This is a genomic window from Dokdonia sinensis (assembly GCF_003688895.1).
GTDB lineage: Bacteria > Bacteroidota > Bacteroidia > Flavobacteriales > Flavobacteriaceae > Dokdonia > Dokdonia sinensis.
The window spans coordinates 57,672-115,342 of record NZ_REFV01000009.1 but is presented as its reverse complement, the minus strand read 5'-3'; the positions used below and the strand labels follow the sequence as shown (position 1 = coordinate 115,342).

Genomic DNA, 57,671 nt, shown 5'->3' with positions numbered 1-57,671 from the left:
TCTATAGATCCAGCTTCACATATTTTCTAGCTAGCGCATTAGACAGCAAAGGGTTGAACTCATTTTTGTACTCCTTTATATTTTGACCAAGAAATTTTTTAAAATCTTTCTCAAAATGAGATTGATCGTAGTAGTCAAATTTCTCAAGTATAGATTGTAGCGACTCATTCTCTTGAGTTTCTAATGCTCGTATCGCATTATTGAATCTGACGAGGTTTGCAAATCGCTGGGGAGGTGCTCCTACCTCTTTTAAAAACATTCTACCTAAGGTACGCTCAGAATAGGGAAATCTATCAGCAAGCTCGCTTACGGTGACTTTACCTTTCTTATGGAAGATGTGATTTACAATTTCTACAGAGGGATACAACACACTCCATTCTTTATAATAAGACCTCAAATGATGATCTGTAATAATTGTAATATCTTCTATCGTCATCGCAGTGGCAAGTTTATGATATAAACTATCTAGCGTATCATCATCTACATAGAGTGAAAGATCAATGAGTTTGTTTCGATTTTTAACACCGTGTATTTTAGTGATGGAATGAAGAATATGGTTAGGCAGTTCGATAGAGATCCACGTGGCTTCTTTATAGGCTTTGACCGTAAAAAAATCTCCTGTTCCTTTGATAAACTTTTCAGGAACCGCAACTTGTGCTCCATTGTGGTCAAAAGCATCTATAGTACCGTACCTGAACATAATATAACTGTACCCATAATCATTAATGACTTGGGCAGGCATATCCTGTTGATAATCAATTCTTGTTACATCAAGAAAAAAAGAATGTGAAAAATTTGGGTCGTGTAAAAACTGCATAACTTGTATTTCGTCGACAAAAAAAACCCTTATGTCCTAAATCCAAGTGTAAAATTCGGACAAAGTGAACGTTATTCAGAGGAAAACAGGGAACATACACTCCTTTTTTGAAAGAATTTTCTTATAGCATTTTAACAAAACGCTAATTTATAACGCATTACGTATTTTGACTTTTCAGCTTCTTACTTTCAATAAAGCACATCGCCGTACGACTCATGTTGATTCCCAGGTTTGACTTTAGTTTTAAAATTTGTTTGGCGAAACGCAATACATCAACATTTATATTTAAAAATGTGCTCTATTCTTATTTTCTTTGACCACTACGGCTCTTCTGAAAATACTCTTGAACCGCGATAAGCGGTTAAGGCTACCTATCTGATCACGCAACACGCAGCAAGGCAAGTTTACGCTAGGGATTTTAATAATAATGCCTCAGTTTGTGTGTATTGGGATTCCGCTTTCGCGAAAGCGTAAAAAGGAACTATCTAAAGATTTTTCAGGCGCAAAAATCTGTATCCATTAGTATAATTTCTTTCTATTTCTAAGTATAAAAATCGAGTAAACGCTAATAAATGTATCGTATCACTTGTCCCGGACCACATACTGAATCATAACATAGTTTCAGGCTAGAATAAGAGATCCCCTAGGAACCTTTATCATTCTATCCTCATTAAATTTTATATCGCTTAATTAACGTTTCTTTTTAAAATCCAACATCGGGATTGTGCTATCTTTAAGGAAATCAATCCTTAATTACTATGTCCATATTCTCAAAGGTCAAGCAGACGTTTGCTTTAATGAAAGAAGTCGACCTCGATGCTATTGCAAAAATTTCTAAGAAAATAGATCTCCCCGAAGTAATGGCCGCCGTAGGCGAACTCGATGATCGCCAACTCAAGGGCCTGATGAAAATGCTTAAGAGTCAGGGCAAGAAAGGGCAACATAAGCTTCCTCCCATTGATGGAGACTTTTATGACCTCGCCTTACAGCTCACTCCAGAACAACGCAAGATTCAGATAAAAGTGCGCAACTTTATGGAGGATGAGATACAACCTATTGCAAACGACTTCTGGAACCGTGCAGAGTTCCCGCATCACATCATCCCGAAAATGGCAAAGCTCAATATAGCAGGACTTGCCTATAAAGGTTACGGTTGTCCTGGAGAGACTTTTTTAATGGAAGGTATTATGGCGATGGAACTTGCGCGGGTAGATGTTTCGCTTTCTACTTTCTTTGGCGTGCACAGTGGTCTTGCGATGGGATCCATTTATTTATGTGGCAGTGAGGAACAGAAACAAGAATGGCTCCCTAAAATGCAACGTATGGAAAGGATAGGAGCCTTTGGACTCACCGAACCAGAAGTGGGCTCTGGCGCCGCAGGTGGACTAGGAACCACTTGCAAGCAAGATGGAGACACCTGGATCCTCAACGGAAATAAAAAATGGATAGGCAACGCCACTTTTGCAGATGTGGTGATTATCTGGGCAAGAGATGAGGATTCTAATCAGGTAAAAGGATTCTTGGTACGCAAGGAGACCGAAGGCTTTACAGCGACCAAGATGGAAAACAAAATGGCGCTACGCACCGTTCAAAACGCAGAGATCACTCTCGATAACTGTCGCATCCCAGAAAGTGACCGCCTTCAGAACGCAAACTCCTTTAAAGACACCGCTGCAGTGTTAAAAATGACCCGTGCAGCCGTGGCCTGGCAAGCGGTAGGATGTGCAAGAGGTGCTTATGAGAATGCACTTAAATACACAAAGAAGCGAGAGCAGTTTGGTCGTCCTATTGCTTCCTTCCAACTCATTCAAAATCACTTGGTCGAAATGCTTTCTAATCTTACTGCGATGCAAACATTATGTTTCCGTCTTTCGGAATTACAGGATCAAGAACTGCTTACAGATGAGCACGCCTCTCTGGCCAAAGTCTTTTGCAGTATGCGCACCCGTGACGTAGTAAGTCGGGCGCGCGAGGTGATGGGTGGTAACGGTATCCTCCTAGAATACAATGTCGCACGTTTTGTGGCAGATGCCGAAGCTATTTATTCGTACGAAGGAACAAAAGAGATTAATACGCTTATCGTGGGAAGAGCGATTACGGGGTACAGTGCTTTTGTGAGTTGATGGTGTGAATATTAGATTTTCGCTTTCGCGAAAGTGTAAAAATTAAAATAACTCCTCTCCAAATCAAGGCGCAGGATTAGGAATATCCCCGTGCACCTTATCAATCGCTTCTAACACTTCCTTAGAAAGCGTCACGTTTATACTATTTATATTCTCTTCAAGTTGCGCTAGGGAGGTTGCTCCTATGATGTTTGAGGTCACAAAAGTTCTATCGTTTACAAAGGCGAGTGCCATTTGAGTAAGGCTCAAGCCGTGATCATCTGCTATCTTTTTGTAGCGCCTTGTTGCTTCAAAACCATTATCGCTGTGATAGCGGTTATAGTTAGGAAAGAGCGTTACACGTGCATCCTTAGGATAACCATCCAGGTACTTTCCTGTGAGTTGGCCAAACCCGAGTGGTGAATATGGCAAGTGACCCACATCTTCCCGCTGCAGTACTTCGGTAAGTCCTACTTCATCTTTTCTGTTCAATAGATTATAAGGGTTTTGTACCGTAAGCATTCTAGGAGCGCCTTTACGGGCTTCTTCCATAAAGCGCATCACACCAAAAGGCGACTCATTAGACAACCCAATGTGACGGATTTTACCAGCTTTGATATGCTCGTTCAATCTCTCTAGAATAGTAGCAATATTATCTTCCCATTGCTCATCTGGTTTGTGGGTATATCCTCGTTGTCCAAAGAAATTCGTATTACGCTCTGGCCAATGCAATTGGTATAAGTCTAGATAATCTGTTTGTAGTCGTTTTAAGCTTTTGTGTAGTGCATCATCTATCGCCTCTTTTGAGAAACCTAGATTTTCTCTTATGTGGGTAAATGTAGGACTAGGTCCCGTCACCTTAGAAGCAAGTACCACTTTATCACGATTACCATTTTTGGCAAACCAGTTTCCGATGATGGTTTCTGTGCTTCCCTGCGTTTTTGCATTTCCCGGGACGCTGTACATCTCTGCCGTGTCAATGAAGTTGACACCATTATCCAGAGCAAAATCTAATTGCGCGTGACCTTCGGCCTCCGTGTTTTGTTCGCCCCAAGTCATTGAGCCTAGGCATATTTTTGAGACTTTGATGTCTGTAGTGGGTAGTGTTGTGTATCGCATTTAGTGATTTTTTCATTCCCACGAAGGCGGGAATCTTTTGTTATTATAGTTATGACTTAAAATGAGGAAACACCCCACCCCTCCCGAACAGTGGGTGGGGAGCCGTTATTAATTCAATTATCTAATCTACATCCTCCAGCAAGGCGGTTACCTCATCTAGCTTAGGTGTTAAGATTACTTCAATTCTTCTATTTTTTGCTTTGTTTGCCGGGGTATCATTAGGAGCAACAGGTGCATATTCTCCACGACCGGCAGCGGTAAGGTTTTTTGGGTCTATAGACGGATTTTCTCGTAAGATATTTACAATAGAAGTAGCACGCTTCGCCGAAAGATCCCAGTTGCCTTGTAGGTTGCCACCACCGCCGTAAGGCACGTCATCTGTATGTCCTTCGATGAGAACAGCGATTTCTGGATTTTGGGCGAGGACACTTCCTAATTGTTTTACGGCTTTCTTTCCATTTGCTCCTACGTTCCAACTTCCAGAGTCAAATAAAAGCTTGTTTTCTAAAGAAACATAAACCTTACCATTGCGTTGCTCGACGGTGAGGCCCTTTCCTTCAAAGTCTGTTAGGGCTTTTGAGATAGCGTCTTTAAGGTTGCGCATTTTTGCGTCTTTGGCTGCGATCAATCCTTCGAGTTCGTCTATTCTGGCAGAACGGTCTGCGAGGTCATTTTGTAGGCTCTCTAGTCTGCGACGCTCGGTATCTAGGGCCGCTGTTTTTTCGGCGAGATCTTTTTGTTTTTGTTCCAGTTCGGCGAGGAGTTCGCGGTTTTTCTTGGAGTTTTCGGCGATACTGGCGCTACTGTTCTTTTCTAATGCATCGTAGGAAGCTTGTAAGTTTTCTAAGTTCGCTTTCGCGGAAGCGTACTCCCTATTACGCTCATCATACCGTTGCATTGCAGCCTCTAGAGCCTCCTCTGTAGCGCTATAGTCACTTCTCAATTTTTTAAGTTCCTTTTGCGCTACCGAAAGGTCTGTTTCCAAGGTTCTATTTTCCTTGCGGAGCCTGTTGTACTTCCCTTCTAGGTCTTTGTACACTTTTGAAGATACGCAGGAAGTCATCAGGACTCCTGCAACTAATAGGATGAGGGCTTTTTTGATCATTTTCAAAATAATTTATTCGTTCTTGAGATCTCAGCCATTGCTGAGATTTAATTTTACCATAAGTGGGCAATGGTCGCTATGCATTGCATCTGAAAGTATAACGGCTCTTTCTATATTTTCTTTTAGAGGTTCGCTTACCATATTATAATCTATGCGCCAGCCCTTATTGTTTGCTCGTGAATTTGCCCGATAACTCCACCAGGTATAATTATGTGGGTCTTTATTGAGATGGCGGAAGGAATCTACAAAGCCACTGTCTATAAAGTCTCCTATCCACTCGCGCTCCACGGGTAAGAAGCCACTTGTATTTTTATTCCTAATAGGATCGTGTATGTCAATGGCCTCGTGACAGATATTGTAATCACCACAGATGACAAGGTTAGGCACCTCTTTTTTTAGTTCATCTACATACGCTTTAAACATCGCCATATATTCTAGTTTATGTTCCAGCCTTGCAATATTGGTCCCCGAAGGCAAGTACAAACTCATTACCGAAACATCTTCAAAATCCAGTCGGATGTTACGACCCTCAAAATCCATGGAGTCTATTCCAGTCCCGTAAACCACATTTTTTGGCTCCAATTTTGTAAAAATGGCAACCCCGCTATATCCTTTCTTTTGTGCGCTAAACCAGTAATGCTTATAACCAGCAGCCTCAATAGCTTCTGTATCTACTTGTTCTGGGGTAGCTTTAGTTTCCTGTATGCAGATGACGTCTGGATCTGCCTGTTGTAGCCAGTCTATAAAACCTTTGCGCATCGCCGCGCGTATGCCGTTTACATTGTAAGAAATGATTTTCATAAGCGTCCAATTTACTTTAATGTGCTAAAATAGAAATTCGACTTCCCAAAGGCGTTAAAGCAAGCTTAAAGTTTTAGAACGGAAAAACATACCTTTAGCTCCTTAAAATAATATTCTCAACTGCGAGTTTTACAGGTAATGCGCTACGGTTTTATCCTACTTTTCATTCTTTTTACTACGGTACTTTCGGCTCAGGAAGTGCGTACTAAGAAAGTGGTCGTACGAGATTCTGTGGTTTTGGATTCGGTTTCTATCAATCCAGCACGTTTTCGCGTAAGCGCAACAGACAGTACCCTTATCGATAGTAGTCGGTACACCATAGATTATGCACGTAGTATTTTTAAGCTTAAAGCGAAAACATCTGAAACCCCAGACACGCTCCTTTTTCAATACACCGTCTATCCCGATTTTCTGACTCGTGAGTATGCCTTTTACAGCCGTGACCGCATCGTCCAGAACAAAGGTATCCGAAACAGATTGTACAGCATAAATGGTGCTCAAAACAGTCCCACATTTACCCCGTTTGAAGGCCTAAATACCAGCGGAAGTATCGTGCGTGGCGTCACCGTGGGAAACAATCAAAACAGCACTTTAAACTCTGAACTCGATCTCCAGATAAGCGGAAAGCTGAATGATAAAGTCACACTCAGAGCGTCGTTGCAGGACTCCAACATCCCGCAACAAGAGGGTGGCTATTCTCAAAATCTGGATGAATTTGACCAAATCTTTATCGAGCTATTTTCGGACAACTGGAACATACGTGCGGGAGATATCAATCTGGTGAATAATGATTCATACTTCGGGAGTTTTACAAAGAAAATCCAAGGCCTTTCCCTTTCTGGAGATCTCAATCATTCTGAGAACGGCAAGACGAATCTCTTTGCTACTGGAGCGTTAGTGCGCGGTGTGTTTACCCAAAGTAATTTTGTGGGTCAGGAAGGAAATCAGGGACCTTATAAGCTTACAGGACCTAACGGCGAACTTTTTGTACTGGTCATCTCAGGAAGCGAGCGTGTGTACGTAAACGGCATCCTGCTAGAACGTGGAGAAACCGAAGATTATATCATCGATTATAATGCGGGCGAAATACGGTTTAACTCCACCTACCCCATCACGAGCGAAATGCGTATACAGGTAGAATTTCAATTTTCTGAGCGTAGGTATACTCGTTTTGTGGCCTACGGGGGAGGAAGTTTTACGGAAACCGATAAATTTCAAATAGGGGCTCACGTTTATTCTGAATCCGACCTTAAGAATCAGCCATTGCAACAAAATTTAAGCGAAGAACAAGTAGATGTGCTTCAACTCGCGGGAGATAATATGGACGAAGCAATCGCTCCAAGTGCCATAGAAGACACTTTTTCTGAAAACAAAGTATTATATCGCAAGACCATAGTAAATGGCGTAGAGGTCTTTGAGTTTAGCACGGACCCAGATGAGGAACTGTTTACTGTACGTTTTAGTCTCGTAGGTGATAATCAGGGAGACTACATCATTAGTACGACCACGACCTTGCAACGCACGTTTGAGTATGTGGCTCCTGTAAATGGCGTTCCTCAAGGAAACTATGCCCCACAAGTACAACTCTTTGCTCCTACCCTACTGCAACTTGCCGTTGTGAATGGGAAATACACACCAAATGAAAAAACGAATATAAAATTTGAAGCCTCAGGAAGTAAAAACGACGTTAACCTTTTTTCAGACCTTGACGATAATGATAATGATGGTTTTGCTGGACACCTAGAAGCAGAGCAGCGCATTTTTACGCAAGACAGCACAAGCAGGCTAACGGGTTTTACAAACTACGATTACATACAGGAGGAATTTGTAAATATAGAAGGGCTTTACAATGTTGAGTTCAACCGGGACTGGAATCTAGACACTTCACTCTCTAACGCAAATGGAACGTTGCTGGGCGACCAGAGTTTCTTGACTTCTGGACTGCGCTTTAATCATCGTAAGGGAAATGCGGTTTACCAGTATCAAAATTTAGATTTTCAAGATTTTTATAACGGTAAGCGCCATACCATAAATGCAAACCTCAATACTGAAAAAATCCGGGCACAACTGCTGGGAAGCACCCTAAAAAGTACCGCTACTAATGCGCGTTCCGATTTTTCTCGCATCTACAGTTCGGTGATATATGGGTTGAAAAAGGCTTGGGTAGGCGGGAAATTTCAGGCGGAGGACAATGAACGGCTCATAAAGAGCAATGATTCTTTGACGCCAGATAGTCAGCGATTTGAGGAGTATGAAGGTTTTGTGGGTGTGGGTGACAGTACTAAGGTGTTTGTGGAGGTGGGGGTCCGCTTTCGCGAAAGCGATAGTATACGCAACAACCGCATCGTACCCGTGACATCGTCCAATACGTATTTCCTCAAGTCACAACTCATCAAAAATGAAAAAACGAGCCTTTCGCTGTTTGCTAATTATAGAACATTAAAATTTGAAGACAATCGACCGAATGAGAATTCGCTCAATTCTAGATTGCTTTACGATCAACGGTTTGCAAACGATATCATACGCTGGAACACGGTTTTTGAAACCAATAGCGGTACCCAACCCCAACAGGAATTTACATTTGTCGCGGTAGATGAAGGTCAGGGCACGCATACGTGGAATGATTATAATGATGATGGTGTGCAACAACTGGAGGAGTTTGAAATTGCCCAGTTTCAGGATGAGGCAGATTTCATAAGAGTGCTACTGCCCAATCAGATTTTTGTAAAAACGCACCAAAACAGGTTGAGCCAGCAGTTGACTTTAAACCCGCAACAATGGTCTGGACAAAAGGGGTTGAAAAAATTTCTTTCGCTGTTTTATAATCAGACGAGTTATATTTTGGATAAACGTACGTTGCGAGATGGAGAATCCTTTAGTATTAATCCTTTTAATGACGATGAAGATGAGATAGGCGCGTCCATAAATTTTAGAAATACGCTTTTCTTCAATCGCGGAAAACAACGATATACAACTTCATATACCTATGTTTCGACCCAAGCAAAAAACCTACTTTCTACAGGGTTACAAGAGAATGATCTGACCAGTCATCAACTCAATTTCTTGCATAAGATTAAGGAGAGTTGGCTGTTTAATGTTCAGAACGAGCTGGGAACGAATGAAAGCTTTGCTGAAAATTTTGTTTCTCGTAACTATAAGCTCGACACTTATGGAGTAAATCCTAAGATTTCTTATCTCTTTGGGAAGCAGTCCAGAATCACGGCTTTTTACGAGTTTAAGAACAAAGAGAATAGGATTGGGGAACTAGAGGAGTTGCAACAAAATAATCTTGGCATCGCTTTTGCCTTTGCAGATGCAGAGAAGTTATCGTTAACTGGAGAAGCGAAGTATATAGACAACACTTTTGAGGGAAGTCCATTTTCTCCCGTAGCTTATCAAATTTTAGAAGGCCTACAACCAGGAACAAATTTTACGTGGAACCTTATTGCGCAGAAAAGACTAACGAAGTTTCTTGATTTAAATGTATCGTATTTTGGCAGGAAGAGTGAGAACTCAAGTACAATACATACGGGGAATGTTCAGTTAAAGGCGTTCTTTTAAAATTTATTACGACCTTTAACGATAAAGCCATTGTAAAACCCAGACAACCTAAAAACCATACTTATGAAAAAATCAATTATAACCCTTAGCATTCTGGCTGCAGTATTTTTGACTTTGGGAGCTTGTAAATGTTCGGAAACAGCGACTCATCAAACAACTAACGAAAAGGAAACAATGACTACTACAGAAAGTAATAAAGAAGTTCAATATGGAGTAGGAATAGATGACAACACAACTCTGGGAAGCATTGTATATTCAGATAAGGAAGGAGATTGCGAGTATGTTATAAAGACCGATGACGGACGTATGTTAGATCCTCAAAACATAGATAAAAGCTTCCAAAAGGACGGGATGAAAGTTGAGTTTACTTTTGCAGCACTTCGAATGATGAACCGCTGTGAGAAAGCAAACCCAATACGTATTATTAAAATTAAGGCAATGTAAACTACACTTTTGCTAAAAAAAATGGCTGCCGTTCAAAAACGGCAGCCATTTTTATATTAGATAGTATTCCAATTATTTAACTAAGATCTTCGAGGTTTTTTCAAAGTCTTTTTCTCCTACTTTTACAAGATATACTCCAGACGCTGCGTATGACATATCCAACTGATAAGTAAATTTATTACCATTATTAGGCATAAAATTAGACATTAAGAGCCTTCCATTTAAATCATAGACTGTAATCTGTAATAGTTCAGAATAATTTGATCTCACCAAAACGTCAAAATGATTATTATCAGTCGAAGATATATTAAGCTCCGCATTATTTATAAATAAATCATCGAGCGACAATACTGCATCATTTTTAACATTCTCACCATATATATCATTAAATGGAACGTTATCATTTGCAAGATTGGTCCTAGTTTCTATTCTAGAAAGAGCACCATTAGGTGAAAATTCACCCTGCTCTTCAAAATCATAAATCACTACTTCACCGGGCGCCAATGTTCCAGACCATTCCTCTTCGACAAGGTCACCTCCATTGATTTGATAGCTTACTGGAATATTAGATTGAGCTTCTGTACCATAATTTTGAATAGTTACAGAAATAGTCTGAGGACCATCCAAAACGCCTGAATTGGGAGTTGTGTCAATTATGGCAACATCATTTGCTGTGGGCTGAGCGTGATCGAAAACACCAACTACATTCCGCTTATTGGGATTATAATATTCAGCAATATGCCAAAAAGTCAAATCATCCTTTGGATCGATTGATAAATGTACGTAATCAGCAACTCGATTGGATGATGCGTCTCGAGTTGATTGTCCTATCAGCTCTTCTTCTATGGTCATCTCTCCAGACGGATCTCCATTAAGCCTTCCTGTATAACGGATAGATAAACTCTCCGTATCACTTACTGAGGAATATGCCATCCCTATGTTCCCATAAATATCCATCGCCATACTTGCAGAAAAAGCGTGTCGACCATCTGGAGCTGTGTACGTACCTTCCTGAAAAATTTCCCAAGGCTCACCTTGAGCGGTTTGTCTTAATTCATACCAACGAACTCCAGCAAGTTCATTTGCATTTCCCGCACCTGGGTCAGTATCTACAACAAAGTTAAAAATAGCTGAATTGTACCCGTCGAATTTTCTGACGTGAGCTTGATTCATAATGGTAAATGCTAAAGCATCAATTGAAACACCATTAGGCTGTCGAAGATTTGAAAAACTTCCTCCATCAAAAACGCTTATGAAATCTTCAGTTTCAATAATTTGCGCTGGATCTGAAACAGTTGAATTAGAAGTGTCTTCCCAATCTACATTAAAGGTCCAAACTTTTAAGTGATCATCATTTATTCCGTTAAACGCGTCATCTTGTAAATAAACTACAGAAAAGTTTCCTGGCTCAGATTCAGATCCCCCGGTAGATGTAAAACCTTGCGGGCTAAAAAAGTTTGCCGTAGATTTTCCAGGAAGTGGAAATCCAACAAACTGAGCCTCTTCTCCATTGGCCATTTTCTCTCTCTCTAAAGCGAAGACTTTGTCTGAATTATTAGGACTTCCAGGAGTGTTACTTATGTTAGCTGTAACGTAGTAGGCATCGGCCCAAACTGAAAATTTAGTATAATCTGGAAAAGTTGGACTATTTGTGCCAGATCCACCAGTTTCAAAACCTGTAGTATAAACCCACCATCCATCGTTAACTGGGTCTGGTCCTTTACATACTGCTATATTTATGCCGTTTGGAGAACTGTCGAATTCAGTTATAACAAACCGTCCCCTAGGTTCTCCAGGCTCATTGTCCAGATATGGATCAAAAAACACAATAGGATCACCTAATGTATTACCAGCAAAAAGAGAACCCAAAGACATTTCATTTGTAAGTGGATTTCCTTCCTTATCAAATATTCTAAAAGCAGAATTCCACGCACCAATAAAGTGGTCTGGACCTACGGCTCCTGTAGGGTCTGTTACCCCAGCCGATGTTTGCTCATCTGCATCAAACACTAAACTAGGAGCTCTTCCAGCTCTTGTAGCTGAATTTTTTTGAAGTGCTAAATCGGCACTTTTGCTTCCTTTGCCTATTGGTAAGTTTGGGCCTACTCTCTTCTTAGGACGTGCTCCAGATGGTCTACTGTCATCAGCAAAGATTAATTTACCAGTTCTAGCTTGCTCTGCAATACTTGGAACACTTACTGGATTAGATAACATTCCTGCGCTTCCAGGACCTGCTGTTCCTCTTTCTTGAGCCATCGCTGTTCCTCCTAAAGCAAGAAGTGTTACGGCTAGGATTTTTGTAACTTTTAACATTTTGTAGTTTTTTTGTTAGGATTCAATTTAATCAAGTCTATAAAAATATTAAACTTTATGTTAAAGATATAAAAAAAACGCCCTAGGAGGGCGTTTTAATCGATTCCAAAATGTTAATATATTGATTATCAGAATTTCAAAGGCTTCGGCGCCTCGTATTCAGAATTACTTAAATTAGTTTTTTATGAATAATCGAGATAACGTTTTTCCTGATTCACTTGAATTACTAGCGACTTTAAGAATGTAAGTCCCAGGCGTTAAAAATGCTGTGCTTATTTGGGAATTTCCTGTGTTCTTTACCTCTTTTAAGCGTCGACCATCCACACCGTAAATTGTAGCTGTTTCCCAAGTTGAACCATCCTTTATTGAGATATTAAGTACGTTAGTTGTTGGGTTAGGATATATACTAACACCTTGTACTCTAGCTTCATCAACACTTAATGGATCAAAATCACTTCTTAACAATTGCAAACTATTGTTTGCATTTAATCTTCCTCCCGTGACGGTAATTCCTTCAAGAGTTTCATTTGGGTCTACACCATTAAGGATATATTCTTTTATTAATAATGCCGTCTCTGCAGGCTCGGCCAGAGCCATTTCCATAAAGGCCTCATAAGGCGCAGAATATAAAAGCGCAACTGTCCCCGCAACGTGAGGAGTAGCCCCAGAAGTACCCCCAAAGGCTGAATAAGAACTCCCAGAGGTTATAGTAAAAGTTCCCTGACCCGGTGCTCCGAGATCGATAGTTTCTGCACCAAAGCCAGCACTTACAACCTTGCGATCTTGCCTATTAGTATTCGTCACACTTATTAGATAATCACTAGGACAGGCTGTAGGAACATCTCCTACTACGTCGACATTTTGGTTTCCATTAATCGTCGCCCCGCAACTCAAAATGCCAGCTTGACCTAAAGTATCAAACATATCACACCAAAGTGGAAAATCTGCTGGGTCTCCGAAATCAATACCAAAAGAAGAGTTTGTCACAACGACAAAAGCTCCTTCTTCACCATTAGTCTCATTAAATTTTAATCTGTTCTGAAGTGCATAATCATAAGACTCTACAACGATGGCTTCATTACCTGAACTAAGGGTTGCCATAATCTTTGCATCCCAATTTACTCCAGTAACTCCTATACCGTTGTTCCCATTAGCCCCTATAATCCCAGCAACTGCAGTTCCGTGTGAATCTACAGGTAAATTATCTGTGTTATTGTTAGCATTCCATCCATTTACGTCATCTATAAATCCATTCTCATCATCGTCAATTCCATTATCCTCAATTTCAGCTTCGTTTACCCAAAAACGATCTACCATATCTGGATGATTTAATTGATAACCACCATCTGCTACTGCACTTACGATAGTGTGTCCATCTACAGTTGTACCGCCAGTAGTAATATCCCAAGCAAGATCTGCATCTATATCACCATCACTATCTTGAAGATATTGCCATTGTTGTGCAAAAAGTGGATCATCAGGTACAGTAGATCTTGATTTTACTATATGATTTTTCTGTGCGTACTTAACTAATGGATTTTTCATCAATTGATTGATGACGTAGGTTTCGTCTATTCCATTGGAAATGTCAAACTTTAATTGCCAAATATTCAATGTCTTTGACAGTTGTTTTGAGTAATTAAATTGAATCCTAGAAGTATCATTCATAAGATCTTCAACGCCATAATCGGCAAGAGGAGAATCTATAGCCACCAAGACTTCTCCTTCTATAAAATTTAAGTCGGGCTCTTGTGCATAAACAGCAATTGCCGTCACAAAAGAAAAGATAAAGAGTAATTTTTTCATTCAAGTAGTTTTTAAAAGATTGTAGTTTTTAGTAATTGCATCACAAAATACGCAAATACTAGCAAATCAAATAAAAAACGCTCCATTAAAGGAGCGTTTTAACAATGCGAGCACGGTATTTATTTAGATATCCACGTCTTAAAACTAACCGCACTACCTATTATCTCCTTTAAATCTTTTATTGCTACGCGCTTCTGTTCCATAGTATCACGATGTCTTATAGTTACAGAATCATCATCTAGGGTATCGTGATCTACGGTGACACAAAATGGAGTTCCAGCAGCATCCTGCCTTCTGTAACGGCGACCTACAGCATCTTTTTCATCATATATAATATTAAAATCATACTTTAAATCATCCATAATCTTCAGGGCAACCTCTGGAAGTCCGTCTTTCTTAACAAGTGGTAATATTGCTGCTTTAACGGGTGCGAGTACGGAAGGCAGTTTAAGAACCGTTCTGGAAGTTCCATTTTCCAACTCTTCTTCTTGTAGGGCTGATGAGAAAACAGCTAAGAACATACGATCAAGACCAATAGATGTCTCTACTACGTAAGGTGTATAATTTTCTCCAAGTTCTGGGTCAAAGAATTGTAATTTCTTTCCAGAATACTGCTCGTGAGCTTTTAAATCAAAATCTGTTCTTGAGTGTATTCCTTCCAGTTCCTTAAAGCCAAATGGAAAATTAAACTCAATATCTGCTGCAGCATTTGCGTAGTGCGCAAGCTTCTCGTGATCGTGAAAACGGTAATTCTCCTCACCTAACCCTAGCGATTTGTGCCAGTTAAGACGTTCTTCTTTCCAATGCTCATACCACTTCATCTCTTCACCAGGGCGCACAAAAAACTGCATCTCCATCTGTTCAAATTCTCGCATACGGAATATAAACTGGCGTGCAACAATCTCGTTTCTAAAAGCTTTTCCTGTTTGAGCTATTCCGAAAGGGATTTTCATTCTTCCCGTTTTTTGTACGTTTAGAAAGTTTACAAAAATACCTTGCGCTGTTTCTGGACGTAAAAATAAATCTGTTGCCGTCTCTGCACTCGCACCTAGTTTTGTTCCAAACATTAAATTAAACTGACGTACATCTGTCCAATTTTTAGAGCCAGATTCTGGACATCCTATTTCTAATTCTTCTATGAGGGCTTTTACAGCAGCAAGATCATCTGCATCCAGATATTTTGCAAGTCTCGCTGTGGCACTTTTTTGTTTCTCACGATACCCCATAACTCGCGGGTTTGTCGCTTCATATTGTTCACGATCAAAGCTCTCGCCAAAACGCTTTGCAGCTTTGGCAATCTCCTTCTCTGCCTTTATATTTAATTTTTCTGCATAATCCTCTATGAGGACATCTGCTCGGTAGCGCTTTTTAGAATCTTTATTATCTATAAGTGGATCAGAAAACGCATCTACGTGACCAGAAGCTTTCCAAGTAGTCGGGTGCATAAAAATGGCCGCATCTATTCCAACTATGTTCTCGTGCATTTGTACCATCGCCTTCCACCAGTAATCGCGGATGTTCTTTTTAAGTTCGGCGCCGTTCTGACCGTAGTCGTAAACAGCACTCAACCCATCATAGATCTCACTACTCCCAAAAATATAACCGTACTCTTTGGCGTGGGAAATTACTTTTTTAAACTGGTCTTCTGTATTGCTCATAATCACTTTTTGTGTGGATGGTTACGCTTTCGCGAAAGCGTAATAACCCATATAAACTTGTCTAGCGACAAAAATAGCAATCCGTTCTAATTAGTACGTATGGACAGGCGGTTATTTTAAGTTCAAAGCACCTGAGAGCACTTCTCGTGTATTGTGGAAAACGGTTATTGTATATGTGCCTTCGTCAAAATCGCCACGACCCAAAATGAGCTCACTTATTTTATACGTTTCGTTTTTATAAGGAATAATAATGCGATTATTATATTTTATAATGGTGCCGTCAGGACTTGCAATTTCTCTCGGAGTACCTATCACTTGACCATTAGGCCCTTTGACCTGAGTGTAAAACACCAGATCTCTTTGAGCTATGAGCTTGTTCTCGTTTACCTGATAATTTACCTGAATCATCTCTGTTCTCTTAGCTCGCGCTGTAGTGGTAAACCTTCCATTATTACGCTGTATAACCCCTCGAGCAGAAAAGCTTCCCGCGGTGACTAATTCTCCCTTACCTACCTTTATGTTTAACGTTTTATTTTCTACAATGATAGAATCTTGCTGTCTCGTTGCGCGATCTAGCGCTTCCTGAGTACGCTGTTGTAATTCTGAAAGCCGTTGCGTCTCCCTAAGTAGGCTATCATTTTGAGTAAAGAAAACCTCGCGCTCGCGGCGTAGCTTGCGCAGTTCCAACTGATATCTTTGCACTAAATCTCGGGTTACTTCCTGACCTTCCAATTGCTTCTGGAGTGAGAGAATCTCTGTCTTTGCGGTTTCCAGTTGTGCAGTAATTGCTGTATTCTCTTTTAGAATTAAATTATAACGCTCAATCTCTTCGTCCAGCTCCTCTATGATAAGAGCTTTTTCTTTTAAAAGCTGAGCTTCATTCTCTTGTACCTCATTATAAAATTTAAAAGTGTAAATTCCCAAACTAACCAGAAGTATGGCTAGTGCAATTACGAGAAATCGGAGTGTGGTGTCGGTACTTTTAGTACTCATGGAGTGTGAACTGCTTTAAAGTTGAGCAATTTAAAAAATAATCTGATGTTTACATCGGTAAGAACTTTGTTATTCCCAGACTATTGTACCGCGTGCGAGATACCTTTGCGCTCTGGAGAAAAATTCCTGTGTACTTCCTGCCGCCACCAAGTACCCGAAACAAATTTGCACCTGTATAACGATGCGACTATCAAAAAAGTATTTTATGGCCGTCTTAACTTACAATTAGCCACGTCCTTATTCTATTTTGAGAAGAAAGGACCTATCCAGAAATTAATGCACGGATTAAAGTACAAGGGAAAAGAGCATATAGGACAGGTATTAGGAGAATGGCTCGGAACTTCTCTGGCAACGCTACCAGAATATAAAAAGATAGACGTTGTAATACCCGTACCTCTACATCCTAAAAAAATGAAGAAACGTGGCTACAATCAGGTTTCGGCTTTTGCAAAAGCGTTATCAACACACCTCAACGCACAATATAACGACACCGTATTAGTCAAGTCAAAAAACACTCAAACACAGGTTTTTAAAGGTCGATTTACAAGAAGTGACGAAGTCTTAAATGCATTCTCCATAACCGAAACGCAACGCTTAGCAGGAAAACACATCTTACTCGTAGATGACATCATTACAACTGGCGCTACGATAGAGGCTTGCGGCATTGAGCTTCTCAAGATCCCTAAAATTACGTTAAGTATTGCAACGATGGCAATTGCACGATAGTAACAAACGTTACTCAAAAAAACTGTTTCTTTGCACCTTATATAATAGCTTTTGAAAACTAATTTACTCCGTAATCTTTTACTAAGAATCTCTGCGATATGCTGTCTCGCACTTACGATGATTACCTGTGCAAAGCAGGGTAGAATTTCTGGTGGTCCTATGGATAGTATTCCTCCTGTTTTTGTAAAGGCTGTACCTCCTAATTATACCACTAATTTTGATGGAGAGGAAATTCGAATTTATTTTGACGAATACATTAAGCTTAAAGATTATCAGAGGCAACTTATAGTGTCTCCTCCCCTAGAAAACACATTAATTTCTCCACAAGGATCTGCTTCTAAGTATATTTCTATCGAAATTAAAGATACGTTGCAACCCAATACAACCTATGTATTTAATTTTGGCCAGAGCGTGGTAGATAATAATGAGGAAAATCCATATTCCTACTTTAAATATATTATGTCTACTGGAGATTACATAGATAGTCTTACCGTACGTGGCGAGATAAAAGATGCGCTCTTACGCGCTCCAGATAATTTTGTTACTGTAATGCTTTATGAGGCAGACAGCACCTATAACGACTCTATCGTTTATAAAGACAGACCTCGTTACGTGACTAATACACTAGATAGTCTTACCACTTTTGAAATTAGCAATCTCAAGGAAGGAAGTTACAAACTCGTTGCGATGAAAGATGAAGATGCAAACTTCACTTATCAGTCTAAAAAGGATAAAATAGGTTTCCTGGAAGGTTTTATAGATGTTCCGAAAGATACTTCTTATGTGCTCACACTTTTTAAAGAAGAAGCCACGCTTAAAACAAGTAGGCCCAGACACGCGGCAAAGCAACGCCTCTCTTTTGGTTTTCAAGGTAATGCAGACAGTCTCAGAGTCAATGTGCTTTCTTCTGTGCCCGCAGATTTTGAATCCTTAATTACTGAAAGAAAGAATGATACTCTTAATTATTGGTACAAACCTAATGTCGAGACAGACTCGCTGTGGCTCGAAATAAGAGGCGAGAATTATGTAGACACTACCATCGCAAAACTGCGCGATCTTAAACCCGACTCTCTTTTCTTTACTCCAGAATCTAGAGGAACATTAACACTAAAGAACCCTTTTAAGGTAACTAGTAGTGTTCCTGTGACCTCCATAAATGATAGTCTTATCTCGGTTACGGGCGACTCAATTCCAGTACCATTTACTACAGATATAAACCTTCGTAAAAGCTCTTTTGACATACGTTTTGACACCAAAGAGGTCACAACTTACGAAATAACAGTCTTACCCGATGCCATAACGCCTTACCTGGGTGCTCGAAATGATACACTGCGCTATAAAGTTAGAACTAAAGAATTTTCCGATTATGGCGATATAGAACTAACACTTGTAAATGCAAAGCGCTATCCATATATCATCCAACTGATAGATGGAAAAGGAGAAGTCTCAAAACAAGTAATAGCAAATGAAGGTAATGTATTCAAGTTTGAAACCTTGAGTCCAGGCAATTACTTCATAAGACTTATAGAGGATGCAAACAAAAACGGCATTTACGACCCTGGAAGCTATCTAGAACAAAGACAAGCAGAGCGCGTCATCTATTATCCCAAAGAGATTGAAGTAAATGCTGGCTGGTTGCCACGAGAGACATTTCAGTTAAAGGATTAAAAGAGTTGAAATTGATCTTTGTCTTCTAGAAACGGAAGTTTCTTTCTCGTCTCGGCAATGTGAGATTTAGAAAGCGTGGCTGTGATTAGTTTTTCTTCCGCTTTCGCGAAAGCGCACTCCTCACCCAAAACATTATAAACTCCAGAGTGGCCTATATATTCTAGGTCATTGCCATCTGTTCCCACACGATTTACTCCTATGCTATAGCTCATGTTTTCAATAGCTCGCGACTTTAAAAGCGTATCCCAAGCAGCGATTCTGGTTTTGGGCCAGTTTGCTACATAGATGATCAGGTCATAGTCTGTTGTGTTTCTCGAGAATACAGGAAACCTTAGGTCGTAGCATATTTGTGGGAAGATTTTCCACCCAAGATAACTGATGTAAACTCGTTTTTTTCCAGCTGCGTATTTTTTACCTTCACCGGCCATATTAAAAGTGTGACGTTTGTCATAACTTGTTACTTTTCCACTGGGTTGGACAAATAGAAAACGGTTGTAAAATTTGTCATTTTCTTGAATGATAATGCTCCCGCATATTGCAATATCTGACCGCTCCGCATTTTTCTTTAACCATCGTACGGTTGCTCCATCCATTGTTTCGGCGAGAGGTGAGGGATTCATCGAGAAGCCCGTGGTAAACATCTCGGGGAGAACAACAATGTCAGTTTCTGACGGAACAGCTGACAATAATTTATCAAAATAGGCTCTATTTTTTACAGCATCTTCCCAAATGAGATCTGCCTGTATGAGGGCAACATTTAATTTATTTTTCTTCATACTCTAAAGATAAGAGGAAAAGTTGGTAGTCTAGAATTAGTAGTAAGGATACAGTTATACATTCTACTCACATTTCCTTTATAGTCACTATTCTGGTATTAGATTGCTCTTTAATATTCCAGCCAAAGTGTAAAAATCCTCAAACTTGTAATAGCACTATCTTTATATCTTTGACAACAATTAAGGCAGTCACCATTTCTTATGCAAAACACCATCGCCAGGCGTATTTATGATTTCTTAAAGCAGTTTCCTCCGTTTAGTTTTATGGCTAAGGATGACCTTATAACAATTTGTACCAAAGCTAAGGTAGTGTATCTGGACAAAGACCAGATTGTCTTTGAGCGCGATCAGAGTTATCAAGACCATTTTTATATTGTTCAGCAAGGTGCCGTTAAGATTACTAGGCCTTCGGGCGATATCATTAAAGTGGTTGATATCTGTGATGAGGGTGACCTCTTTGGTCTAAAGGTGACTTCAGGTAACACGTACCGCACAACGGCCACGGCAAATGAGGAAACAATTTTGTACACGCTGCCTATGGGGGATTTTTCCGCTTTCGCGAAAGCGAACAAAGCCATCTCAAACTACCTCATTGCTATTTATGCATCAAATATAAAAGACCCATATACCCTGCAGCATAGCGGTGACTTGCTGAACACCTATGAGCCCGATCGCAATACAGATTTACTGGGCATAGAAAAAGCAAAATACAGCACAAAAATTATTTCTTGCTCTCCTGAAAATTTAGTAAAAGAAGGAGCAAAACTAATGCAGGAACATAAAATAGGATGTCTTGTCGTGTGCAATGATAAGAAACCACTAGGTGTACTTACCAATCGAGAATTGCGCAATGCGGTGGCAAATGACATCTTGCGAGAAGGAACGGCCGTGCAAGAAATCATGGCGCAACCTGTAATTTGTGCTCCACCAGATGTAACCGTGGGGCAAGCGCAATTAATCCTACTCAAAAATGGAATAAGTCACCTCATTATTACAGAAGATGGCACTTCTGAGAGTAAAGTGATAGGAGTGCTTAGTAAACACGATATTGTAGTCGCCTTTGGTAACAGTCCTGCAGAATTGATTAAAGAAATAAAACGCGCTCCAAAAACTAAAATCCTACGTGCGGCCTGGCAAAAGGCGATGGTATTATTACAACGCTACCTAGACCAGAACTTACCTCTATCTCATATTCTCAATATATTTTCTGAGCTTAAAGACGCGTTACTGCACCGCACGATGGAGCTTTCGTTACGTAAGATGGAAAGTGATCCACCTGTAGATTTTGTTTGGCTTGCCCTAGGTAGCCAGGGTCGCAATGAACAGTTGCTTTATACAGATCAAGATAATGCACTCTTATATGAAAATATGCCAGATGATGAGAGTGAGGCTACTAAATCGTACTTTATCCGCCTTGCAAATAGGATGAATAAACGGTTACACAAAATAGGATACGCTTATTGTCCTGCAGATATGATGGGTAGCAATCCGCTATATTGTCTGTCGTTAGAAGAGTGGCAAGTACAATTTAGCAGTTGGATAATGAATCCTACGCCACAGAGTATGTTGCTTTCTGGGATTTTCTTTGATTATCGTCCTGTGTATGGTTCTAATCTTTTATTAGATGAGCTTACGACTCATATATATAGTCAGCTTACAACTTCCTCTGTTTTCTTTAGATTTATGGCAAAGGATGCACTTAAAAATCCGCCGCCGGTGAGTTTCTTCCGTAATTTTTTAGTGGAATCTGATGGGGAGCATAAAGATGAATTTGACATTAAAAACAGAGCGATGGCACCGCTTATATCTGGAGCTCGCGTATTAGCGTTATATCATCACATAAGAGATGTAAATAATACCGCACAGCGTTTTGAAAGATTGTCACAACTAGAGCCCGAGAATAAAGAGCTTTATGAAAGTTGTGCTTATGCGTTTAAGGCGTTATTAAAATTTCGCGTAAAGCAAGGGTTAAAAAATGACAATAGTGGTCGCTTTATCAATCTATCTGATTTATCAAAATCCGAAAAGCTCAAACTCAAGCGCTGCTTTAAACCGTTAAGGGATTTACAAGAGGTGCTCCGTATTCGTTTTCAGACCCAAAATTTGAGTTAGATGGGTTTATTTTCAAAAACTACAACTAAAAAATATCCTGCCTTCTGGAAAAAATATATCGAAGCCTTTGCCGAAGAAAAAAGTCGTGCAGGTTTTCTTGGGAATACGCTGGACGCAAAAACGCTAGCTCAAACACGTTTTGTTGTTTTTGACACAGAAACCACAGGCCTAGACTACAAAAAGGATCGTATTCTATCCTTAGGAGGTGTTGCTGTTATAGATAATGCTGTTTCAGTTACAGATAGCTTGGAATTATATCTTAAACAGGACGTTTACAATCCAGAAAGCGCTGCCATACACGGAATACTTAAACAAGGTAATTATGAAAAGGTAAATGAGCAAGATGCAATAGGGCAATGTCTAGACTTTATTGGAACTGATATACTTGTAGGGCATCACGTAGGGTTTGATGTTGCGGTCATAAACCAGTCTCTTAAAAGAAACGGATTAGGTAAGCTCAAAAACAGAGTGTTGGATACTGAAATACTGTATAAACGCCTTGTTCACCCCGTAAATCATCCTTTACAAGAAAAAAGATATTCTCTCGACGAGCTTGCAGAGGCGTTAAAAATTCCTTTACACGACAGGCATACCTCAGCAGGAGATGCCCTTATTACGGCACTGGCATTTATAAAAGTGGTTCATAAACTAAATTCTGACAGGAGATTAAAAGTTAAGCATTTGTTTAGGTAATTGTTTGAATTTCATAATTTTACTAGAACCTAAAAGTCTTTTTCAATGAAGATATTTCGATTTTGCCTTGTGTTTATTTTCTTCCCCCTTTTTCTGATGGCTCAAAGTCAGGATCAAATCTCACGCTCCATAGACTCTCTGATTTTCCAAGCAAACGATTTTGATAAAGCCATCAACACCATCAAAATTAATAAGAATCTCCACAGGCAAAGATTTTGGGCCGCAAAAGGTATGAAGGCTGTACAAAATAATGAAATAGAAAAAGGGGTGGAATTCTTAGATTCTGTTTGGAACGACAGGCATCTACTACAGAGTAACACTACAGATCTTGAGTTTCTAACTTATGCAACAGGTAATTATTACGTTGCAGGTAGTGAAATTAAAGGTCTGGATTTTTCTGTTACTGTGGCACAGGAACTCTTACAAATTCTTGAATCTCAAAATGCCAAAGGCACCAACATCGTCTCTGTGCTAACTGATCTTACCTATCTCAAAAATCACTTTAGAGAATACTATAAATCTGCATTTTATGCTTCCAGAGGTATTGAAACAGCGTTTAAAAATAAACCTATAGATTCTACCACAGTTTCTGACTTATATAACTTTCTGGGTTCTTCCTATGGTGACCTTGGCATTACTGATAAAGCGCTAGATTATTATAAGCAAGGGGTGTCATTCGGACTCAATAATGCTAATAGTGACCCTGGAGCTATGATTCATAAGTTAGGGAATCTTGTAAATGAATATATACAGTACGGTGACTTCATAAGTGCTAAGGAAACCCTTGATATCTTAAATGACAATAAATCACAATGGCTAACCTCAGATAATCTTGTTGCTGGCCATCTACCTGATGACAAAATTAATGCTCGACTTCAAGCTGTTCTATATACGCTTCTACCCCAATTAAGATATTATGCTCATAAGGGAGATGTAGCAGCGTCTAAAGAATTATTTGAAGAAATGAAAGAAATCCGGTACCAGATGAAAACATCGGACTGCTACTTTTTAGAGCCATTTTACCTTGCCGTTCTTAAAATGGAAATGGTTTGGGAGCTCGAAGAAAATCTCAAACACCTGCCTATCTATGCTTCTGAAATGAATGGTAATGATTGCATACATAATTATAGTGTTACAAAATTTATGATGGGTCGCAATCATTTTGAGAATCAAGATTACAAAAATATGGCCCTAGATTTTGAAGATATCCAAATTCTGGGGGCTAACTATTTTCAACCATTTCAAGCAAGAGTGGAAAATTTAAAAGCAGAAAGCGCCCTGATAACTGGCGACAATAAGTCTTATGAAGAACATTTAAGTAAGGCTTTAAATAAGCTTATTAAAAGTGAAGAAGTAGGCAAAGACAGATTAACAATAGCCGACTTTAATCCAGAGAATTCTGTAGAAACGTTGAGCGTTCTAATTGACCTCGTAGCTAGTTACAAAAGACTATTTGAAGCGAGTGGCAAGGATTTTCATTTGAATAGAAAAACAGATTTAGCCATAATTACTGCACAAAAGTTTAATGCCTTTTATAATCAAGAAATTTACAACCCAAAGCTAGAAGAAATTAGTACTCAGATTAATCAATACTTACTAGAGGATATTGACAATATTAAACCCAAGGAAAATATTTTTTCTCTAATAGAAAATAACCTGTCACAACATCTTCTCAAAACCTTTAATGCCAAAAGAAAAAAGAATGAACAAATTGGAGGTGACTTTGCCGTTCTCCTCGATATTATAAATATTAAAAATGATGTGCTCGCTTCTCAAGTTAAAATATCAGGATACGCTACCAGTTCTATACGAAGCTCTGTTGATAGTATTTCAAATATTATTCAGAGAGAAACAATAACTAAAAACCCAATGCATTTAGACAAATGGGATATTAGCAAGTTTCAAGAGAAGATAAATGAGAGTGAGGTTTACATAAGATTTGTATTAGGTACGGATGACGCATTTGCAGTTGCAATTACTAATAATCAAATTGTTTTTAAATCAATCGGAAGTAGAAAGCAACTAAGCGATAAAATTTCTGAGCACCGCAATGCAATTTTGAGCAGAAACGTAAATGCAGATAGTGCCGCAAAAGATTTATATCATTTACTTATTGAACCATTCTCAAACATTCTAAACGACAAAAATAAATCAAGGTTAATTTTTATTACAAAAAACGAATTAACGTTTGTCCCCTTTGATGCCCTAATAGATAAAACTGGAGCATTCCTTCTAGAAAAATACAATACCTCGGTTGCTTTTTCCTTACCCCTACTACAATCGCAACTAGAGGGAAACTCAAGCCTTGAGAGAGGTACTGCAATTTTCTCACCGGAGTATCAGGAAAGTTTTAAAGATGACCAGGATATCTTAGAGCTCAAGAGAAATGGGCTTTTCGAACTTCCTTTTGCTCGGGAAGAGAGTTTGCAAATTGCCGAAATCACTAAAGGCGATCTATACCTTGCAGATAAGGCTTCAAAACAAAAGTTTATTGAAAATTCTTCTAATTATGATATAATCCATATGGCAGCTCACGCAATAGCCAGCGACAAGGAAGATAACAACTCTTCTATACTTTTTACTCACGATAAGCGTCTCAATTTTAACGAAATCTATGCCTTAAGTATCCCTGCAAACCTTGTTGTTTTAAGTGCTTGTAATACTGGAATCGGTGTAAAAAAAGAAGGGGAAGACCTTCAAAGTTTATCTAGAGCCTTTACATACGCTGGCACCCAAAGCACTATCACAACACTCTGGCAAGTAAGCGACAAAACCACTAAAACTATTATGAGCGCCTTCTATAAACATCTTATAAATGGGATGCCTAAAGCAAAGGCACTACAACAAGCAAAACTGGATTATTTATCCAGCACAAAAGATTCAGCCCTAAGGCATCCGTATTATTGGGCTGGATTTACGCTTAGTGGTGATGCCAGACCTTTAGAGGTACCCGTAGCGTGGGGCTGGTATCTTCTAGCTGGGGTAGCGATGGCAATACTTATCTTTATAATTATGCTTTCGCAAAAGCGTAAAAAACTCACTCTAACTCATCAACTATAGCATCAACCCTCTCGTGATTGTATGTTTTTGTTTGTTTGATTTCTTTTAAAAGTTCAATGGCTTTTTGGCTATCGTTATTTTTAAGGTAAGAAAGAGCGAGGTACCACTTGGATTTTCCCAAAAAATTATCAGTTGTTTCTTGGTGAGACTTGAAAACCTCAATCGCATCAGCACTCCTATCAAGGGCTAGAAGTGCATTTGCGCGATAAAATAGCAGGTAACGGTCACCAGAGGCATCATACAATTCTTGAAACTTGCGTTGGGCTTCTTCATAATTGCCTTGTTCATAAAGAGCAAAAGACTTTCCTAAAAGATCATCTGGGGTTTCTCCGCGCTCTACAGGAGCTATGATATTAGAATAAGGCTGGAAATTTTGAGCAAATAGCTCTTCGTTTGAAAGTGATGGCTTAAAAAAGTTTACTGCCAGCAAGGTTGTACCTATGATGATGCAAGCCGCGACGGCATATTTTAGGAAGCTGCTCTTTTCTATTGTAGAGTCAGAATTGTACCTCTGGTCTTCCAAGATTTGGAATTGAGTTTTCAAGTCTTCTTTTCCTTTATCTATAAGCACAGCGCGCAGATCCTTCTCGAGCTCAAATCGTGCAGCAAACTCTGGATCTTGAGTCAAGCGACTATTGAAAAGTGCTTGCTCCTCTGGAGTAAGACCCGCGGTAAAATACTTTTCTATGAGGGTTTCGTTAGTCATTTTTAGGGGACATCAGTTGTTTTAATTGTTTGAGGCAACGTGATTTTGTGGCCTTTACGGTATTTTCATTTTCATAACCCTCAGCTTCTTTAATTTCGGCGATTCGAAGGCCTTTTAGGTAAAACAGTTCTAAAATATGCCGGCACCGCTCTCCCAGTTTTTTAAACTGAACCTTTAATTGTTCCTGCCTAGGTGTTAATCCGTTTTCTTCGAGTTCGGCGGTTTCTATGTTTTGATCTTCTAATTCTAATTCGCCAGCAGGCATCATCTTTTTCCTGGCGCGTAGCGTCTCATAAATTTTAAACTTCCCGATACTAAAAAGATATGTTTTGATGGTGCTCGAGAATTCAGTCACCTTGCGTGACATCACATTCTCGTATAATTTAAGCACACTATCTTGATATATATCTACCAGATCTTCCTGCGGTAGATTGTACGCTTTCGCGAAAGCAAAAAAAGCTTCTCGATATCCATCATAAATCCCCTTATATGCCTGAGCATCGCCTGATTTTAAATCTCTTATAGCGGGTTCCTTTGTCATTAATGATGATTGGTCATAAAAGGTTAACATTCTCTCCTTAAAAATACAAAATTAAAAATGCGTGTTAACCTTTCCTTAAATCCTGCATAAAGGAGTGAATCTTAAAACCAAAAGATATGAAACGCTTACCATTATTAGTATTGATATGCTTCCTTGCTTTTTCAGGACAAGCAGAAGCACAGTTCTTAAAAAAGCTCACGAAGAAGCTTGAGAAAAAACTGGATAAAACCACAAAAAAGCTCGAAGAAAAAGCAGATAAGCAAATAGACAAAATGCTCGATCTGGGAGAAGATGAGCAAACCCAACCTCAGGACGAGATGGATACGTATCCCGTAGAAGATCCGATGTCTAATGGCACATTTTCTGACTCGATGGATGGTGTGCAATGGGAGGAAACAGCTCCTATGGATCAGGAAATGAGTGATACGCCTAGCACCTCTTTTGAAGCATATACTAAATATGATTTTGTGCCTGGAGAGACCCTTGTGGCCTACGAAGACTTTACCGCAGATGTCGTAGGCGATCTCCCTCAGAAGTGGAACACAAATTTAAGTGCAGAGGTTGTTACCGTAAATGCAGTTCCTGGTAACTGGATGCGCATAGGACAAGGAATAGGTAGCTATGTTTTTAATGAGTTGCCAGGAGAACTTCCAGAAGATTTTACGCTAGAGTTTGACATTATGAGAGATTATAATCCGGACACCTTTGCCTTTAAGCGACACTTGTATGTCCTTTTTTCCTCGCTGGAAAATCCCAATATGTACCTCAACAAGCACAAGAGTGGTAAGGAATATACCGCTATCAAAATCGCAAATGGCAGCGGAAGCGGCGGCGGTGTTAGCATAGAGAAGAAAACGCTAAAAAAAGGGATGGGACTCACCGGGTACAAGCCACATATTGAATTCTCTAAAAAAGGAAGCATCGGAACTCCGATACACATTGCCATCTTAAAAAAAGGAACGCGTATGAAAGTGTATGTAAACGAAGACAAGGTGCTGGACATTCCTCGCGCGGTGGAGCCAGAAACAGTATTCTCTACACTACGTTTAGAAAGTGAGATAAGTACTGCAAATGACCACTTTTTTATAAGCAACTTCAAGTTTGCTACCGGCGTAGAAACGAGTGAGCGCCTTTTTGACAATGGCTCTTACCAAGCACACGGGATCACTTTTGAGACAGGATCGGCTCAAATTAAGCCTTCTTCTTATGCCACTCTCAAACTTATTGCCCAGGCAATGCAATCTAACGCTACTGCATATTATGAAGTCATAGGACATACAGATAGCGACGGAGACGATAGCATAAATATTCCATTATCTCAAGAACGTGCTCAGGCCGTACAAACAGCGCTTCAAAGTGAATTTGGTATAGATGCCTCTCGCATCACAACGATAGGAAAAGGAGCTACAATGCCCCTGTCCACAGAAAATACCACTGTAGCAAAGGCAAAAAATCGCCGTGTTGAAATCAAAAAAATATAATCACAATAACTTAAAATTTAGAAACTATGAGAACACTCATACTGCTACTAGTTACAATATGCACCATAACGACAGTAAGAGCTAATACTGGAAAAAAATTAAGTTCTGCGATATACGATACTGGACACGGAGATGTACATATTATGCACAGTCAGAATGGAGGAAAGGCCATAGGTATTTATAACCAGAGGGGTCACATCTTGCTTTCTTCGTTTACAATAAGTGGTCGTGGCACGCAATACACAGGAATGTTTACAAATCAAAATACCAAGGGGATTGTATCCTTTATGCCACAATCCAACCGCTCTTGGAAAGGAAACTGGAGATGGACCTCTGATCCTAATAAAAATTACTGGAGAGGCACGTGGAACGGAAACTTCAAGAACCCATTGCCTGTAAACTCTAGAACCCTTACCAGAACCTTCTTTACAAATCACGGGAAACTCGAGCTTATGGATGCCCAATATGGCAAAACCGCTGGATTCTTGTATGCAAACTCAGGTAAAGTGTACTATGTCTACGGTGACAATTATATGGATGCAAGCGGGATTGTACATTTTAATGGGAAAATAGGTCTAGACGAAAATATTAATAGCCCTTCCCACAAGAAAATAAGCGTACGATTACATGGTGGTATGCACGGGACGATTTTTCTAGACGGAAAAGACCGAGAGCTCAAAGGCATCTTCCCAGAACTTAAGAAGGTGCGATTTACATTAGAAAAAATCAAAAACTACGAGAGTGGTCGCGGTAATGAGGTAAAAGCGAGCGCAAATCTTGAAGCTATCGTAAGAGATCAGTTCAGTAATCAATATGTAAAGACATTGTACAATGTAAATAACAAGAAATGGGAGAAGAACAAGGAATATCCTATCAATCAAACATTCAATTTTGATGTTTTTTACAATTCAAAAACGGGTAAATTTTACAGCGAGCTCGATTTAAGACTCAATCTTATTTCTTCCAGAACCTATCAGGTAAGCAATGCACAAGAAAATCTAGTTTCGGCGACCATAAATCTGGATGATATTATACGCTTTTTAAATGCAGACATCCACAAGAACAGCTTCCAGAACGGGCCAGATGGCAGGATGCGCATCCCTGGGAGTGATCACACCTTCTGGGTAGAACAACCCTACCCAAACATCGCCTACAACAGAACCGTACGAGGTTATGGTTTTGCTCAATTTTCAAACAATTACAAATGGGGATACTTCTACAAGATTGAAGTCCTAAATTAAAATATAACGACAATGAGAAAATATATCATACTAACGATACTGGTTTTTGTTTCCGCTTTCGCGAAAGCGTACTCAGAACCAATAACACAAAATAATAAGACCGAAACTCCTGCGGTAGATTGGACAGGAACCTACCGAACAAATCATGGAGATATTATCTTACACCAAAAAGGAAATTATGTCGTAGGCACTTACGGAAAAGTAGGCGCCATAAGATCTACACAAAATTCTGGTAATGTAATACGTGGCATTTTTTACAATAATGGAAACGAAGGAGAATTTCAATTTACAAAAACCAGCCAAGGGTTTAATGGGGCCTGGAGGTGGAAAGGCTCATCATCGCAAGGAAAATGGAACGGTACAAAAATAGCCGATATGAAACAGCATTACCTAGAAGGCGACTGGAAGACCAATTTTCAAAACATCTATTTTGTGCACAGTCCTACGGGAATAGTGGCCGGTCACTATGGCAATAATGGTGGAATGATATGGGGAAAGTATGATGTAACGTATAGCAAACTCACGGGTAACTACACTACAAAAGAGGGTGCAAAGGTAGAGGATTTCTCAATGAACTTTATCTCAAATAATGAATTTAAAGGAAGGTACAATAACACAAACACGGGCAGTTGGAACGGGACTCGAGTTTTGAATACTTCGAGTACTGGTAATGCCGTGGCCTCTGGGACAAAAAAAGCCTTCCTCCTCAAGAACACCCTCAACAGCATAAAATTTAATCGCTCTAATGATATAGGAGATGGTGATATGCAAGAAGTAGGAATATCCTCCACAATGACTATAAATAATAGGGCAGTACCCTCTAAAGATGCTTCAGAAAAAAGAACAAGCGTAATTTACGATGGTGCAAAACGCAAGTGGAGCGTAGGAGAAGTAGAGCGCCCTCAAACGTCTATTGTCTTTCACATCGCTCAATCCCTTCAGAATATAGACCACAACGCTTCTTTTACAAATACATTTAATGTCCAAGATTATGGAAAAGTGCGATTTGGGGTTTGGGGAATTCCGAATAATGAATATGCAGAGCGCAAGATTAACTTAAAAGAAATACTCAAATTTTTAAGTGGCACAACGCAGGCTAATGATTATCCCATAGTACCGAATACAAGTAACCGAAGAAGAATTCCCAACACAGATGACACCTTCTGGTTAGAAACGGTGGGAGGCAACAGGTATGCAAGAGGCTATGGTGACATTTTACTGGATAGCGGGGATCTGCGCTACGGTTACCACTACACTCTAGAACTCGTAAAAGAATAAAATATGAAAAATCTAATCATACTAAGCTGTTTGTTACTGAGCTGTCTAACAAATGCACAAATCCTTTGGGATGATTTCTCAACCGGAGAAGTTGCATTATTTACCACAAAAAAGGCTTCTAAAGAGAAGATAGAACGGGAGGGAAAAACCATCATAGGCAACAAGCGCACAATACTGTATAACGTGGGAGAGAATCCGTATGACCAGCTGTTTCAGTTCCAGATAAAAGATGGATTGCTCATAAGCAGTACCGGTTTTGGCACTGCAAGTTCGATGACGGTATCCTATGGTGGGATGCGTAAAGATGCGCTCAATATGGACTTATCTAAATATAAAACCGTCAACATTTCTTTTAAAGGGAAATCCAACTTTGCACGGGTCTATCTCAATATGTGGACTAATGGTCCTAACAGAGCCTTTTGGCGCGGTAACGGAAAAGATTTAACTCCTTTTCACGGATCTATAAACGATGCTGGGCATCATAAGGGTAAAGTAATCACTATGGAACTGAGCCATTTTACTAAAAAACAACCTAGTGACGGCAGTCCCGGAAAGTTTGAAATGTCTGACGTAGACGGAATCAAGTTCGAATTTTACGGTTATCCTTCGACAGGACTTAATTATGCCATTGACAAAATCTGGGTCGAATAATCTCTGAAATCTAAATATTAATTTTTAAAAAATAAATGATGAAAAAAACAATAGTACTTACAGCAATGATTTTAGTATCCGCTTTCGCGAAAGCGCAACTTAAACCAAATACCAATATGGTTAAACCAAGAATAGAAACTGTAAAACCAGTAAACGTGTTGCAGAAAAAAGCATCTGTAAACGGGAAAATGCTTATTAAAAACAAATCGTCGCTAGAAATCAAGCTCAAGAATGGCAATGCGGTTGACCTCTTTAAAGATTTTAAAATGGGGAAATATCCTATCAATTTTAATTTTGAAGGGTTTGGGATTCCTCGTGATGAGCAGGAGCGCGGTATCGTACTTTTTGAATTTGTAACAGAACTCTACCGCAACGGAAAATTGATACGCTCGGTAAAACGTCAACCTATGCCGTTCTTTCCTGGAGAAATGCTGGAGCCTGTGGAAACCTTTGACATCATTTCTTTGCTCACTTATGCACAAGGCGACCCGCTTACAAATGGTGCATATCCTGGTAAATTAGATAAAGGGAAATACTCCATTAAGCTTAAAGCTATACCATTAGGAGTTTCGGGTGAGATTCAGGAGGTAAACCTTATCGTATGGATTTAAACATAAAAACAATGAAAACAATATTTAACCTAGGAATGGTAGGTCTACTGATCCTCTTCCTATTGAGTTGTGGCAATGACAAGAAAGCTCCCACACTAATGAAAAACACCTTTACAGCATCTGTAAATGGAACATCATATGAAGCAAAGTTTGCATCGGGATTTATATCTCCCATTACTAAGACGTTATTACTCACAGGTGCACAGGGAGATGGTGAGGATATTCAGCTGTTTTTACCTCAAGATATAGCTACGGGAGCATATACATATGAACTTCCTGTACAAGGCAAGTATCAAAAAACGGATGAAGACGCAGGAATTGCAACAGAGGGAACACTTGTCATCACCGAACACAATAAGGACAAAAAATACATTGCAGGACGTTTTGACTTCAAGACCAAACCTGTACTCACTTCAGGAAGTAGCGCCACCCTGAGTGACGGTGAATTTTCCGTACATTATTAAGAGTATAGCTTTGTATTATTAAAGTGGCTATTTAAGAAGAGTAAGAATTCTTTTTAGATAGCCACTTTATTCTTTAAGAATTTCCATTAAGTCCTTTGCTCCCTGCATCTTTGCGTGGTCGTAGGCGGTATTCCCTTTGTCGTCTTTGTGAGAAGTATTTGCACCTTGATTAACAAGAAGTTGAGCAATTTCTGCCTGAGCAAAAGTTGCCGCATAAATGAGCGCGGTGGCGTTATTGAGGTTTACTGCATTGACATCTGCACCGTGCTTTATGAGCAATTTTGCAATGACTGGATATCCTTTAAAACAAACACCCATAAGTGCTGTGTTTCCAGAACCATCCTTGGCATCTATATCTGGATTATGCTTGAGCAATTCTTCTGTAATATCTTGATTACCGTAGTAGGATGCTAGAAGTAATGGTGTGGATCCGCGTTGATCCTTTATATTTACAAGCTCTGGATGCGCCGTAGTAATAGACTTGATTGTCTCTAAATCTCCATTGCGGATGGCGTCAAAAAGTTTATCGTTCATAATTGTTGCGTACAATACATCTTAGCCTATAAAGATAAACACAAAAAAGATATCGCGCGAGGACAGTTTTAGATTACTTTATCCCGTTTAATAAGATGATACAAGATTACAATCATTAGTTTTACTTGTAGTGATATACTACGATCCTGTTAAACAAATACAATTTGGAAAACAATACAATGCGCAAACTCCTTAAAGTCATTATTAAAGTCATTGCCATTCTTATTGCGCTACCTTTAGTGTACATCCTCATCTCGCTAATTTTTACCGTTATCCCCATTTCCGAAAAAGAATCAATCGGACCTAAAACTCACACGATCTATCTCACCACAAATGGTGTACACGCAGATCTTGTGCTCCCCAAGAAATTAATCGCTCCCGAAATTTTGAACGGTCAGGTGATGCATCCCGCAGATGCCTATTTTGCTTTTGGCTGGGGCGAAGAGAACTTTTACATCAACACCCCTACTTGGGCAGATTTAAAATTTTCTGTAGCCTTTCGAGCGGCATTTTTAGAAAGTAAAACCTTGATGCACGTGACGCGTTATCGCACAGCACGAAGTAATTGGATTTCTGTAAAAATTACTGATGATCAATTAAAAAAATTAAACGCTTACATCCTGAACACTTTTGACAGAAGCACAGGAACTACACAACTTGTGCAAGGTGCCACCTATACTGCAGACCGGGACAACTTTTACCGAGCACACGGAAATTATATGTTTTATAGGACCTGTAACAGTTGGCTCAATGCTGGTCTCAAAAAAAGTGGAATGAAGGGGAGTTTATGGACGCCGTTTGATTTTGGGGTTTTAAGGTGGTATGAGTGATTTACATTACTAGTGAAAATATGGAAATTTCTGGTGGAAATCTCTAATTTATTGGGTATGAAAGGTTTTTGCGCAGTTTTCTTTTTTTGTTAAAATTTTAACAATTATATTTAGTGGCTAACTAACCCTCGACTCATTATGAAGAAGTATTTGTTTTTCTTCTTAGTACTTGCTTTAACATTTTTTCCATTCTTAAAAGGTTTCAGCCAAAATAATCAACTTGCTAAGGATATAGAATTTTCCAAAAGGAAAATTGATTCTATTTTTAACACAGGCAATATCTATGATTCTAAATCCTTTATTGACAAATTAATTAATGAAGCAAAAAAACGAAATGATATAAATTCCGAATGTGAAGGCTATATATTTCTAAGCTCTTACTGTCGCATGACAGGCGATATGTCAAATGCAAAAAAATACGCGGGACAAGCTACTAGTATTGAGGGTATATCTGCATTGAATAGAACAAAAAGCCAACTTTATCTCTCAATTGCTTATACCGAGTCTGGAGAATATCAAAATGCTATCGACATAGGTTTAAAGACATTAAAAGATGACAAAAGTGACTCTGATTTGATTTGTGTACTTTATAATAATATTGCCGCCGCCTATTTTAATTTGGAAGATGAAGAGAGCGCTCTTCATTATTACTTAAAATCCATTGAAGAGTCAAAGAAACATAAAACACAACAGGCTTTATTGATGGAACTTAATTCAACTCAAGGTCTAAGTTGGCTTTACATAGACAGAAAAGACTATAAAAAAGCAGAAACGTATCTCTTATCTGCTTTAAATATAGCAATCAAAAAAAATCTCTCTACTCAAAAAGCTCAAATAGATAGAATCCTAGGAAGGGTTTACACGGACCTTAATAATTTTGAAAAAGCACTTTATCATCAAACTGAATCACTCAATCACGCTATAAATACCGGTTATAATTTAATGGCCTTCGACCTTAGCAACCAAATATCTTGGACATACTTAAAACAAGGCAACACGTCTTTAAGCAGAGACTTTTCTAAGCAGGCGCTTTATTACGCACAACTTACACAAGATACTTTGGCAGTAAATTCAGCAACTATGGGGTTAGCAGAAGCAGAAACATCGCTTGGCAATCTAAATATTGCAAGCTCTCTTTTGGAAAACATTAGTAATGATACGATTAATCGCGAAAGATGGCCTAGTTATTTGATTACCCAACTTTACGACGCACATATCAATCTCGCAGAAGCTCAAGGAAATTACAAAACATCCTTCTACATTTTGATTAAGCAAAAGAAATATCAGGATTCTATTAAATCAGCAAGATATAATAACGATGTCGTGCAAATAGAAACCCGCTATCAAACCGAAAAAAAAGAAAAAGAAAACCTACAGCTCAAAGCCGAAAAAGCAGCGCAAGCTGAACTCCTCGCTCAAGAAAGCAAGCGTAAGTGGCAACTAGGAGGAGGGTTAGGCACTGCAGTAGTAGGCCTGGGGATATTTGCTTTTTTCTACAGGAAAACAAAAAAGCAAAACACCGTCATAGAAAACCTACAAAAAGAACTGCACCACAGGGTTAAAAATAATCTCGCCATTATAGACTCCTTTATTCAGGTAGCCAAAGACGATATTGAAGATCCCGCTGTAGATGAGAAACTGACTGACCTACAAAACAGGATAGATAGCATAAACCAAGTGCATTACCAGCTGTATGAGAGCAAAGATGTCACCCATCTCGATATGCGAGAATATATAAATACATTAAGTACAAATGTATCTCAGGCATTTGCAAACACTGATGTTGTTATAGAAAAAAACATAGGGCAAGGATTAAAGATAGAACCAGATAAGTCATTCCCTTTAGGATTGATTATAAATGAGTTCCTTACAAACTCTTATAAGTATGCATTTACAGACAGAGGAGGGAAAATAAATATTAATTTAAAAAGTGTTGATAATCAGTACCATCTTACACTTAAAGATGATGGTGCGGGATTGCCAGACGGTTTTGATTTAAAGAAAGATACTTCCTTTGGGATGCGTATTATGAAGCTACTCTCCCAGCAAATCAATGGTACCTTTGAACTAGCTAATAATAACGGGCTACAACTCGATATTCAATTCCCCAGATAACTATGCAACACGCGCACATCCTCATAGTAGAAGACGAGGCAGTCCTTTATGACAGACTCGCTCAAGCCTTGCTCAAAGAACATTTTTCTGTAGCAGATTATACGCCTAGTGTGGCTCAGGCCTTGATCGAAATTGAAAAGACAAAACCTGATGTTGTTCTTCTAGACGTTCATCTTAGAGGAGAACGGTCGGGTTTAGATTTGGGAAAAATCCTTTCGGAGAAAATGCATATCCCGTTTATTTATGTGACTAAGTATGCGGACACGGCTACATTTTTTAAAGGTTTACAAACCAATCACGAGCAGTTTATTGTAAAGACGAAGCCTAAACTTAATATAGAAGAGGTGGTGAGGGCGATACATACCACGCTTTCGCGAAAGCAAAAAAACCCCACAATCCTAACAGAAAAAAAAGGAGTGATGGGCCTTACAGACTATCTGGACGAGCTCAAGGAAAAAGGCTATCAGGATATCTCAAGAGTACCTATATTGTACGATGACATTGCTTTCTTTACCGTAAAATCAAAATACGAGAACAACCCAAAAAAGGAAACCGAAAACCTACGCGCAAACTACCTATGGTTCCAGACAGTAACTGGAAAAGAATATTACCTCAAAACTTCATTGCGCAAACTGCAGGAACAACTCCCAGAGCAGTTTGAACGAATAAACGAGAGCTACATCGTAAATCTAGACCCACACGTACTAGAAGGTCGCATAAACGGCTCAAGACTAGCAGTGGCAGGGATGGCGCTCTCTATAAAGGAAACCTATAAGGACGCTGTGCGCAATAAGATCGAGGCGTTGTATTTGGGATAATCCAGATTTTCACTAGCTAGAAACCTTTTTTCACTAGGAGTTTTTTGAGAGTATTTAATCTATGATTTTTAGGGCTTTATTAAACCTAAATCATACGATTATGAAAAGAATTTTATTGCTATCCTTTGTAATATTCTCTCAAATAGCATTAAGCCAAAAAACGTCTATAGCTCTATTACCATTCGAAAGTCAATCCTCTTTAAGTCCGCAAGCAAATGCGATTTACGATCAAGTAAAAGAAGCTTTTGTTGCTACAAACCGCTTTGATATTGTAGATAGAAGTAATTATTCTAAAATTAACTCAGAAAAAGAACTTCAAAAGACTGAGGCTTTTATGAACTCAGATGTTATTGCTCAAGATAATTCTAAAGGAGCCCAACAGCTGGTCGCTGGCAAACTTATTTCTTACAGCAACAGACTTATGCAAACAGAAAAGTCTGCCTACTATAAATGCAATGTTTCTTTTAGCCTTGATGTTCTGGATGTGGAGACCGGACAAGTCATTCATTCAAAAACGATAACACCTAAGGATTCTTTTATGGGAAGTGTCTTAAAAAGTTCTATGGGCGGCAATAGCAGTCCTGAGGCCGCATTTGGCAACACGCTTGTAAGGATGCAAAAATATATAGATGAGTTTATTCAAGATTATTTCCCCGTAGAGACACAGATTATTGATATTCAGGAAGTTAAAAAAGACGAAGCTAAAAACGTTCTAGTAAACGTTGGAACTCAAACAGGAACTAAGAAAAAAGATGAATTCATTGTTTACGAAATTACTTTTCTTGAAGTGGGCGGAAAAAAAACGAAGCGGGAAGTTGAGATAGGCAAATTTAGAATTGACGTAGTTGAAGGTGCCGAAATTTCTTCGGCCAAAGTAACAAAGGGTGGAGAGGCAATTCTTGAAAAATTTAAGTCCAATGCTAAACTCATTTGTAAATCTACATTATAATGAACTATCTCAAAACGATAATACTCTTCCTGACGTGTGCTCTTTTTACAGTAAGTTGCGGTTCCAAGAAGGATTTTGACTTTGCATCGGCAGAAGTTGCTTTAGTGGCAAACGAGGGCTACGAAACCGCTACATTACGCAGCACAGGATACGGGAATTCTAAAGATGAAGCACTCTATCAAGCAGAGAAACTAGCGTTCGAAAATCTATTTTTCAGAGGTTTTCCTAACTCTAATTTTAGGAATCCCATCATTGGATTAGATCGCAATGCCATTGAGAAAAAACATCCGACCTTTTTTGATGAATTTTATGGAAACACGATGCGCACATTTATCTCTTCGTCCTATCAGTCTACCCCTTTTCAGAAATCAAAAGGTACACATATCACAACAGTCGATCTGACCATAAATGTAAATACATTAAAAAAATACCTTGAGGACAAAGGTATCGTAAGACGTTTTGGCCTTTAAAATAAATTATGAAAATGAACATAAACACACGTATTATCGTCCTATTCTTGATGACGGCAATGACAGCGTTTGCTCAAGAGACTCGTACAATTCAACCTAGTGTTATGGTGATCCCTAGAGCATCAGAAGGAGAAGACCTACGAACCATAATTGACGCGCGCCCAGAAATAAGAGTTGCTATCTCAAGTGTAAAACAAGGGTTTGACGCTAGAGGATATGACACAAAAGACTTTGAAACACTATTAAAGGCGCTCTTAAGAGATGAAGCTGTTACACAGGACAATCAATCAGAATTTAGAAATCGTATTTTCCAAAATGCTGGAACAGACATTGTTGTAGAGATTGATTTTATGCTCAATAAGTCAAGCTCTGGAAATTCTGTGCGCATTGTTTTAGAGGCAAACGAAACGGACTCAGGAAACTCACTTTCTAGTAAAATTTGCGAGAGCAATAAGTTTTACACAGAAGATATTGGAAAACTTTCTGATATGGCTATCAAGTCTTGCATCGAACCTTTTTTAGAAACGATGAATGAAAAATTTGATGGTATTGTAAAAGATGGCAAACGAGTAAAGATAGACTTCAGTTTTGATCAAGATTCAGAATGGACAATGAACAGTAATGTTCCTTCCAAAAATGACAAGCTCAAATACATACTTGAAGACTGGCTTTACGAAGAAGCTTATAAAAACTATGCTCAAATTACCACAGTCACAGACACTAAAATGGTGGTAGAAGAATTTAGGTATCCTCTTAGAGATCCCAAAACAAATAAAAATAACACGCCTCGAACTGTAGAGCGTACCATAGATAGATTCTTTGGGAGACTAGATATCCCCGTACAAATAGACAATAAGAACAGTACGCTATATGTAACTATTAAATAAAAATTTATGAAAAAGCTTTTATATATATTCTGTTTTACTTTTGGCCTTTTCCAAGGTTTTGGACAATCCGAGTCATCTGAGAGTACTATCTCCTTGTCTGTTGTGCTACCAGACAATACTGATCAATTGCAACCATCGCATATTTCAAAAATGGAGAGCAAAATTCAAAAAATGGTGAGCAATTATGGTATATCAGGACAGGGATATACTAACAACTTTGTCATTTATCCCAAATACGAAATATACGACCATACCGTAGTTGAGGGGATGAAAAATGTACACGTGGTTAATGCGGAGTTTAATCTTTTTATCAAAGAGATGAAAACGGGGAAAGTTTTTAGCATTTATAGCCAGTCACTTAAAGGAGACGGCTATAACCGCAAGCAAGCCGTAAACCAAAGTATCTCTAGTATAAAAACAAGAAATGACGACATAAAGGCATTTCTTGATGATGCAAAAGAAAAAATAGTTTCCTATTATATCCAAAACTGCGATCAAATATATAATGATGGCTCATCACTAATTACACAGAAACGATACAGGGAGGCCATTGCACTACTCTACAGCGTTCCTAAAGAGGTAGGCGCTTGCTATGAGAAAATAAGAGCAAAGACTGATGAGGCTTATATTGCATATCAAGATCAAAAATGCGCAGAAACGATCCAGAAATCACAAACGGCCATTGCGGCAAATAATTATAATAGTGCTCTCACTTACTTATCGAGAATCGACCCATCATCATCTTGTAATGGTAAATCTCAGTCCCTAATAGCAAGTATAAGCACGAAGGTGGATGAAAAAGAAAGAGAACAGCTGGCACAACAAGAACGCTACAGGAAAGACCGCAAAGAACTTGCGCGCCTAAGAATGGCAAACGCAAAAGAGATTGCACTCGCTTATTATAAAAGTAAACCTCAGACTGTCATTTACAAAAGCTTGTTTTAGTAATAAAACCCTTATAGGCTTCTTTTTGTAAGGGTTAAAACTTAATAAATAGACAAAATGAAAAGCATATTAATAATCACGACTATTTTTTTATTCCTTACGAGTTGCAGTACCGATGACTCAGAATCAGATGAGTCTACTTTTGTATTATCTGGAACGAGTTGGGTAGGAACTGGGGAAACAATTCCTGAACGAACAATTACATTTACTTCAGAGCAAAACTACACGTACATAGAACCTGGAGCTGGAGGAACAATCAGGGGAACTTATATATTTTCATCTTCAACAAAATTAGGTGAGATTACAGATGATTTTGGTACCGTTCCATTTACAATTAATAACGACCTTTTAATCATTAATTATGACTTGGGAACAGATGGTTATGTAGATACAAATGGTCAGGAAACATTTATTCAAGAGTAAAAATTAATCTGGAGTTCACACTAAATAAAATCACATTGAAAAGTCTATTTTTTATTATTTTAATTGGGTTTTCAACAACCGTATCAGCTCAAGAGTTTTACCAGTCCCAAAAAACTGTTTCGGCAGATAGGATGGAGGACGACATATTTGGTCAAGCAGTTTCCATAAATGGGGAATATGGATTAATAGGAGCAAGTCTCAATGATTTTGACGAGAATCAAGAAAATGCTCTTGCCGATGCTGGGAGCGCATATTTTTTCAAATTTGAAAATGATAATTGGGAAGAGGTTCAAAAAATAGTTCCCTCAGATAGGGCTGAAAATAGTCATTTCGGACACGCAATCGCACTATCTTCTTCAATTGCCGCAATTGGAGCAAGAAATAAAGATGATAATAAAGGCGGCGCCTACATATTTGAACTGGAAAATGAGATTTGGCAAGAAACTGCGATACTTCAACCCACAGATGATACTAGTCGCGGAAGATTTGGAACGAGTATAGCAATATATAATGAAACAGTAGCCGTAGGCGCATCTGATCAAAATGAAAGGAGAGGCGCTGTTTATATTTATGAAAAAAATGGAGATTGGACAGAAACACAAAAACTGATAGCCTCAGATGCTATGCCGGTAGATGGTTTTGGGACAAAAATTGCCTTTTTTGATGATATGATAGCCATAAGTGCTCCTTCTCACGAATTTGATAGTAATGGACAGAACCCTATCCAAGCAGCGGGAGCCATTTATATATTTGAAAAGGACAACAGCGGTCAATGGAATGAAACACAAAAAATAGTAACTTCAGATAGAGCTTTAGGTGATCTATTGGGTTCTGACATAGCTCTTAATGAAGATTATCTAATCGTAGGAGCATCAGATGAGGATGATGACGAAAACGGACAAAATGAAATTCCTTCAGCGGGATCTGTATATATATTTGAAAAAAATGCAAATAGTCTTTGGGAAGAAAAGCAAAAAGTTGTGCCTTCAGAAAGAGCACAAGTCGATCTTTTTGGAGGTAGTATCAGTTTAGAAAATAGTACACTAATTGTAGGTGCTAGACAAAATGATTCTAACGAAAATGGGGAAGCTACCATTCCCAATAGCGGATCTGTTTATATCTTTAAAAATAACGGGGATAGCTGGGAAGAAACACAAAAGATTACTGCTAATGATCGTGGCGAAAATGATTTATTCGGTTATAGCACTGGAATTTCAGAAGGAACAATATTAATTACCTCAAGAGAAGATGACAAAGATGAAAATGGTGAAGGAAATATTACTAATGCAGGTTCTGCTTATTTCTTTATTGATGATGTTTTGAGTATTGCAGATTTTAGAATACATAGTGACATAAAATTATATCCAAATCCCACATCCAATTTTCTAACAATCAATTTACCAGAAAACATTATTTTAAAGAAGATTTTAATAGTAGATATGCTTGGAAAACAAATGCTTTCGAGTGCAAAAAGCAGTATAGATATTTCGGATTTGTCTTCCGGTAATTACATTGTTCAACTCACTACTAATAAGGGCAAAGTGTCAAAGCGTTTTATTAAATACTAATTAACTTTCTAAAGTAAGGGGAGAAAAAGCCACCCAAAATGTTTACAGAACATTGGTGGCTTTTTTAATTATTGCTGTGGTACTAAAATTAAACATCTGTTAATCCCATACCACATTTCTAATGCTGTTTGTACTTTTATAAAAAACAACAACGATGAGCAACACTGCACTTTCCACCTGGTTAGAAAAAGATACAATGGCATCAACCGCTAGTAGGGGCGTTATTTCTGGAGTACTAGGAGGATTAGCAGGTACCATTGTAAAAGCTGCGATTGAAAGAGTGTTACCCGTTAGAAATCCAGACACCACATCTGCCCAGCTTAAACTGGTAGATGGGATTTCAGAAAAACTTACTGGAGAACCCATAAGCGCTTCTAATCGGGATCTTGCAGAGCAATTAGTTAACATACCCATAGGCGTAAGTCTAGGTGCGAGTTTAGGATATGCAAAAAAGGACAGGCCGGAAACAAATCTAGTGGAGGGTGCTCTTTTTGGTACGACTGCCTACCTTGCCACACACGAGACTTCGCTCCCATTGATGGGCCTTGAAGAAGCTCCTAAAGATATTCCCGTCAAGTTGCAGGCAAATGAGTTTCTTGCGCATGTAGCCTTTGGAGTCACAGCAGAACTTGTAAGAGGATGGGTCGCTAGACGATTAGATGACTAGAAAGCATCTAAAATTTCGCAAAAACTTGTCCCGAATTTAGTTCGGGAGCGTAGAAATCAGATCCTAAATTTCACACAAAATCGCTCCTGCCCGTCTGAGCACATCGTCATCCTTAGCAAAGCAAAACCTTAGCATCTTAAAATCTTGCTGTCTTAGATTAAAAACTGACGTCGGGATACTCGCAACTTTAAATTCTTTAGTCAACCTTTCCGCAAAAGTGGTGTCTGACTCGTCTGTAATTTCAGAAAAACCCAACATCTGAAAATAGGTTCCTGCGCTAGGTGTGGCATTAAACCTTGATCCCTGTACAGCTTCTAAAAATACGTCTCGCTTACATTGATAAAAATCATTGAGACCTAGGTAATGGGAAGGTTCTCTAAGATATTCGGCAAATGCTTTTTGCGACGGGTGATGTACCGAAAACACGTTGAATTGATGTACTTTCTGGAATTCTTGCATAAGCTCCTTTGGTGCGACGGTATATCCCATTTTCCAACCCGTATTATGAAAAGTTTTCCCAAATGAAGCCGTTATAAAACTGCGCCTTACAAGTTCTGGATAGCGCGCCACACTCTCGTGCTGCTTACCGTCAAATACGATGTGCTGGTAGACCTCATCGCTTACTAAAATGATATCGGTACCATCAAGAATTTGTTGTAACTCCAGCATATCTTTTTTATCGAGGATAGTTCCCGTAGGATTATGCGGAGTATTGATAAACAGCATCTTAGTTTTGGGAGTAATGGCGTTTTGCACCGCGAGCCAATCTACTTTGTAGGCTGGAGCTTTAAGTTGGATAGGAACAACTTTCCCGCCATTTACTTGTACGGCTGGCTCATAACAATCATAAGCGGGTTTAAGTATAATTACCTCGTCGTCTGGTCTTATAAATGCAGAAACTATCGTATAAATCGCCTGAGTGGCCCCTGCGGTCACGGTAACATCGGTTTCTGGATGGTAATCACTCCCGTAAAGACTGTTTAATTTATTTGTTATCCTTTTGCGTAAGCTGTATACTCCTTGCATAGGTGCATACTGATTATGCCCTTCCTCCATCGCTTTACTAACCAGTTTTTGCAACTTTGTGTCACTCGCAAACCCAGGGAATCCCTGAGCCAGGTTAATAGCTGCGTGATCGTGCGCCATCTTGCTCATTACCGTAAAAATAGTTGTACCTACGTTGGGAAGTTTAGAGTCTAAATACATTTTATAAAAATTTTGAAATGTACCTCGGTTGTACATTTTAGTCTCTAAATATATTTAGAGTCCGTGGCATATCGTGAAAGTACAAATTATAGCTACTGCATACACAAAAGTTTTAAGGGGGAAAGATGCATACATCCGCTTTCGCGAAAGCGTAACCCCTACTCCTCTCCTACCACGAGATTGTTCTTAACATCACGCCTTAAGTAGTACCCAGTAACCAGGGTCGAAAGTACATCTGCAATAGGGAAGGAAATCCAAACGCCCCAAACGCCAAAGAAATTAGGCAGGATCAAAATAAGCGGAATTAAGAAAAAACCCTGTTTTGTGAGACTGAGTAATAATGCAGGTATCGCTTTGCCTATCGCCTGAAAATAAACCGCACCTATAAGTTGAATCACGATAACTGGCGTAGCAGCAAATACCCATCGCAGAGCATTAGGGGTGCGTTCCATAAGAATTTTATTATCTGCAACGGCCTGGGCATTTGCATTACTGTCGCTTATAAACCAAGAGACAAAGAAATCTGGAACAACCATTATAATAATAAAAATTGCGAGTGCAAGCCCGCCAGCATAGAGAATAGATGTATTTATGGTTTCGCGTACGCGGTCGTATTTGTTTGCGCCATAATTATAACTGGCAATAGGCATAAACCCTTGAGTAACTCCTATTACAGGAAACAAAGCAAACATCAACATCCTACTTATGATACCGTAAGTGGCAACATCCAGCGCATCCCCATAGCTTATAAGTACATTATTTAATAAAATTGTAAGTATAGAAATAACGCCCTGACGTGCAAGCGTTACCGCACTAAGACCAGAAATTTCTGAAACAACTTTCTTTTTTAGTTTGAGACACTCCGCCACGATTCTGAGTTCGCTTTTAAAAACAAAAAACCATAGGATAAACGCAAAGCAAATAGCGTAGCTTATGAAGGTGGCCCACGCGGCACCTTCCATTCCATAACCTAAAACATTAATAAGTAGGTAATCCATCCCAATATTCCCAATTGCTGGAAGAATCATGGCATACATTGCAAACTTAGGTTTCCCTTCTGCCCGTATCACATTATTTCCCATCATACACATGGCCAGCATAACGATACCATACAGCACAATACGATAGTACGTAAGTGCCATATCTTTAAAAGAGTTGTCTGCTCCAAAAAATTCAATGAGAGTATCTTGAAATACAAGTCCTAAAATGGCAAGTAATCCCGAAATAAGAAAGGTAAGTGTAATCTGATTTCCAAAAACTCGTAACGCCTTGTCATCATCTCCCGAACCTAAAGCTCGAGAAAGTACGGAACTCCCACCTATACCAACTGCAAGACCAATAGCCGCAATAAAAAAGGTGACAGGAATTACAACGGTAATTGCACTAATGCCAAGAGGCCCTATCCATCTTCCTACAAAAATGGTGTCCACAATCATATTAAGAGACATCACCAGGATCCCGATAGATGCAGGAACTGCTTGCTGTATGAGGAGTTTTGAGATAGGCTTGGTGCCTAGGGCTGTTGAGTTTTTGTTAGACAAGTTTTTAGTTTAGAATTTTCTTTGACAATTTAAGCTAAGGCTCTCCCGGATTCTACAATACCCCAATCATTAATCCAGCCAGCTATTACAGCGGCCCAATCATCACGATCATTTATACACGGTATGGTATGAAAGTCTTTTCCGCCAGCCTCATGAAAGATTTCTTCACCCTCCATCGCTATTTCTTCAAGTGTTTCTAGACAATCCGACACAAAAGCGGGTGTTGCTATAGCCATCTTCTTAAACCCTTCTTTTCCCATACGCTCTATAGTACGGTCAGTATAAGGTTGTAACCAGGGATCAAATCCTAAACGCGATTGGAATGAGGTAGAAAATGTAAGTGGTTCTAATCCTAAGTAATTCCCAACAAGTCTCGTGGTTTCATAACATTGATGGCGGTAACAAAACTCGTGCGCAGCACTCTGCGAAGAACAGCAAGAGCCGTCTATTTTGCAATGCACTTTTGTCACATCACTTTTTCGTATGTGACGTTCTGGAACCCCATGATAGGAAAACAGCAGGTGTTCATAATCTACACCTTTCAAGCTTTCGGCTATAGAGTCGCCTAATACTTTAATGTATTCAGGTTTGTTATAAAAGGGTTTTACATCTGTAATCTTCATTTTTGGGAAAAACTCAGCGCGCAGTTCTTCGGCGAGGACTACAATAGTTTCTGTTGTTGCCATTGCATAATGAGGATATAATGGCAATAGCATCACATCATCTACGCCCTGGTCGTGCAATTTTTGAAGCCCTTCTTTTATAGAGAGGGAGCCGTAACGCATTGCGATTTCAACTGGGAGATTAGTTTTGGATTGCACTTTTTCGCGTAAGCGTTGTGATAAAACAATAAGAGGTGAACCCTCGTCCCACCAGATTTTACTGTAAGCCTCTGCACTTTTTTTGGGTCTTGTATTTAAGATGATTCCTTTTACCAGTAAGGCTCTTGCGGCATAAGGTACGTCTATAACGCGTTCGTCCATTAAGAACTCACCCAAGTATTTTTTTACATCTTTTGGGTCTGTACTATCTGGCGAACCTAGATTGACCATTAAAACTCCTTTGTTCATTAGTTTGCAATTTTTCTTTAACAAAAATACGGCTTGCAAGGCATTATGCTGTCACTATAATTATAAGAATTTGTGATAGGGAAATAAGAGGGGTTACGCTTTCGCGAAAGCCGTAGTTTGCTATACAAATGTATTCTTTATCGCTACGCTCTAAAATAAAATCACTCAAACACCTGAGGCAGGTCCTTTTTTTTACATTTCCCTATCCCAAGCTCATCAAATACTTCTTAGGCGTGGTACCAAATTTCTTTTTAAATGCTGCAATAAAATGACTTGCAGTGCTATACCCCACTTTAAGACCAACCTCATTTACATTATGCGAACCCGTCTCGAGGAGTTGTCGCGCCACTTCCATTTTATAATCAAACAAGAAGCTGAAAACGGAGTCGCCATATATCTGTTTAAAACCCTCTTTGAGTTTATTGAGAGATAAACCTATCTCGTTTGAGAGCTCTGCGAGTGTGGGAGGCTCTGCCATACGTGCGATAATGATTTGCTTTGCACGTTTTATTTTTTGGACATTATCTTCATCTACTAAGAAAGGACATTGCTCCACATCTGCATCTGCAGGACGGTTAAAGTAAAGACTCAACAACTCATAACTCTTTCCTTTAAAATACAATTCCTGTATCGTGGGATGTAAGCTATAATTCATTAATTGATTGAGCACAATGGCCATACTAGGGGAAATACTACCATCCTTATAGTATTTTCTATCCTTGTTTTCGTCACTTAAGAAGCTTATATAATTTGCCTCGCGCGAGAAAAGACTGTGAAATTTCTTGATAGAAATCAATAAAGTTACCACCCACGATTCTCCCGCTAGCTCTAAATTCATAGGTAAATCTCGCTGCGGATTGTAGAGCAATAGGGAGTTTTCTTCCTGAATAGGCAATTTATAAGCCCCGTTATTAAAATTAAATACCGCCGACCCTTTAATACAAAAATGAAATTGAATAAAATTACTATCCACATCTCTTACAACACCTTGTTTTTCAACAGATTCATTGTTAAATCTCAGTACAATAAAACCATCCTCAATGCGCGTTTCTTCTATTAGGCTTTTAGCGACATTTTTTACTGATATGTGGTTCATTTTAGCTTTTCTTTTATTTAGAATGATTCTAATTAGCGATTGGGTTTGGGGGCGTTTACCCCCTATAAAATCAGCTATTGACACAAAAATAGGAAGTAATATCGTGATATATTGCATCTCGCGATATAAATCGTGCCGCTAGCGTTATTTTTTTAAGTGTTAGCTAGATATTTTTGCAATGCTCTAAAAGATGCATACCTCATTGAATAAAAATCATAAGTTTTACGCTATAGGTTTAAGCTATAAAAAGGCAGACGCTGCAACGCGTGGCCATTTTGCTATAGACGAGAATGCGCAGGAGGCTATCCTTAATAGCGCCAAAGCTGCTGGAGCTTCTGGACTTATCGTTATTTCTACTTGCAATCGCACAGAGCTATATGGTTTTTCTCCAGATGCAATGACGCTAGTAAAAATTCTTTGCGAGCATACTCAAGGAACTATAGAAGAATTTCTTGAAGTCGCATATCTTCATAAAAATGATGATGCCATAGCCCACCTATTTAAAGTAGGGACAGGTCTTGATAGCCAGATTTTAGGAGATTTTGAGATTATCGGCCAGCTTAAAATTGGTTTTAAGCGTTCTAAAAAACTGAAACTCATTAATCCTTTTATGGAGCGCCTTGTAAATGCTGTGATTCAGGCAAGCAAGCGAATAAAAAATGAAACTGAAATATCTAGCGGAGCGACATCTGTAAGCTTTGCAGCCGTACAATACATTATGGCCAGAGTGCCTTACATTTCTGAAAAAAATATCCTGCTTTTTGGAACAGGAAAAATAGGGCGCAACACCTGTGAAAACCTAGTAAAACACACTAAAAATGAGCATATCACACTCATTAACAGAACAAAAGAAAAAGCAGAAAAGATTGCTGGTAAATTTAATTTACTAGTAAAGGACTATGCAGATATAGAAAGTGAGATTGCACAATCAGACATCTTAGTAGTCGCTACTGGAGCTCAGAAACCTACCATAAATAAGGAAATTCTCTATACTAAAAAACCGCTTCTTATTTTAGATCTATCTATTCCTAAAAATGTATCTGACGATGTAAAGGAATTGGAAAATGTAACACTTGTCCATTTAGACCAATTGTCACAAATGACAGATGCTACACTCAAACGTCGTCAAGGATATATCCCGCAGGCAGAGGGTATCATTTCAGAAATCACCGCCGAATTTAATGCTTGGTTACAAACTCGCAAGTTTGCACCTACTATAAAAGCTTTAAAAGTGAAACTTAAAGAGGTCCAGGCAGCCGAAATTGAAAATGTGCGAAAGAAAACGCCAGACTTTAGCGAGGCAACTGCACAGGCAATGAGTGATAAGATTATCCAGAAAATCACAAATCAGTTTGCACATCACTTACGCCACGCAAATGGGTCCACAGCAGAAAGCCTAGCCCTTATCAATTCTATTTTCCAACTAGAAGATAGTGACGATGTCTAAAGTCATACGCATCGGGACGCGAGACAGTGAGCTCGCGCTTTGGCAAGCAAAAACGGTTCAAAATCAACTTGAAGCTCGCGGCTATAAAACGGAACTCGTTCCCGTCAAATCTACGGGAGATCTTATACTTGACAAGCCACTTTACGAACTAGGAATCACAGGTATTTTCACTAAAACGCTGGATGTAGCTATGATTAACGGCACGGTAGATATTGCTGTGCATAGTATGAAAGATGTACCCACGGCGTTACCCTTCGGAATCGTACAAGCGGCAGTGCTTGAGAGAGCCTCGACCGAAGATATACTAGTGCACAAAGAAAATCCTGATTACAAGAAACCTTGCACGATTGCCACGGGAAGCCTCCGCCGGCAAGCTCAATGGCTTAACAGATACCCACATCACCAGACCACAGATATACGCGGTAATGTAAATACGAGGCTTCAGAAGTTAGCAGCTAGTGATTGGACAGGTGCCATCTTTGCAAAAGCTGGATTAGAACGGATCAATGTGTTACCAGACAACCACGAAGTTTTAGACTGGATGATTCCCGCACCCGCTCAAGGAGCAATGTTAGTGGTGGCAATGGAAGAAGATAATTTTTCCCGTACCGCTTGCGCGAAATTGAACCACGAACCAACCGCACTTTGCACACACATAGAACGTGAATTTTTAAAAACTTTAGAAGGGGGATGCACGGCACCCATAGGTGCTTTGGCCGAAGATTTTGACGACGAAATACGATTTCAAGGCGTGTTATTCTCGCTAGACGGGCAAACGAAAATTGAAATAGAGCGTGTGGTGTCAAAAGCAAACGCTGTAGGATTTGGAACGGATTGTGCGCTAGAAGTTTTAGACAATGGCGGTCGGGAATTGATGAAAGAGATTAAGGAAAAGATGAAAAAATAGCAGGGCTATCCCCTCATCCCCGGCCCTTCTCTCGCCGGAGAAGGGAGTGAAAGTATTGAGAATGAAAGAAAGGGAATTTAGAATGAGAGCAGCTCGCGCTTTAAGACAGGAGCAAACAGAGGCAGAAAAACACCTCTGGGATTTGTTGCGCAATCGTAAATTTGAAGGTATAAAATTCCGCCGTCAGCATCCTATTAAAGATTATATTGTTGACTTTTTCTCATACGAGCTCAAATTGATTATTGAAGTAGACGGTAAATATCACAATGACCCTTATCAAAAAGAAAAAGACGAACTAAGAGATGCTCATTTACAGGCCTTGGGGTATAAAGTTTTACGTTATTCCAACGAAACGGCTATTAATGACACGCAAAGAATTTACAATGATATTTCAGAAAGGAAAACGCTATTTAAAGTAATTCCAAAATTGATTTTAGTTGCCGATAAAACTCCCTCTCCTCAAAAGGAGAGGGCTGGGGTGAGGTTACTTTCCACAAAAAAACTCAAACTCAATCAGCGAGAGTTACTTCTCAACGCAGAAGTGAGTTTTGTGGAATATGATGCGATTACAATTGCGCCATTGGAGTTTAAATTCTCAGCTCTTGTTGATAGTGTGATTATCACAAGTCAAAACGGAGCCAGAGCAATTCTGAATTCTGGATTGAGAATTGAGAATGCAAATTTTTATTGCGTGGGAGAAAAGACTTCAACGCTTTTAGTTGAAAGTGGTCTAAATGTGGCAAAAACAGCTCGAAATGGAGAAGAACTTGCTACGTTTATTATAGAAAACCTTAAAAATGAACAATTCACCTATTTCTGTGGAAAGCAACGAAGGGATGAATTACCAGATATTTTAAAAGAAGCTCGAATTATTTGTAACGAAGTAGTGGTTTATGAAACTCATCTCAACGAACAAAGATTTGAGCAGGAATTTGATGGAATCTTATTTTTTAGTCCGAGTGGGGTTTCCGCTTTCGCGAAAGCGAACCACCCTTCGACTACGCTCAGGGTTCAGGATAAATCGAGCCCTCAGCGGAGCCGAAGGGCAGTAGCCATTTGCATAGGAGAAACCACAGCAAAGGAAGCGAGAAAGCATTTTGAAACAGTCGTGGTTTCGAATGCGACGACGATTGAAAGTACGATTGCAAGAGCAGTCAAATATTTAGCTACTGGCTATTAGCAGTTAGCTATTAGCGAGAAAATAAGTTAAGTAATGAGAAATTACAGGAATTTAGAGATCTGGAAAAATGGAATTCAAATCGTAAAGCATACTTACGCTCTTGCTCAAAAGCTTCCTACAACTGAAAAATTTGGTCTTAAAAGTCAAATAACTCGCGCTGTTGTTTCCATCCCTAGTAATATCGCTGAAGGTTGCAGCCGAAATAGTGACGTAGAATTTAAACGATTTTTAGAAATCGCAATGGGTTCATTATTTGAAGTTGAGACCCAAGTAACAATTTGTGAAGAATTAAAATATCTTTCACAGGAAGAGACAAAGGAGATCAAAATACTTCTTATACAAGAAGCCAAAATGATCAATAGCCTTATTACTAAAATCAAAAAAGCTAATAGCTAGAAGCTAATACCCAACAGCCAAGTTATGATAAAAAACGACCTATTCTTAAGAGCACTCAAAGGAGAAAATGTAGACCGTCCACCCGTATGGATGATGCGACAGGCGGGGAGATATCTTCCTGAATTTATGGAGATCAAAGCCAAATATGATTTCTTTACTCGTTGTCAAACTCCAGAACTTGCGAGTGAAATCACCGTACAACCCATAAGAAGATATGGGATGGATGCGGCCATCTTATTTTCGGATATTTTGGTGATTCCGCAGGCGATGAATATTGAGGTGGAGATGAAACCAGGGCTTGGACCTTGGTTGCCTAATCCTATTCGGTCGGCAAAGGATGTAGAGCAGGTGATTGTTCCGGACATCGATGAGACCTTAGGTTATGTAATGGACGCTATCAAGATGACGAAGGAAAAACTCAATGATGAGATTCCGTTGATTGGGTTTGCGGGTTCACCTTGGACCATACTTTGCTATTGTGTGCAAGGGCAGGGTTCTAAAAACTTTGATAAGGCTAAAGAGTTTTGCTTCACGCAACCCCTCGCGGCGCACGCTTTACTTCAAAAAATTACGGATACGACCATTGCCTACCTCAAAAAGAAAGTAGCTGCTGGTGTAAATGCGGTGCAAGTTTTTGACAGCTGGGGTGGGATGTTATCGCCTGTAGATTATCAAGAGTTTTCGTGGCAATACATCCAGCAGATTATTGATGCGCTCAAGGATGAGAGTCCTGTGATTGCTTTTGGCAAAGGGTGCTGGTTTGCGCTGGACGAAATGTCTAAGTCTGGAGCTTCTGCGCTTGGGGTGGACTGGACGTGCTCGCCAGAAACTGCACGTGCGCTTACTGGAAGTAGAATCACGTTGCAGGGTAATTTTGACCCGACTCGATTGTTTTCGCCCCCGAGCGAAATCAAAAGAATGGTGCACGAGATGATTAATGCTTTTGGGAAAGATAAATATATCGTGAATCTAGGTCACGGTATCCTGCCCAATATCCCGATAGAAAATGCAGGAGCGTTTATAGAGGCGGTTAAGGAATATAAGGCCTAATGAAAATACGCGCTGTCCTCAGGTCTATGGATTTTAGACAGCTGTGGAGCTTGTTTTGGCTGTGTATTCGGCACCTTCGGTTTGTGATGCCTACAATTAGGGGCACGCGTAAAACGGTTGCGACTTGTGATGAATTGTATGGCAAGAAACATCACAAAAATGGGCCTGAAAATGCCTTTCGACACGCGCTTTGGAATGTTTTGATTGTTAGGCGTAGTCTCGATAAAAATCTTCCGCTGGATAAGTCGCTGGCTTGGGCAAAAACGATTACGGATTGGCACGAGGATTTCTCGCCTAATTCAGATTTGGCACGGGCGATGGATTTGCACAACAATCGCGTAGGTAGGGATTTAATTGCGGAGTTTCCCAAGGAAAGCGAGGACTTTCTGGTGGGTCAATTGCTTAAGATGGTTCCGCTTTCGCGACACGTGCTGAGCGTGGCCGAAGTAAAGCGTACTCAAAAAGAACAATTAAAAGAGGACAATGGTGTTCTCGTTCATATAGAAGATTAATATGATAAAAGGTATTCTAAACGGACTTAAAACTTACGGTCAGTCATTTGGCTTGATTTCAAAGCTTGGCTTGTGGAAATACTTTGCCATCCCGATGGTGATTAGTTTTGTAACTGCGGTAACCATTGGTCTTTCTGCTTGGGGATTTTCAGATAATCTAGGGCATTGGATTGCGCGTATCTGGCCTTGGGAATGGGGTGCGCAGACCTTTGATACGATTGCTCAAATATTTAGTGCGTTACTTATTATTGCTGTAGGTCTTATACTTTACAAACACATTATTATGGCGTTTAGTGCTCCGTTTATGAGCCCCGTTTCTGAAAAAATAGAAAAATACCTCAAAGGTGAAAATCACACCCACAGAGAAACGAGCAATACCGAGCAGTTGGTTCGCGGTATTCGCATAAACGTGCGCAATCTTGCCTTTGAGCTTTTACTTACACTACCCATACTTTTACTCAATTTGATTCCCTTTTTAGGAAGTATTGTGGCAACGGTTCTACTGTTTTTAACCCAGGCTTATTATGCTGGTTTTGGTAATATGGATTACACGCTGGAGCGCCATTATAAGTACAGGCAGAGCGTTGATTTTGTAAAGAAAAATAAAGGACAGGCGATAGGGAATGGGATGGTGTTTATGCTGTTTTTGCTCATTCCTATAGTTGGGATTATTCTTGTGTTACCAGTTTCGGTAACGGCAGCAACGGTGCAAACGGTAAGGTTGCTGGATGAGGAGAAAATGTTACGGGAAGGGAAGCGCGACCTGAAAGGTGCTGTCTGACGTAAGAAGCCATTTGAAAGCGCGATCTGCGAGTTGTTATTCGAGGTACGAGAACCTCCTTGTAAGTCTGTATGAAAAAGACTGATTAATAATTTTGACACCATTGAAAAATAGCTAGTCTCAACCAGACCTACAAAGTTACCTTCGTATCGCTCTGCGCTACTCCGGCGAAACCTCGCAGGTCCAAGATAGCCCAAGCCTTGACCTGCGAGGTGTTATTTTTGGGACAAAAATCTCCTTGTAGGTCTGAATGAAATTTAAAACATATGAAGCTAGAAATGCTCGAAAAAGACCTCTACTACCACATATACAATCGGGGTAATGATAGCGAAGTTATCTTTAGAAACGATGAAAACAAAAGATATTTCCTCTCGCTGGCAGCAAAACATTTAGACCAAGCCGTTTCCATTCTCGCTTACTGCCTGATCGATAACCACTATCATTTTCTACTTAAAATCGATACGGAAGAGCATACCGCCACTCAAAAATTCTCAAATCTTTTTAATGCTTACGCGAAAGCATATAACAAACGTTTCAACCGAACAGGAAGTTTATTCGAAAAGCACTTCCGTCGTAAGAAGATTACGAGCGAAGCGTATCTACGAAATCTGATTATTTACATTCACCGTAATCCATTGAACCACGGAGTAACTCCTGACTTTGCAAATTTCAAATTTTCCTCATATCGCTTTTGTATTGAACCGTTGCTGAGTTCGCCAATTGCTTTGGACAAAGAAGAAACCATCAGCTATTTTGATGATTTAGAAAACTTTAAATTTGTGCATTTACGGCAGGCTAATTTTAGAGATGAAGAAGGGGTGGATTGGTAGTTGCGGTTGATTCAGACCTACAAGGTTACCTTCGTATCGCTACGCGCTACTCCGGCAAAACCTCGCAGGTCCAAGATAGCACAGGCCCCGACCTGCGAGGTGTCCCCGCCAACGGCGGGCTCCTTGTAGGTCTGAATGAAACTAACAAAATGAAAATGAAAGAACAATTCGTTACATACATATTGAACTTACAAGACACCATCACTTCAAAACTCGAAGCAATAGACGGTAAGGCCAAATTCCAAGAAGACAATTGGAAACGTCCCGAAGGCGGTGGTGGTCGTACACGGGTGATTGAAAATGGTAACATTTTTGAAAAAGGAGGTGTAAATACCTCCCAAGTACACGGCGAACTCCCAGAAGCGATGCAGAAATATTTTGGAGTGAAGGATTCCAATTTCTTTGCCTGCGGATTGTCGCTGGTCTTACACCCCAAAAGCCCGATGGTGCCTACGGTACACGCAAACTGGCGTTATTTTGAGATGTACGACAAGGACGGGAAGATTGTGGATCAATGGTTTGGCGGTGGGCAGGATTTGACGCCTTATTATTTGTATGATGAAGATGCGACTCATTTTCATACGGTTTGCAAGACGGCTTGCGATGCACATAATCCCGAGTTTTACCCTAAATACAAGGCACGATGTGACGAGTATTTTTACAACCCGCACCGTGGGGAAGGACGTGGTGTGGGTGGACTCTTTTTTGACTACTGTAAAGCTACAGATGAAATGTCTATGCAAGATTGGTACAATTTTGTGACTGAGGTGGGCGACAGCTTCCTCAATGCGTACGTGCCTATTGTAGAGCGTAGGAAGGATACCGCTTTCGCGAAAACAGAAAAAGACTGGCAAGAAGTCCGTCGCGGTAGGTACGTTGAGTTTAACCTCGTGCACGACAAGGGAACGCTTTTTGGTCTTAAAACCAACGGCCGTATTGAAAGTATCTTGATGAGTTTACCACCTGTGGTGCAATGGAAATATGACCATCATCCGGTCGCGGGTAGTGAAGAAGAACGACTCATCGAAGTGCTGAAAGAGCCGAAGGAGTGGGTTTCTTAAACAAGAGTGTTATTTCATTTTTTGTACATATATTTGTACAATAAAAAATACATCATTATGCTTATTGCCACCGTTTCAGATTTTAGGAAGGATATAAAATCCTATTTAGACAAGGTTGTTCAAAACGTAGAGACGCTTATCATCAATCGTGGGAAGGACTCGGGGATTGTTGTGATGTCGCTGGAAGAATACAACTCCCTGATGGCGACCAATCACGAGTTGTCCTCTCGAAAAAACGAATTGCGACTAGACTCGGCGATAGAAAAACTGAATAACGGAAAGTCCTTTAGCAAAGAGTTGTTAGAGAGCTAGTATGAAATACACATTTGTAGATGAATCTTGGGAAGACTACTTGTACTGGCAAAAAACAGACAAAAAGAAGCTGAAAAAGATAAACGAACTCCTTAAAGATATTGCTAGAAATCCCTTTGACGGACTCGGAAAACCCGAACCTCTAAAGCACAAATATGCTGGATTTTGGTCTAGGCGCATCGATAGCGAGCACCGTCTAATTTATAAATATCGCGAGGGAGAGATTCTAATTGCAAAGTGTAGATTTCATTACGCTTAAAATATCTATTTACTTCCCGCCAACTTTCAAAAGCTCCGTATAAAGGCTATCCAAAAACCGTTGCTGTTCAACATCTTCTTTAAAATAGCGTTGATATAGCACGCTACAACTCTCCACGTCCAGAATGTTTGTAGTGTTGAATGACCAATCATCCCTATCTCTTACTGTAATACCCAGATCTGTGTCACAGCTTTCCCAGAGCTGAGAAAACCTCGTTTTATCGATAGCATCAAAATTCTCAAAGTTAGCCACCACCGTAAACCCGCTCATTTCTGTATTATAGAATTCATAAATAGAAGCCACAGGCACACCTCCCCAATAAAACGCTGGTTCCTCGGGAAATTCCAGAGTGGTGAGCTTACTTGCTGACATTATTTTATCCTGCCTTCCTTCTCTAAAAAAGTGCTCTTTATACTCTAGTCTTGTGCCCACGGGAACGGTTATATTTTTTACCGTGATGGGTTCTGTGGTGATATAAAAAGGATAGTTTTTGGGTGGTGGGCCGTTGGGGTTAAAGGTCCATTGGCAGGCTGAGACGGCTAGTAGGGTTATTAGTAGGATGATGGGTTTCAGGGGTTTCATTTTTATAATTACAGTTTTTTGGTGTAGTAATTTAGGGAAAAATGGGTTGAGCAGAGTTTAATTTACTCTAAATGAGGATTCCCGTAAAGTTTTGGGGGGGTGGGTTGGTTATCTTTACGGGGTATCGACGATAAAAGTTATTATATAATAGGTTACCCACAATTACGAAACGACCATCATCTATGAACAGAACATTATTATTTATAGTCATTATTATCTTCTCACTAACTGCGTGTAAAACGGAAACAGAAAAAGAAGAACCAATTAAAATCGAGAAAGTCGCAAAGATTAACGAAACCGAAAAAATCGAAAAAGCATTTGCCGAATTTAAAAGTTTGTACGGAGAATTAAGCGAATTTAAAAACGATGCGGACTTTAAAAAAATCGGATTTGGGAAAGGCGGAAAATATAGCGAATGGCTTGAGAAAGTTAGAGAGATTAAGCAAAATCCCGAATCAAAACTATTACTAAAGAAAGGTGTTTTAATTGGAGAATTAGAACAATTGGG

53 protein-coding genes (1 of these 53 only partly in view) are annotated in these 57,671 nt (G+C 39.4%); 36 read left to right on the top strand and 17 right to left on the bottom strand.

The window, feature by feature from the left end; genetic code table 11:
* Position 1: 1 nt before the first annotated feature.
* Complete coding sequence (locus EAX61_RS10485; protein ID WP_121917641.1) at positions 2 to 817, bottom strand: helix-turn-helix domain-containing protein; 816 nt, start codon at positions 815 to 817, stop codon at positions 2 to 4.
* 758 nt (positions 818 to 1,575) lie between these two features.
* On the opposite strand from EAX61_RS10485, the gene EAX61_RS10480 reads away from it, so the two are divergent.
* Positions 1,576 to 2,940 carry an acyl-CoA dehydrogenase family protein gene (locus tag EAX61_RS10480; protein WP_121917640.1) on the top strand — a complete coding sequence of 455 codons (1,365 nt, stop codon included), beginning with the start codon at positions 1,576 to 1,578 and terminating at the stop codon, positions 2,938 to 2,940.
* A gap of 63 nt (positions 2,941 to 3,003) precedes the next feature.
* Here EAX61_RS10480 and EAX61_RS10475 read toward each other — a convergent pair whose 3' ends face one another.
* The 3 genes from EAX61_RS10475 to EAX61_RS10465 form a co-directional block, all read right to left on the bottom strand.
* Positions 3,004 to 4,038 carry an aldo/keto reductase gene (locus EAX61_RS10475; RefSeq protein WP_121917639.1) on the bottom strand — a complete coding sequence of 345 codons (1,035 nt, stop codon included), beginning with the start codon at positions 4,036 to 4,038 and terminating at the stop codon, positions 3,004 to 3,006.
* Positions 4,039 to 4,159: 121 nt separating this feature from the next.
* Positions 4,160 to 5,143, bottom strand: a complete 984-nt coding sequence (locus EAX61_RS10470; RefSeq protein WP_121917638.1) for an OmpA/MotB family protein — start codon at positions 5,141 to 5,143, stop codon at positions 4,160 to 4,162.
* A 30-nt stretch (positions 5,144 to 5,173) separates the two neighbouring features.
* Positions 5,174 to 5,944: an exodeoxyribonuclease III gene (locus EAX61_RS10465; RefSeq protein WP_121917637.1), complete on the bottom strand. Its 771-nt coding sequence runs from the start codon at positions 5,942 to 5,944 to the stop codon at positions 5,174 to 5,176.
* Positions 5,945 to 6,082: 138 nt separating this feature from the next.
* On the opposite strand from EAX61_RS10465, the gene EAX61_RS10460 reads away from it, so the two are divergent.
* Both EAX61_RS10460 and EAX61_RS10455 read left to right on the top strand, forming a co-directional pair.
* Positions 6,083 to 9,505, top strand: a complete 3,423-nt coding sequence (locus EAX61_RS10460) for a hypothetical protein (RefSeq protein WP_121917636.1) — start codon at positions 6,083 to 6,085, stop codon at positions 9,503 to 9,505.
* A 63-nt stretch (positions 9,506 to 9,568) separates the two neighbouring features.
* On the top strand, positions 9,569 to 9,949 hold the full coding sequence (locus EAX61_RS10455; protein WP_121917635.1) for a hypothetical protein: 381 nt from the start codon (positions 9,569 to 9,571) through the stop codon (positions 9,947 to 9,949).
* Between the two features lie 72 nt (positions 9,950 to 10,021).
* Here the strand turns inward: EAX61_RS10455 and EAX61_RS10450 are convergent, their stop codons facing one another.
* The 4 genes from EAX61_RS10450 to EAX61_RS10435 all read right to left on the bottom strand — a co-directional run bounded on the left by EAX61_RS10450 (position 10,022) and on the right by EAX61_RS10435 (position 16,719).
* Positions 10,022 to 12,262: a T9SS type A sorting domain-containing protein gene (locus tag EAX61_RS10450; RefSeq protein WP_121917634.1), complete on the bottom strand. Its 2,241-nt coding sequence runs from the start codon at positions 12,260 to 12,262 to the stop codon at positions 10,022 to 10,024.
* 174 nt (positions 12,263 to 12,436) lie between these two features.
* Complete coding sequence (locus tag EAX61_RS10445) at positions 12,437 to 14,068, bottom strand: S8 family peptidase (RefSeq protein WP_121917633.1); 1,632 nt, start codon at positions 14,066 to 14,068, stop codon at positions 12,437 to 12,439.
* Between the two features lie 119 nt (positions 14,069 to 14,187).
* Entirely contained in the window at positions 14,188 to 15,726 is a 1,539-nt protein-coding gene (locus tag EAX61_RS10440; protein ID WP_121917632.1) for a glycine--tRNA ligase, read from the bottom strand.
* A gap of 111 nt (positions 15,727 to 15,837) precedes the next feature.
* Positions 15,838 to 16,719 carry a hypothetical protein gene (locus EAX61_RS10435; protein WP_121917631.1) on the bottom strand — a complete coding sequence of 294 codons (882 nt, stop codon included), beginning with the start codon at positions 16,717 to 16,719 and terminating at the stop codon, positions 15,838 to 15,840.
* Positions 16,720 to 16,764: 45 nt separating this feature from the next.
* Here EAX61_RS10435 and EAX61_RS10430 point away from each other — a divergent pair, with 45 nt between their 5' ends.
* Positions 16,765 to 17,445, top strand: a complete 681-nt coding sequence (locus EAX61_RS10430) for a ComF family protein (RefSeq protein WP_121917630.1) — start codon at positions 16,765 to 16,767, stop codon at positions 17,443 to 17,445.
* A 51-nt stretch (positions 17,446 to 17,496) separates the two neighbouring features.
* A complete protein-coding gene (locus EAX61_RS10425) occupies positions 17,497 to 19,113 on the top strand; it encodes an Ig-like domain-containing domain (protein ID WP_236642025.1) in 1,617 nt (538 codons plus the stop codon).
* On the opposite strand, the gene EAX61_RS10420 is transcribed toward EAX61_RS10425, so the two are convergent.
* Positions 19,110 to 19,889: an amidohydrolase gene (locus EAX61_RS10420; RefSeq protein ID WP_121917628.1), complete on the bottom strand. Its 780-nt coding sequence runs from the start codon at positions 19,887 to 19,889 to the stop codon at positions 19,110 to 19,112. The two genes, EAX61_RS10425 and EAX61_RS10420, sit on opposite strands and share 4 nt — an antisense overlap.
* Positions 19,890 to 20,090: 201 nt before the next feature.
* Here EAX61_RS10420 and EAX61_RS10415 point away from each other — a divergent pair, with 201 nt between their 5' ends.
* The 3 genes from EAX61_RS10415 to EAX61_RS10405 are packed head-to-tail and all read left to right on the top strand — an operon-like array spanning position 20,091 to position 25,754.
* Positions 20,091 to 22,001, top strand: a complete 1,911-nt coding sequence (locus tag EAX61_RS10415; protein ID WP_121917627.1) for a DUF294 nucleotidyltransferase-like domain-containing protein — start codon at positions 20,091 to 20,093, stop codon at positions 21,999 to 22,001.
* Complete coding sequence (locus EAX61_RS10410) at positions 22,002 to 22,694, top strand: 3'-5' exonuclease (protein WP_121917626.1); 693 nt, start codon at positions 22,002 to 22,004, stop codon at positions 22,692 to 22,694.
* Between the two features lie 45 nt (positions 22,695 to 22,739).
* Complete coding sequence (locus EAX61_RS10405; RefSeq protein ID WP_121917625.1) at positions 22,740 to 25,754, top strand: CHAT domain-containing protein; 3,015 nt, start codon at positions 22,740 to 22,742, stop codon at positions 25,752 to 25,754.
* Here the strand turns inward: EAX61_RS10405 and EAX61_RS10400 are convergent.
* Positions 25,732 to 26,460: a tetratricopeptide repeat protein gene (locus EAX61_RS10400; RefSeq protein WP_121917624.1), complete on the bottom strand. Its 729-nt coding sequence runs from the start codon at positions 26,458 to 26,460 to the stop codon at positions 25,732 to 25,734. The two genes, EAX61_RS10405 and EAX61_RS10400, sit on opposite strands and share 23 nt — an antisense overlap.
* Positions 26,453 to 27,001 carry an RNA polymerase sigma factor gene (locus tag EAX61_RS10395; RefSeq protein ID WP_161555219.1) on the bottom strand — a complete coding sequence of 183 codons (549 nt, stop codon included), beginning with the start codon at positions 26,999 to 27,001 and terminating at the stop codon, positions 26,453 to 26,455. Before EAX61_RS10395 ends, EAX61_RS10400 begins: the two co-directional genes overlap by 8 nt.
* A 116-nt stretch (positions 27,002 to 27,117) precedes the next feature.
* On the opposite strand from EAX61_RS10395, the gene EAX61_RS10390 reads away from it, so the two are divergent.
* Genes EAX61_RS10390 through EAX61_RS10365 form a run of 6 tightly spaced genes read left to right on the top strand, consistent with a single transcriptional unit; the run spans position 27,118 to position 32,727 of the window.
* A complete protein-coding gene (locus EAX61_RS10390) occupies positions 27,118 to 28,482 on the top strand; it encodes an OmpA family protein (RefSeq protein WP_121917622.1) in 1,365 nt (454 codons plus the stop codon).
* A gap of 26 nt (positions 28,483 to 28,508) precedes the next feature.
* A complete protein-coding gene (locus EAX61_RS10385) occupies positions 28,509 to 29,723 on the top strand; it encodes a hypothetical protein (RefSeq protein ID WP_121917621.1) in 1,215 nt (404 codons plus the stop codon).
* Positions 29,724 to 29,735: 12 nt separating this feature from the next.
* Positions 29,736 to 31,001, top strand: coding sequence for a hypothetical protein (locus EAX61_RS10380; protein WP_121917620.1), 1,266 nt, complete (start codon positions 29,736 to 29,738; stop codon positions 30,999 to 31,001).
* A gap of 3 nt (positions 31,002 to 31,004) precedes the next feature.
* Positions 31,005 to 31,652, top strand: coding sequence for a hypothetical protein (locus tag EAX61_RS10375; protein WP_121917619.1), 648 nt, complete (start codon positions 31,005 to 31,007; stop codon positions 31,650 to 31,652).
* 35 nt (positions 31,653 to 31,687) lie between these two features.
* Positions 31,688 to 32,263 (top strand): hypothetical protein, encoded by a 576-nt coding sequence (locus tag EAX61_RS10370; protein ID WP_147448364.1) that lies wholly within the window; start codon positions 31,688 to 31,690, stop codon positions 32,261 to 32,263.
* An 11-nt stretch (positions 32,264 to 32,274) separates the two neighbouring features.
* Entirely contained in the window at positions 32,275 to 32,727 is a 453-nt protein-coding gene (locus tag EAX61_RS10365) for a DUF6252 domain-containing protein (protein ID WP_147448363.1), read from the top strand.
* A gap of 66 nt (positions 32,728 to 32,793) precedes the next feature.
* Here EAX61_RS10365 and EAX61_RS10360 read toward each other — a convergent pair whose 3' ends face one another.
* Complete coding sequence (locus EAX61_RS10360; RefSeq protein ID WP_121917616.1) at positions 32,794 to 33,261, bottom strand: ankyrin repeat domain-containing protein; 468 nt, start codon at positions 33,259 to 33,261, stop codon at positions 32,794 to 32,796.
* A 179-nt stretch (positions 33,262 to 33,440) separates the two neighbouring features.
* Between EAX61_RS10360 and EAX61_RS10355 the strand changes: the two genes are divergently transcribed.
* The 10 genes from EAX61_RS10355 to EAX61_RS10310 all read left to right on the top strand — a co-directional run bounded on the left by EAX61_RS10355 (position 33,441) and on the right by EAX61_RS10310 (position 42,933).
* Positions 33,441 to 34,091, top strand: a complete 651-nt coding sequence (locus EAX61_RS10355) for a DUF2459 domain-containing protein (RefSeq protein ID WP_121917615.1) — start codon at positions 33,441 to 33,443, stop codon at positions 34,089 to 34,091.
* 138 nt (positions 34,092 to 34,229) lie between these two features.
* Complete coding sequence (locus tag EAX61_RS10350; protein WP_121917614.1) at positions 34,230 to 36,206, top strand: histidine kinase dimerization/phosphoacceptor domain -containing protein; 1,977 nt, start codon at positions 34,230 to 34,232, stop codon at positions 36,204 to 36,206.
* Positions 36,207 to 36,208: 2 nt separating this feature from the next.
* Entirely contained in the window at positions 36,209 to 37,024 is an 816-nt protein-coding gene (locus tag EAX61_RS10345) for a response regulator transcription factor (protein ID WP_121917613.1), read from the top strand.
* Between the two features lie 100 nt (positions 37,025 to 37,124).
* Positions 37,125 to 37,973: a CsgG/HfaB family protein gene (locus tag EAX61_RS10340; RefSeq protein ID WP_161555218.1), complete on the top strand. Its 849-nt coding sequence runs from the start codon at positions 37,125 to 37,127 to the stop codon at positions 37,971 to 37,973.
* Positions 37,973 to 38,443 carry a hypothetical protein gene (locus EAX61_RS10335; RefSeq protein ID WP_121917611.1) on the top strand — a complete coding sequence of 157 codons (471 nt, stop codon included), beginning with the start codon at positions 37,973 to 37,975 and terminating at the stop codon, positions 38,441 to 38,443. The genes EAX61_RS10340 and EAX61_RS10335 overlap by 1 nt, the downstream gene beginning before the upstream one ends.
* A 14-nt stretch (positions 38,444 to 38,457) precedes the next feature.
* Positions 38,458 to 39,330: a DUF6175 family protein gene (locus tag EAX61_RS10330; RefSeq protein WP_121917610.1), complete on the top strand. Its 873-nt coding sequence runs from the start codon at positions 38,458 to 38,460 to the stop codon at positions 39,328 to 39,330.
* A gap of 6 nt (positions 39,331 to 39,336) precedes the next feature.
* Complete coding sequence (locus EAX61_RS10325; protein ID WP_121917609.1) at positions 39,337 to 40,275, top strand: hypothetical protein; 939 nt, start codon at positions 39,337 to 39,339, stop codon at positions 40,273 to 40,275.
* Between the two features lie 57 nt (positions 40,276 to 40,332).
* A complete protein-coding gene (locus EAX61_RS10320) occupies positions 40,333 to 40,698 on the top strand; it encodes a hypothetical protein (protein WP_121917608.1) in 366 nt (121 codons plus the stop codon).
* 35 nt (positions 40,699 to 40,733) lie between these two features.
* On the top strand, positions 40,734 to 42,266 hold the full coding sequence (locus tag EAX61_RS10315) for a T9SS type A sorting domain-containing protein (protein ID WP_121917607.1): 1,533 nt from the start codon (positions 40,734 to 40,736) through the stop codon (positions 42,264 to 42,266).
* Positions 42,267 to 42,420: 154 nt separating this feature from the next.
* Positions 42,421 to 42,933 carry a DUF1440 domain-containing protein gene (locus EAX61_RS10310; protein ID WP_121917606.1) on the top strand — a complete coding sequence of 171 codons (513 nt, stop codon included), beginning with the start codon at positions 42,421 to 42,423 and terminating at the stop codon, positions 42,931 to 42,933.
* 63 nt (positions 42,934 to 42,996) lie between these two features.
* Here the strand turns inward: EAX61_RS10310 and EAX61_RS10305 are convergent, their stop codons facing one another.
* From EAX61_RS10305 to EAX61_RS10290, 4 genes are all read right to left on the bottom strand, one after another.
* On the bottom strand, positions 42,997 to 44,139 hold the full coding sequence (locus EAX61_RS10305; RefSeq protein WP_121917666.1) for a methionine aminotransferase: 1,143 nt from the start codon (positions 44,137 to 44,139) through the stop codon (positions 42,997 to 42,999).
* 158 nt (positions 44,140 to 44,297) lie between these two features.
* Positions 44,298 to 45,680 carry an MATE family efflux transporter gene (locus EAX61_RS10300; RefSeq protein ID WP_121917605.1) on the bottom strand — a complete coding sequence of 461 codons (1,383 nt, stop codon included), beginning with the start codon at positions 45,678 to 45,680 and terminating at the stop codon, positions 44,298 to 44,300.
* A gap of 29 nt (positions 45,681 to 45,709) precedes the next feature.
* A complete protein-coding gene (hemH, locus tag EAX61_RS10295; protein ID WP_121917604.1) occupies positions 45,710 to 46,750 on the bottom strand; it encodes a ferrochelatase in 1,041 nt (346 codons plus the stop codon).
* Between the two features lie 202 nt (positions 46,751 to 46,952).
* Positions 46,953 to 47,846, bottom strand: a complete 894-nt coding sequence (locus EAX61_RS10290; RefSeq protein ID WP_121917665.1) for an AraC family transcriptional regulator — start codon at positions 47,844 to 47,846, stop codon at positions 46,953 to 46,955.
* A gap of 190 nt (positions 47,847 to 48,036) precedes the next feature.
* Here EAX61_RS10290 and hemA point away from each other — a divergent pair, with 190 nt between their 5' ends.
* The 11 genes from hemA (at position 48,037) to EAX61_RS10230 (ending at position 56,581) form a co-directional block, all read left to right on the top strand.
* A complete protein-coding gene (gene hemA / locus EAX61_RS10285) occupies positions 48,037 to 49,293 on the top strand; it encodes a glutamyl-tRNA reductase (protein WP_121917603.1) in 1,257 nt (418 codons plus the stop codon).
* A complete protein-coding gene (gene hemC, locus EAX61_RS10280; protein WP_121917602.1) occupies positions 49,286 to 50,200 on the top strand; it encodes a hydroxymethylbilane synthase in 915 nt (304 codons plus the stop codon). Before hemA ends, hemC begins: the two co-directional genes overlap by 8 nt.
* A gap of 61 nt (positions 50,201 to 50,261) precedes the next feature.
* The gene (locus tag EAX61_RS16555; protein WP_201739446.1) at positions 50,262 to 51,380 is read left to right on the top strand and encodes a DUF559 domain-containing protein; all 1,119 of its coding nucleotides are present in this window, start codon (positions 50,262 to 50,264) and stop codon (positions 51,378 to 51,380) included.
* 33 nt (positions 51,381 to 51,413) lie between these two features.
* The gene (locus EAX61_RS10265) at positions 51,414 to 51,776 is read left to right on the top strand and encodes a four helix bundle protein (protein ID WP_121917601.1); all 363 of its coding nucleotides are present in this window, start codon (positions 51,414 to 51,416) and stop codon (positions 51,774 to 51,776) included.
* Between the two features lie 24 nt (positions 51,777 to 51,800).
* Positions 51,801 to 52,826 (top strand): uroporphyrinogen decarboxylase, encoded by a 1,026-nt coding sequence (hemE, locus tag EAX61_RS10260; protein ID WP_121917600.1) that lies wholly within the window; start codon positions 51,801 to 51,803, stop codon positions 52,824 to 52,826.
* Entirely contained in the window at positions 52,826 to 53,338 is a 513-nt protein-coding gene (locus tag EAX61_RS10255) for a DUF6973 domain-containing protein (RefSeq protein ID WP_121917599.1), read from the top strand. The genes hemE and EAX61_RS10255 overlap by 1 nt, the downstream gene beginning before the upstream one ends.
* Before the next feature lies 1 nt (position 53,339).
* On the top strand, positions 53,340 to 54,119 hold the full coding sequence (locus tag EAX61_RS10250; protein WP_121917598.1) for an EI24 domain-containing protein: 780 nt from the start codon (positions 53,340 to 53,342) through the stop codon (positions 54,117 to 54,119).
* 266 nt (positions 54,120 to 54,385) lie between these two features.
* A complete protein-coding gene (locus EAX61_RS10245) occupies positions 54,386 to 54,949 on the top strand; it encodes a transposase (protein ID WP_121917597.1) in 564 nt (187 codons plus the stop codon).
* A gap of 155 nt (positions 54,950 to 55,104) precedes the next feature.
* Entirely contained in the window at positions 55,105 to 56,010 is a 906-nt protein-coding gene (gene hemF / locus EAX61_RS10240; protein WP_121917663.1) for an oxygen-dependent coproporphyrinogen oxidase, read from the top strand.
* Positions 56,011 to 56,067: 57 nt separating this feature from the next.
* On the top strand, positions 56,068 to 56,322 hold the full coding sequence (locus EAX61_RS10235; protein WP_121917596.1) for a type II toxin-antitoxin system Phd/YefM family antitoxin: 255 nt from the start codon (positions 56,068 to 56,070) through the stop codon (positions 56,320 to 56,322).
* 1 nt (position 56,323) lies between these two features.
* Positions 56,324 to 56,581 carry a Txe/YoeB family addiction module toxin gene (locus tag EAX61_RS10230; protein ID WP_121917595.1) on the top strand — a complete coding sequence of 86 codons (258 nt, stop codon included), beginning with the start codon at positions 56,324 to 56,326 and terminating at the stop codon, positions 56,579 to 56,581.
* Positions 56,582 to 56,590: 9 nt separating this feature from the next.
* Here EAX61_RS10230 and EAX61_RS10225 read toward each other — a convergent pair whose 3' ends face one another.
* Complete coding sequence (locus EAX61_RS10225; protein ID WP_121917594.1) at positions 56,591 to 57,163, bottom strand: hypothetical protein; 573 nt, start codon at positions 57,161 to 57,163, stop codon at positions 56,591 to 56,593.
* A gap of 182 nt (positions 57,164 to 57,345) precedes the next feature.
* Between EAX61_RS10225 and EAX61_RS10220 the strand changes: the two genes are divergently transcribed.
* Positions 57,346 to 57,671 carry the 5' portion of a hypothetical protein gene (locus EAX61_RS10220; RefSeq protein WP_121917593.1) on the top strand. The gene runs 424 nt beyond the window's last position, so only the first 326 of its 750 coding nucleotides appear in the window; the start codon lies at positions 57,346 to 57,348; its stop codon lies beyond the right edge, outside the window.

Excerpts from the sequence above, each read along its gene's own strand:
- EAX61_RS10485 (WP_121917641.1), bottom strand. The coding sequence starts at position 817 with ATGCAGTTTTTACACGACCCAAATTTTTCACATTCTTTTTTTCTTGAT.
- EAX61_RS10480 (WP_121917640.1), top strand. The coding sequence starts at position 1,576 with ATGTCCATATTCTCAAAGGTCAAGCAGACGTTTGCTTTAATGAAAGAA.
- EAX61_RS10475 (WP_121917639.1), bottom strand. The coding sequence starts at position 4,038 with ATGCGATACACAACACTACCCACTACAGACATCAAAGTCTCAAAAATA.
- EAX61_RS10470 (WP_121917638.1), bottom strand. The coding sequence starts at position 5,143 with ATGATCAAAAAAGCCCTCATCCTATTAGTTGCAGGAGTCCTGATGACT.
- EAX61_RS10465 (WP_121917637.1), bottom strand. The coding sequence starts at position 5,944 with ATGAAAATCATTTCTTACAATGTAAACGGCATACGCGCGGCGATGCGC.
- EAX61_RS10460 (WP_121917636.1), top strand. The coding sequence starts at position 6,083 with ATGCGCTACGGTTTTATCCTACTTTTCATTCTTTTTACTACGGTACTT.
- EAX61_RS10455 (WP_121917635.1), top strand. The coding sequence starts at position 9,569 with ATGAAAAAATCAATTATAACCCTTAGCATTCTGGCTGCAGTATTTTTG.
- EAX61_RS10450 (WP_121917634.1), bottom strand. The coding sequence starts at position 12,262 with ATGTTAAAAGTTACAAAAATCCTAGCCGTAACACTTCTTGCTTTAGGA.
- EAX61_RS10445 (WP_121917633.1), bottom strand. The coding sequence starts at position 14,068 with ATGAAAAAATTACTCTTTATCTTTTCTTTTGTGACGGCAATTGCTGTT.
- EAX61_RS10440 (WP_121917632.1), bottom strand. The coding sequence starts at position 15,726 with ATGAGCAATACAGAAGACCAGTTTAAAAAAGTAATTTCCCACGCCAAA.
- EAX61_RS10435 (WP_121917631.1), bottom strand. The coding sequence starts at position 16,719 with ATGAGTACTAAAAGTACCGACACCACACTCCGATTTCTCGTAATTGCA.
- EAX61_RS10430 (WP_121917630.1), top strand. The coding sequence starts at position 16,765 with ATGTTTACATCGGTAAGAACTTTGTTATTCCCAGACTATTGTACCGCG.
- EAX61_RS10420 (WP_121917628.1), bottom strand. The coding sequence starts at position 19,889 with ATGAAGAAAAATAAATTAAATGTTGCCCTCATACAGGCAGATCTCATT.
- EAX61_RS10415 (WP_121917627.1), top strand. The coding sequence starts at position 20,091 with ATGCAAAACACCATCGCCAGGCGTATTTATGATTTCTTAAAGCAGTTT.
- EAX61_RS10410 (WP_121917626.1), top strand. The coding sequence starts at position 22,002 with ATGGGTTTATTTTCAAAAACTACAACTAAAAAATATCCTGCCTTCTGG.
- EAX61_RS10405 (WP_121917625.1), top strand. The coding sequence starts at position 22,740 with ATGAAGATATTTCGATTTTGCCTTGTGTTTATTTTCTTCCCCCTTTTT.
- EAX61_RS10400 (WP_121917624.1), bottom strand. The coding sequence starts at position 26,460 with ATGACTAACGAAACCCTCATAGAAAAGTATTTTACCGCGGGTCTTACT.
- EAX61_RS10395 (WP_161555219.1), bottom strand. The coding sequence starts at position 27,001 with ATGACAAAGGAACCCGCTATAAGAGATTTAAAATCAGGCGATGCTCAG.
- EAX61_RS10390 (WP_121917622.1), top strand. The coding sequence starts at position 27,118 with ATGAAACGCTTACCATTATTAGTATTGATATGCTTCCTTGCTTTTTCA.
- EAX61_RS10385 (WP_121917621.1), top strand. The coding sequence starts at position 28,509 with ATGAGAACACTCATACTGCTACTAGTTACAATATGCACCATAACGACA.
- EAX61_RS10380 (WP_121917620.1), top strand. The coding sequence starts at position 29,736 with ATGAGAAAATATATCATACTAACGATACTGGTTTTTGTTTCCGCTTTC.
- EAX61_RS10375 (WP_121917619.1), top strand. The coding sequence starts at position 31,005 with ATGAAAAATCTAATCATACTAAGCTGTTTGTTACTGAGCTGTCTAACA.
- EAX61_RS10370 (WP_147448364.1), top strand. The coding sequence starts at position 31,688 with ATGATGAAAAAAACAATAGTACTTACAGCAATGATTTTAGTATCCGCT.
- EAX61_RS10365 (WP_147448363.1), top strand. The coding sequence starts at position 32,275 with ATGAAAACAATATTTAACCTAGGAATGGTAGGTCTACTGATCCTCTTC.
- EAX61_RS10360 (WP_121917616.1), bottom strand. The coding sequence starts at position 33,261 with ATGAACGATAAACTTTTTGACGCCATCCGCAATGGAGATTTAGAGACA.
- EAX61_RS10355 (WP_121917615.1), top strand. The coding sequence starts at position 33,441 with ATGCGCAAACTCCTTAAAGTCATTATTAAAGTCATTGCCATTCTTATT.
- EAX61_RS10350 (WP_121917614.1), top strand. The coding sequence starts at position 34,230 with ATGAAGAAGTATTTGTTTTTCTTCTTAGTACTTGCTTTAACATTTTTT.
- EAX61_RS10345 (WP_121917613.1), top strand. The coding sequence starts at position 36,209 with ATGCAACACGCGCACATCCTCATAGTAGAAGACGAGGCAGTCCTTTAT.
- EAX61_RS10340 (WP_161555218.1), top strand. The coding sequence starts at position 37,125 with ATGAAAAGAATTTTATTGCTATCCTTTGTAATATTCTCTCAAATAGCA.
- EAX61_RS10335 (WP_121917611.1), top strand. The coding sequence starts at position 37,973 with ATGAACTATCTCAAAACGATAATACTCTTCCTGACGTGTGCTCTTTTT.
- EAX61_RS10330 (WP_121917610.1), top strand. The coding sequence starts at position 38,458 with ATGAACATAAACACACGTATTATCGTCCTATTCTTGATGACGGCAATG.
- EAX61_RS10325 (WP_121917609.1), top strand. The coding sequence starts at position 39,337 with ATGAAAAAGCTTTTATATATATTCTGTTTTACTTTTGGCCTTTTCCAA.
- EAX61_RS10320 (WP_121917608.1), top strand. The coding sequence starts at position 40,333 with ATGAAAAGCATATTAATAATCACGACTATTTTTTTATTCCTTACGAGT.
- EAX61_RS10310 (WP_121917606.1), top strand. The coding sequence starts at position 42,421 with ATGAGCAACACTGCACTTTCCACCTGGTTAGAAAAAGATACAATGGCA.
- EAX61_RS10305 (WP_121917666.1), bottom strand. The coding sequence starts at position 44,139 with ATGTATTTAGACTCTAAACTTCCCAACGTAGGTACAACTATTTTTACG.
- hemH (WP_121917604.1), bottom strand. The coding sequence starts at position 46,750 with ATGAACAAAGGAGTTTTAATGGTCAATCTAGGTTCGCCAGATAGTACA.
- EAX61_RS10290 (WP_121917665.1), bottom strand. The coding sequence starts at position 47,846 with ATGAACCACATATCAGTAAAAAATGTCGCTAAAAGCCTAATAGAAGAA.
- hemA (WP_121917603.1), top strand. The coding sequence starts at position 48,037 with ATGCATACCTCATTGAATAAAAATCATAAGTTTTACGCTATAGGTTTA.
- hemC (WP_121917602.1), top strand. The coding sequence starts at position 49,286 with ATGTCTAAAGTCATACGCATCGGGACGCGAGACAGTGAGCTCGCGCTT.
- EAX61_RS16555 (WP_201739446.1), top strand. The coding sequence starts at position 50,262 with ATGAAAGAAAGGGAATTTAGAATGAGAGCAGCTCGCGCTTTAAGACAG.
- EAX61_RS10265 (WP_121917601.1), top strand. The coding sequence starts at position 51,414 with ATGAGAAATTACAGGAATTTAGAGATCTGGAAAAATGGAATTCAAATC.
- hemE (WP_121917600.1), top strand. The coding sequence starts at position 51,801 with ATGATAAAAAACGACCTATTCTTAAGAGCACTCAAAGGAGAAAATGTA.
- EAX61_RS10255 (WP_121917599.1), top strand. The coding sequence starts at position 52,826 with ATGAAAATACGCGCTGTCCTCAGGTCTATGGATTTTAGACAGCTGTGG.
- EAX61_RS10250 (WP_121917598.1), top strand. The coding sequence starts at position 53,340 with ATGATAAAAGGTATTCTAAACGGACTTAAAACTTACGGTCAGTCATTT.
- EAX61_RS10245 (WP_121917597.1), top strand. The coding sequence starts at position 54,386 with ATGAAGCTAGAAATGCTCGAAAAAGACCTCTACTACCACATATACAAT.
- hemF (WP_121917663.1), top strand. The coding sequence starts at position 55,105 with ATGAAAGAACAATTCGTTACATACATATTGAACTTACAAGACACCATC.
- EAX61_RS10235 (WP_121917596.1), top strand. The coding sequence starts at position 56,068 with ATGCTTATTGCCACCGTTTCAGATTTTAGGAAGGATATAAAATCCTAT.
- EAX61_RS10230 (WP_121917595.1), top strand. The coding sequence starts at position 56,324 with ATGAAATACACATTTGTAGATGAATCTTGGGAAGACTACTTGTACTGG.
- EAX61_RS10225 (WP_121917594.1), bottom strand. The coding sequence starts at position 57,163 with ATGAAACCCCTGAAACCCATCATCCTACTAATAACCCTACTAGCCGTC.